This window comes from Leucobacter chromiireducens (genome assembly GCF_051993095.1).
In the GTDB taxonomy this organism is placed as follows: Bacteria; Actinomycetota; Actinomycetes; order Actinomycetales; family Microbacteriaceae; genus Leucobacter; species Leucobacter chromiireducens.
The window spans coordinates 2,457,565-2,513,186 of record NZ_CP197024.1 but is presented as its reverse complement, the minus strand read 5'-3'; the positions used below and the strand labels follow the sequence as shown (position 1 = coordinate 2,513,186).

Genomic DNA, 55,622 nt, shown 5'->3' with positions numbered 1-55,622 from the left:
CGCAGCTCTTCGAGCACAAGCGCATCCAGACCACGGAGACCAAGGCAAAGCGCCTGCAGCCCGTGGCCGAGCGCCTCGTCACGTTCGCGAAGCGTGGTGACCTGCACGCACGCCGTCGCGTGATGCGTCAGATCCTCGACAAGTCGGTTGTTCACGAGCTCTTCACGGAGATCGCGCCGCTCGTCGAGAACCGCGAGGGTGGCTACACCCGCATCATCAAGACCGGCTACCGCAAGGGCGACAACGCTCCCATGGCAGTCATCGAGCTCGTGCTCGAGCCGGTGCAGCCCAAGGTGAAGGCCGCCAAGGCTGAGCCCAAGGCTGAGAAGGTCGTCGAGGCTCCGGCCGAGGAGACCACCGAGGTCGTCGAGGAGGCCGCTGAGGCTGCCGAGGCAACCGAGGCTCCCGCCGAGGAGAAGGCCGAGTAACTCTCGCCTCACGCACTGAACGCCCCGTCGATCTTCGGATCGGCGGGGCGTTCTGCTGTTTCCCGGCCTGGGCTCCCCGCGCTCTCGGCGAATCGGGGTCACTTGGGCAGGGTGTTGCTGTGCCGGGCTTCGCGACACCCTGCCCAAGTGACCCCGATTCGCGGGGCGGGGAGCGAGCGGGAGCGCCTAGCGGCGGGGGAGCGCGAAGCCGCGCGCCTCACCGGGGGACTGCAATTCCTCGAGGGCCCGCTTGACCGAGTCTGCGTAGATCTCGCCGCCGCTCGGGTTCGGGTGGATGTCGTCGCCGGCGAGCGCGTCAGGCACTCCGGTCACTGCGCCGGTCCAGTCGGCCACCACGACGCCCCGGTGATCCCGAGCGAAGCGTGTCAGCTCTTCGTTCACTCCGGGGATCCAGTCGCGGTCTGCGTGCGCGTTGACGAGTACGATCGGCCTGTCACCGGCCGTGCGGTAGATGGCGTCGAGATCCTCGGGAGCAACAGGACCGTTCGTACCGAGGCCGACCACGAGGAACGGGCGCAGGCGGCCGCTCGCCGCCCACTCGTCTGCCAGCTCGACGCCCACGCCCATGCCGCGCGACACTGCGGCGTCAATCTCGATGCCGGGGAGCGCGGTCTCGAGCTCTGGAAGGCTTGCGAGCATCACCGAGTCACCCAGCGCGCTGATGCTGTCCCCACGCGGCACGAGCGGGCCCGGAGGGAGCTTGGGGCCCTTCTGGCCCTTGGGGTCCTTCTGGTCCGTGCTGTCCGTCGGCGCCTCTGAATCCTTCGCGCCGTCGCTCGGCGAGTCCTTGCGATCTGCTTCGTCGGCGGAGTTCTGCGCAGAGGCATCCGCCGCCTCCTGCCCGCGGGCAATCGCCGCGGCAGCGGAGGTCTGCTCGGGCGCACGCGCGATGGCGAGTGCGGTGGCGGGCAGCGTCAACAGGAGGACCGCGCCCAGCGCGATCGTGACACCGCGCTGTTTGGGTGTGTACGCAGACGGGCGGAACGCGAGACGCAGTGAACGGCGCAGCCCGAAACGACGCACCGGCTGTTCAACAAAGCGGTAGGAGAGGGCGGCTGCGACGACCGTCGCGCCCCCCGCAATGAGCGCGATACTCCAGGGATTACCAGCAGCGCCCAGCGCCGCCGTCACGATGATGAGCAGGGGCCAATGCCATAGATAGATGCCGTACGAGCGCTCACCGACCCAGCGGAGCGGGGCCACATCGAGGGCGCGTCCAATCGCGGCGCCGTTGCGCGTCACCGCCCACACGAGCGCCAGAGCCGCGATGATCGCGAGTTGGAAGCCGCCCTCGAAGCTCTGCGGACTGCCCTCGGGAAGCGTGCAGGCGAGCCACGCGATCACTCCGAGCGCTGAGAGTGCGAGTGCGCCGAGCAGCACCTGTTGGCTGCGACGGAGCGGCGCGGGCGACTCCGCACCTCGGCGCGGGTGCACAAGTGTGGCGAGCGCAGCACCCCAGAACAGACCGAAGGTGTGGGTGTCTGAACCGAAGTAAATCCGAGTGGGATCGGCTCCCTGCTGGGACAGCATCACCATGAGCGCGGCGGAGGCGATCCCGAGCAGGGTGAGCAGCACCGCGCGGCTGCTGCGGCCGCGGAGGCGCAGCAGCGCGATGACGAGCAGAGGGAGCAGGATGTAGAACTGCTCCTCGATGGAAAGCGACCAGGTGTTGCGGAAGAGCTCGGGGGTATCGCGCGCGAAGTAATCGGCGCCATTCGCGATGAACACCCAGTTGCTCACAAAGAATGCGGTCCCAGCGATCTGCCGGCCGAGGCCCACCAGAACGTCCCCGCCGATGAGGAGTGCAAGCGAGGAACAGACAAGCAGTACGAGCCCGAGCGCGGGAAGGAGGCGGCGTGCGCGGCGACGCCAGAACGCCCCGAGGCGAATACCGCCGCGCAGCTCAACCTCGCGCAGCAGCAGCGAGGTGATGAGGAAGCCGCTGATCGCGAAGAAGATGTCGACACCGAGGAAGCCCCCCGGCAGCGCGTGCGGGAAGAAATGGTAGATCAGCACGAGCCCCACGGCGATTGCGCGCAGGCCATCGAGCCCGCCGAAACGGCCGGGCTGAGCTGGGGTGCGTGGCAGTGCTGAGGTCATAGAAGAAGGCTTTCGGCCGCGCGCTGGGCGTCGCGGGCAATGCCGTCCAGTGTACGCCGCGTGCCTGGGCGGCGCGGGCCCGTCGCAGGTCTGGCAGGATCGAGGGGTGAGCACCGAACCAGAAACCCCCACCGTGCGCGTGCGCCTCGACCTGGCGTACGACGGGACGGATTTTGCAGGCTGGGCGGCGCAGCCGGGCCTGCGCACGGTGCAGGGGGAACTCGAGCGCGCGCTCGGAGTGCTGCTTCGGGTGTCTGAGCCGCGCTTGACGGTTGGCGGGCGCACCGACGCTGGCGTGCACGCGCGCGGCCAGGTGGCGCACCTCGATGTGACCGCAGAACAGCTCGAGAAGTGGGGTGGCCGGGCCGCGTCAGAGCGCAGCGAGGCGGAGCTTGCGCGCCTGCGTGCTCGGAAGCTGAATGGTGTGCTGAAGCGCGGGGCGAGCGATATCGCGGTGCACTCGGTGCGCGTCGTGCCCGGCGCCTTCGATGCGCGCTTCGGCGCGCTGCGCCGCCGCTACGAGTACCGCCTGCGCGACGATGCCGCCCGCCGAGACCCGCTCACAGCGCGCTTCACCGCAGAGCTTGCCCACACGCTCGATCTCGAGGTGATGCAGCGCGCCGCGGATGAGCTGCTCGGCCTCAATGATTTCACCACGTTCTGCAAGGCGCGGGAGGGCGCCACCGCGGTGCGGGATCTGCTCTGCTTCGAGTGGCGACGCACCGATGACGGCGCGTACGCCGCCCGCATCGAGGCAGATGCCTTCTGCCACTCGATGGTGCGCGCAATTGTTGGTGCCGTGGTGGCGGTGGGGAGCGGACGCATCTCCGAGGAAGAACTCGCGGCACTTCGCGATGCCCGGGCACGCAGCAGCCGCTTCACGGTGATGCCGGCGCACGGGCTGTCCCTTGAAGAGATCGCGTACCCGGCGGACGCCGACCTTGCAGCGCGCGCCGAGCAAACCCGCGCCCGGCGCGACCCCCTCGGCGGCGAGTAGCTCTCTGCTTGGCGGGGAGCGGCTCCCGGCCCGGCAGTGGATGAACCCCGCGTGTGCTAAAGTTGATCCTTGGTGCGTAAGCATCCGATTTGTTGAGCCCTCCATCGCTCTGGCACCCTCCGGGGACCGGGCAGCGGAGTGGGATTCACGAAACACCTCCAATTCGACAGAAAGCAGCACGATAGTGACTCGCACTTATTCGCCGAAGGCCGCTGAGCAGAAGCACGACTGGATCGTCATCGACGCAACAGACGTGGTGCTCGGCCGTCTGGCATCGCACGCCGCAGCCCTGCTTCGCGGCAAGCACAAGACGACGTTCGCTCCCCACATGGACATGGGCGACTACGTCATCGTTGTGAACGCTGACAAGGTGGTCCTCACGGGCAACAAGGCAGCGAACAAGAAGGCCTACCGCCACTCGGGTTACCCGGGCGGCCTCCGCTCGATGAGCTACACCGAGCTGCTCGAGAAGAACCCCGAGCGCGCCGTTGAGAAGGCGATCCGCGGCATGCTGCCGAAGAACTCCCTCGGTGCAGACCTGTTCCGCAAGCTCAAGGTCTACAAGGGTGCAGAGCACCCGCACGCTGCTCAGCAGCCCACCCCGTACACCTTCGGCCAGGTCGCGCAGTAACTGCGCCCCAACGAGACATTCAGAGAGAGACTTCACAGTGACTGAAGAGCAGACCGTGGCCACCGAGAGCTACACCACCGAGACCCCGGCCTCGCAGGCCACCACCACGGCGCCCCGCCCGGCACTCACCGTCCCCGGTGCAGCTGTTGGTCGTCGCAAGCAGGCCATCGCTCGCGTGCGCCTCATCCCCGGCTCGGGCACGATGACCGTCAACGGTCGCGAGCTTGCCGAGTACTTCCCGAACAAGCTGCACCAGCAGCTCATCACGGATCCCTTCACCGTGCTCGAGCTCGGTGGCTCGTACGACGTGATCGCTCGCATCGTCGGCGGCGGCCCCTCGGGCCAGGCCGGTGCGCTGCGCCTCGCGATCGCTCGTGCGCTCAACGAGATCGACGCTGAGCACAACCGTCCCACCCTCAAGAAGGCTGGCTTCCTGAGCCGCGACGCTCGTATCAAGGAGCGCAAGAAGGCTGGTCTCAAGAAGGCCCGCAAGGCGCCTCAGTACTCGAAGCGCTAAGTCGGAATCCTTTTCCGATGGGACGCCTTTTTGGCACCGACGGGGTTCGGGGTCTGGCCGGGGTCGATGTGACCGCCGAGCTGGCCCTGAACCTCGCGGACGCTGCGGCTCTCGTTCTCGGGCGTTCTGCCCGGAGCGAGAGCCGTCGTGCTATCGCGGTCATTGCCCGCGATCCCCGGGTTTCGGGAGAGTTCATCTCGGCCGCGGTTGCGGCCGGGCTGGCCTCGGCCGGTGTCGACGTGCTCGACGCCGGCGTGATTCCGACCCCGGCCGCCGCGTACCTCGTCGCAGACACGGGCGCCGACTTCGGCGTGATGGTGTCGGCTTCGCACAACCCGGCTGCAGACAACGGAATCAAGTTCTTCGCCGAGGGCGGGCGTAAGCTCGCCGACGACATCGAGGACGAGATCGAAGCGGCGCTCGAGCGCCCGAGCATCGCGGTGACCGGCCGTGAGGTGGGGCGCATTCAGCGCTTTGCCGACGCGGAGGACCGCTACCTCGTGCACCTGCTGGGCACCCTCGAGGGGCTGAGCCTTGAGGGCCTGCACGTTGTGCTCGATTGCGCACACGGCGCCGCGGCGGGAATTTCGCCCGACGTGTTCACCGACGCGGGCGCAAAGGTCACGGTGATCGGCAACGATCCCGATGGCTTCAACATCAATGACGGTGTGGGCTCCACACACCTTGAACCGCTGATTGCGGCAGTCACCGAGCACGGCGCCGATCTCGGCATCGCGCACGACGGCGACGCGGACCGCTGCCTCGCGGTGGACGCAGACGGAAACGTCGTTGACGGCGATCGGATCATGGCGATTCTTGCGCTCTCGATGTCGGCACGCGGCAAGCTTGAGCAGAACACGCTCGTCGCGACCGTCATGTCGAACCTCGGCCTCAAGCTCGCGATGGCCGACAACGGCATCGACGTGGTCGAGACGGGAGTGGGCGACCGCTACGTGCTCGAGGCGATCAATGCGCACGGCTACTCGCTTGGCGGCGAGCAGTCGGGTCACGTCATTATGAGTGACTACGCAACCACCGGCGACGGCATCCTCACGGGGCTCCACATCGCCGCGGAGCTGAAGCGCACCGGCAAGACGCTCGCCGAGCTCGCGACGTGCATGCGCGTGTACCCGCAGGTACTCGTGAACGTGCGCGGTGTCGATCGCGCCGGCGTTGCCGGCGATGCCGTTCTGCAGCAGGCGGTGCACCAGGCCGAGCTCGCGCTGGGAGGCCAGGGTCGGGTGCTCCTACGCCCCTCGGGAACCGAGCCCGTCGTTCGCGTGATGGTCGAAGCTCAGCACGAGGACCAGGCGCAGAAGCTCGCCGATGACCTCGCGGCCATCGTTAAGGAGCGCCTCGCTGTTTAGTGCGCACGGGCCCGAGCACTCAATCTGATCGGGATCCCCGCCGCTCATGCCCCCATCGTCTCCGCGAGGAGTACGGTGGGGGCATGAGTGCTTTTCGGAGTGTTTCGCGACTGGTCAGCGGTGTGGGTCTCGGTGCGGTCGCCGCGCTGCACGCGGCATGGGCGAGCGGCTCAACCTGGCCAGCACGCAACCGTCAGGAGCTCGCCGAAGCCGTCGTGGGGAACCGCAACGCGCTGCCTGATCGGCGCGCCACTGCGGCCGTTGCAGGTATTGCGGGCGTCGCAGCGGTGACGACCGCCGGCGCGTTCGGCGAGAGCACCGCCGTTGTGCGCGGGCGACGCCTGGTCGGTGTCGCGCTGCTCGGCCGCGCAGCCCTCGGCGGCGACGTCGCACTCGCGCTGCTCGGAATGCCGTCAGCGGGGAAGCGATTCCTCGCGCTCGATGACCGCTGGTACCGCCCGCTGTGTGCGGTGCTGGGCGTTGCCGTACTCGCGGGGGCACGCCGCACGCGCAACGCATCCCCCGAAGGAACCGACTCGTCGCGCCTATAGCTTGCGGAGCAGCACCTTCTGCACCCGGTGGTTGGCTTCCTTGCGGAGCATGAGGGTGGCTCGCGCGCGGGTTGGCCGAATGTTCTCAATGAGATTCGGCTCGTTGATGTTGTTCCAGTACTCATCGGCGAGCGCCGACGCGACCTCGTCATCGATGCCCGCAAAGCGGCGGAAATGCGAGTTCGGGTTCGAGAACGCGGCCTCGCGGAGCCGGAGGAAACGGTTGCGATACCACTGATGGATGTCAGAGGTGCGTGCGTCGACGTACACCGAGAAGTCGAACAGATCGCTCACCGCGAGGGGGTGTTCCATCGACGCGGGCTGGAGCACGTTGAGGCCCTCGACAATGAGGATGTCGGGCTGACGCACCATCGTGTACTCGTCCGGCACGATGTCGTACAGCAGGTGGCTGTAGTGCGGCACCCGCACCTCGGCAACGCCGGCCTTCACCTGCGACACGAAACGCAGCAGCGCCCGACGATCGTACGACTCCGGGAAGCCCTTGCGGTGGCCGATGCCGCGGCGCTCAAGCTCGGCGTTCGGATAGAGGAAGCCATCGGTCGTGACGAGCTCTACGTTCGGCGTCTCCGGCCAGCGCGCGAGGAGGTCGCGCAGAATTCGCGCCACCGTCGACTTGCCCACGGCGACCGAGCCCGCGATGCCGATCACGAAGGGGCTCGGACGCTCGCCATTGCGCTGCAGAAAACCGCGCGTGCGCTGATGCATTTCGCGCGCAGCGATCGCGTACTGATTGATGAGCCGGCTGAGCGGTCGGTATACCTCGGAGACCTCGGCCATGTCGAGCGGCTCCCCAAGACCCCGAAACGCCGCGATCTCCGCCTCGGTGAGCGGCATTGGGGTCTCGCCCGCAAGGCGGGCCCACTCGTCGCGACCAATCTCGATGAAGGGCGAAGTGAACTCCGGGCGAACCAGCGCCTGAGTGTCCGTACTCGGCTCCTGTGGGTGTGTGCCCCCGCCACCCACGTCGGCGATGACGGGGATTGGACGTGTAAGCGGCTGCTGGGGTGAGTGGATCTCGGCCATTATCCACCCATCGTGCCATTAAACTGATGCCATGTGTGGAATCGTCGGATATGTCGGCCCAAATGATACGGTCGACGTTCTTATCAACGGACTGCGGCGTTTGGAGTACCGCGGCTACGACTCGGCGGGGATCGCCGTGGTTGATGACGACGGGGGTCTGACCGTCCGAAAGCGCTCGGGAAAGCTCGCGCGACTCGAGGAGCTCCTCGCGGACAGCCCGGTCTCTGCGTCCAACACGGGCATCGGGCACACCCGCTGGGCCACCCACGGCGGCCCGACGGATGAGAACGCTCACCCCCACCTCGGTGACGAGGGCAAGCTCGCGGTCATTCACAACGGCATCGTCGAGAACTTCGCTGAGCTGCGCGAGGAGCTCCTCGCCGACGGCATCGAGCTGCTCAGCGAGACCGACACCGAGGTGGTCGCTGGCCTGCTCGGCCGCGAGGTTGCCGCGACAGGCGACCTCGAAGCCGCCTTCCGTGCGGTCGTGAAGCGCCTGCACGGCACCTTCACCCTGCTCGCAACCCATCGCGACGAGCCAGGCAAGATTGTGGCGGCCCGCCACCACTCGCCCCTCGTCGTTGGGCTCGGCGACGGTGAGAACTTCCTCGGCTCGGACGTCGCGGCATTCGTCTCCTCGACCCGTCGCGCCGTGGCGGTCGACGAGGACAACATCGCCGTGATCACGCCCGAGGGTGTGCGCATCACCGACTTCGACGGCACCGAGGTGGAGTTCGAAGAGTACGAGGTGCAGTGGGATGCTGAGGCGGCCGACAAGGGTGGCTGGTCGTCCTTCATGGCGAAGGAGATCAACGAGCAGCCCGAGGCGATCGCCAACACCATTCGCGGCCGCATCGTCGACGGGCATGTCGAGGTGCCGGAGCTCACCGAGCTCGGCGCTGAGCGCCTGCAGAACGTCGACCGGATTGTCATCATCGCCTGCGGTACCGCATCGTACGCCGGCATGATCGGCGCCTACGCGATTGAGCAGTGGGCCCGCATCCCCGTTGAGGTGCAGCTCAGCCACGAGTTCCGCTACCGGGATCCCGTGCTCAGTGAGCGCACGATGGTCATCTCCGTGAGCCAATCGGGCGAGACCATGGACACGCTCATGGCTGTGAAGTACGCAATCGAGCGCGGCGTCACCACCGTGTCGGTGTGCAACACGCAGTCGGCCACGATCCCGCGCGAGTCTGATGCTGCGGTCTACACGCACGCCGGCCCCGAGGTCGCGGTGGCCTCGACGAAGGCGTTTGTTGCGCAGATCACGGCGCTGTACCTGATCGGCCTGCACCTGGGAAAGGTGCGTGGCACGCTGTCGGCTGAGGACGAAGCGGAAGCCGTGCGCCAGTTCGAGGCACTGCCCGAGAAGATGGCAGAGGCCGTCGCGACCCACGAGCAGATCGCGCAGCTCGCGCACTGGATGGCGGACACCCGCTCGGTGCTCTTCCTCGGCCGCCACGTGGGCTACCCCGCCGCGCTCGAGGGCGCGCTGAAGCTGAAGGAGATCGCCTACATCCACGCCGAGGGCTTCGCGGCGGGCGAGCTGAAGCACGGCCCGATCGCGCTGATCGACCACGGCCAGCCCGTGTTCGTGCTCGTGCCGAGCCCCCGCACCTCGCCGCTCATGCACGCGAAGGTGGTGTCGAACATCCAGGAAATCCGCGCCCGCGGCGCCCGCGTGATCGCGATCGTGGAGACCGGCGATACCGCGGTGCTGCCCTTCGCGGACGACGTCGTACGGATCCCGCTCTCGGACGCGCTGTTCGACCCGATCCTGCAGGTGGTTCCGCTGCAGTGGTTCGCGCTCGAGCTCTCCACCGCGAAGGGGCTCGATGTTGATCAGCCCCGCAACCTCGCGAAGTCGGTCACGGTCGAGTGATTATTGGCATCGGGGTCGACACCGTCGACATCGCGCGCTTCGAGCGACAGCTTGAGCGCACGCCGGCGCTGCGCGCACGCCTCTTTACCGAGGCCGAGCGTGAGCTGTCGACCCCGTCGCTTGCGGCGCGATTCGCCGCGAAGGAGGCGCTCATCAAGGCGCTCGGGGGGTCTGACGGTGTGAGCTGGCAGGATCTCGAGATTCGTCGCGGCCCCGAGCGTGCGCCGGTCTTCGCCGCGACGCCCGGGCTCGCGGCAGCGCTAAGCCGTCGCGGCGCGGACCGCAGCCACGTCTCGCTCACCCACGATGGGGGAGTGGCCACCGCGTTCGTGGTCGTTGAACGCACCGAGGGGAAGCAGGAGACATGAGATCCGGATCCATGCGAGTCGCTGAAATCTCGCTTCCCGCCATTCGGCACAACGTACGACGGGTGCGCGAGCTGACCGGCGGGGCCGTCATCGTGGTGGTGAAGGCCGGAGGCTACGGTCACGGGGCCGCGATCACCGCCAACGCTGCCTTTGCGGCGGGTGCGACCATCGTCGCGACCGCGGACCTCGAGGAAGCGCTCGCGCTGCGTGACGCCGGCGTGACCGGCCCACTCTTGTGCTGGCTGCATGGCGTGCGCGCCGACTTCGGGGAGGCCGTCGACGCTGGGATCGAGATCGGTGTCAGCACCCTTGAGCAGCTCGAACGGCTCGGCGCAGCAGCGGCCGAGCGCGGATCCCAAGCTGTCGCGCAGCTGAAGGTCGATACGGGGCTTAGCCGCAATGGCTCGTGCCCCGACGACTGGCCCGTGATCTTCGCCCGCGCGGCCGAGCTCGAAGCCGAAGGCCTCGTGCGTGTGCGCGGTATCTTCAGCCACCTCGCGAACGCCGGGGACGAAGCCGACCGCGCGCAGGCCACACGCTTCGACGAGGCAATCGAGCTGTTGCGGCAGGCCGGAATTGATCCCGAGCTGCGGCACCTCGCCGCGAGCGCTGCGACGTTCTCGTCTCCGCACCTCCATTACAACGCCGTGCGCGTGGGGGTCACCGCCTACGGGCTCAGCCCCTTTGCCGACAAGACCTCGGCGCAGTTGGGCCTCATCCCCGCAATGACGCTGCGCTCCGAGATCATTGCGCTGCGCGGCGTGCCCGCGGGCACCGGGGTCTCGTATGGCTTCAACCATGTGTGCGAGGCGGCGACCACGCTGGCGCTCGTGCCCATGGGCTACGCCGACGGGATGCCGCGCGCGCTCAACGGCTCGGGTGCCTGGGTTACGGTTGCGGGCGAGCCACGCCCCATCGTTGGCCGCATCGGCATGGACCAGTTCATTATCGACGTTGGCCCACTCGCCGGGCGTCTGAGCCTCGGCGATCCGGTGGTGCTCTTTGGCGATCCCGAGCAGGGGTTTCCGCCGGTGGAGATCTGGTCGGGCCTCATGCGCACGATCAACTACGAGATCATCGCGAGCATCGGGCCGCGCGTGATCCGCGTGCCCATTGACGGACCAGACCGTAACCCGGCGGCGGACGCAGAGGCGCGCGCATGACGCTGGGCGCATCCCGCACGACGATCCATCACGTGGCCGACCCCGATGCAATGCACGAGCTCGGGCTGCGGCTCGGACGCGTGCTGCGCGCGGGCGACCTACTCATCCTCACCGGCCCGCTCGGCGCGGGGAAGACGACCCTCACTCGCGGCATCGGCGAGGGGCTCGAGGTGCGAGGATCCGTGCAGAGCCCGACCTTTGTGCTCGCACGAACGCACCCCTCGCTTGTCGGCGGCGCGCCGCTTGTACACGTCGACGCTTACCGCCTGGCCGACGCGGACGAGCTCGACGACCTCGACCTCGATTTCGAGGGTTCCGTCGTGGTGGCGGAGTGGGGCGCCGGTTTTGTGGACACCCGCGAGTCGTGGGTGGAAGCGGTGATTGAGCGTCCGCGCGGGGCGGACGACGAGATAGAAACGGACTGGTCGGAGGCGCCCGTGGAGGCGCGCACCGTCACCATCACCTGGACTGGCCCGCGCTGGGCCGAGGAGACACTGTGATTCTCACTGACGTGCCGGAGCTCGGCTCGCACGTATTGCTCGCGATCGATACCGCCATCGGCACGACCGTTGCGCTCGGCGCTGGCGGACGCGTGTGGAGCGCCGAGAGCGAGAACGCGCGGGGCCACGCGGAAGCGATTGGCACTCTGCTGCTCGACGTCTTCGAGGAGAGCGGTGTTGCACCTGCGCGCGTCACCGGGGTCGTCGCGGGCGTGGGGCCCGGGCCGTTCACCGGGCTGCGCGTGGGCATCGCGGCGGCGCAGGCATTTGCGCTTGGCCGCGGCGTGCCCCTGCTGCCGGTTGAGGGGCACGAGGCCGTGGCGCTCGCCGAGCTCGAGCGCGGGGCGACCGCGGGCGTGCGCGTCGTGCAGGATGCGCGGCGACGCGAGCTCTTCGTCACCGAGTATTCCGGGCTCGACTGGGCGGGCGTTCCCGTCCGCACCGCCGGCCCCGGGCTGTGCGCGCGCGCTGACTACGTTCCCGTCGCCAACGAAGTGTGGCCCGAACGAATCCCTGGTGCCCCGCTGATCGGGATCGCTGCGCGTCGCCTCGCCGCCGGGCAGGAGTTCACGGATACGCAGGCGCGCTACCTCCGCGCTCCCGATGTGGCCCAGCCGGGAGCGCCGAAGCGAGTGAGCACGTGAGCGAGCCCGACACCGAGGCGGCCGCGGCACCGGCGCTGCGCCCCGCGACTGCGGCCGACGTCGATGCGATCTTCGCGCTTGAGTCGAGCTTGTTCGCGAACGACGCGTGGAGCCGCTCGATGCTGCACGACGAGCTCACGGGGGAGCTGCGCCACTATTTCGTGCTCACCGCCGCCGACAGCTCGACGATTCTCGGCTACGCCGGGCTGCTGGTCGTCGGCACCGAAGCGGACGTGCAGACGATCGCGGTGTCGCCCGAGGTGCGTGGCACGGGGCAGGGGCGACGGCTTATGGACACCCTGCTCCGGGTCGCTGCCGAAGCCGGCGCCCGCGAGGTGTTCCTCGAGGTGCGCGCCGACAACCCCGTGGCGCGCGGTTTGTATGCTTCCCTGGGCTTCGCCGAGATCGGTGTACGGCCCCGTTATTACCAGCCGGATGGCGTCGATGCGATCGTCATGCGGCACGAACTGAAGGAAACACGATGAGCGCCCGCGAACCCCTCGTCCTCGGCATCGAGACGAGCTGCGATGAGACCGGCGTCGGGATCGTTCGCGGTCGGACGCTGCTTGCCAACGAGATTGCATCGTCGATGGACGAGCACGCGCGCTTCGGCGGTGTGGTACCCGAGGTTGCGGCCCGCGCCCACCTCGAGGCGATGAGCCCCACGATCGAGCGCGCGCTCGAGACTGCTGGGGTGCGGCTCGAGGAGCTCGACGCGATCGCGGTGACGAGCGGGCCCGGGCTCGCGGGCGCACTGATGGTGGGCGTCGCGGCCGCGAAGGCGCTTGCCGTATCGCTCGGCAAGCCCCTCTACGCCGTGAACCACCTGGTCGGCCACGTCGGGGCTGACCTGCTGCAGGGCGAGGGACTGCGCCCGGTAGTCGGCACGGTGGGGGAGTTCGAGCTCCCTACGATTGCCCTGCTCGTGTCCGGCGGACACACCTCGTTGCTCCTTGTGCGTGACCTCGTGGGCGATGTCGAGTTGCTCGGTGAGACCATCGACGACGCCGCAGGTGAGGCATTTGACAAAGTCGCGCGTCTCCTCGGGCTGCCCTACCCAGGTGGCCCCCACATCGACCGGGTCGCCGCGGAAGGCAACCCAGAGGCGATCCGCTTCCCCCGAGGGCTGTCGCTGCCGAAAGACATGGCGAAGCACCGCTACGACTTTTCCTTCTCCGGGCTCAAAACCTCGGTGGCGCGCTGGGTAGAGAAGCACGAGGCGACGGGCGAGCCCGTTCCCGTGGGCGACGTCGCAGCGAGCTTCCGTGAGGCGGTCGCGGACGTGCTGTTGACCAAGGCCGTTGCGGCATGCCAGGATCTCGGGGTGCCGCGGCTGCTGCTCGGTGGCGGAGTGGTCGCAAACGCGCGCATTCGTGAGCTTGCTGCCGAACGCACGGCAGCGGCCGGGATCGAGCTGCGCGTGCCGCCGCTCTCGCTCTGCACCGACAACGGGGCGATGATCGCCTCGCTGGGCGCGCAGCTCGTCGCCGCAGGTCACGCCCCCTCGGGGCTCGATTTTGGCGCCGACTCCACGCTCCCAGTGCAGCAGATTCAGGTGGCGTAGGCGCAATTTGCGCAGGAAATTTCGCTTTTTCGTTCGAAAACGTTGTTTTTGCGTTCCCTGAGTCTAGGCTGAGAGTACGGAAACCGGCGGCATGCCGCCGCGATCACCGACTGAAGGAGCACCATGTCTGAGAACCTGCCCGGCAACGACCCCACCCAGCCGCCCGTGCCGCCCCAGGCACCCACCACCCCGCCCCAGGCACCCGCGGCGCCCGAGCAGGGCGCACCGGTCCCGCCACAGGCGCCGCCCGTGCCCCCGCAGGGAGCACCGGCGTACGGTCAGGCGAGCGCGCCCCAGGGCTACCCGCAGGCCGCACCGCAGGGCTACACGCAGGGCGGCTACGCGCAGCCCCAGTCGAAGGGTCTCGCAATCGCGGGCATGGTGCTCGGCATCGTGGGCCTCGTGCTTTCGGTCGTGCTGTTCTTCCTGCCCGGTTTCGGCCCGCTGCTCGGCGTCGTGGGCATCGTGCTCAGCATCGTCGCGCTCGTGAAGAAGCAGTCGAAGGCGATGGCCATCACCGGCCTCATCACCGGCGCGCTGGCGATCATCGTCGGCATCATCGTCTGGATCATCCTTCTTGCGGGCTTCTCGCAGATCGCTAACGATCCCGACTTCCAGCAGCAGCTCGAGCAGCAGTTGCAGGAGCTCGAAGAGCAGAGCCAGACGCAGGAGTAGTCTCCCGCGCACGCAACGGGCCCGGGGCGATTCCCCGGGCCCGTTTTGTGTTTTTCTCCCGCGGGGTCAGAGGCTGAACGCTCCGGGGAGCTTGCCTAAACGGCGCTCGACGCGCACCTCCCACTCGTCACTCGGCGCGAGTCGTGTCGCGATAGTCGCGCGCGAAGATGTTCACTACCATCTGTCCATCGCTCGCGCGCTTGCCGCGCTCGTGCCCGTCGATGCTGCCGAGGCCTCGCGCGTCGAGCACTGCATCGAGCCACACGCTCGGCGCACCTGGTATCAGGTGTGAGCCCAGTCTCGCTGAGTTTCCCTGCGCGGCCATTGGCGGTTACGGTTCGCAGCGCTCCGCAAGGATCGCGACATGGGCCCCGTCTGCACGGGTGAGGATGAGCGTGCCACGATTCGGCCCGCGAAGCTTGAGCCGGGTGCGCAGCGCCGCTGGATCCACATCTGCCCCGCGCTTTTTGATCTCCAGCGTGCCGATACCGCGCTCGGCCAGAGCCTTCCGCAATTCCTTCTCGCGGACGGGCAGCTCCGCGACCACGCGGAACGCCTGGGCAAACGGGGTGGGGGCGAGCCGGTCCGCCGTCAGGTATGCGATCCCGGGGCTCAGCATCCCGGCGCCGAGTTGGCGTGCCAGCATGCCGATCAACCGGGCACGGATCACCGCGCCATCGGGCTCGTAGAGGTACGTGCCGAGCGGGCGAACCTCCGCGTCGAGCGTGTCCGCGGGTGCGGCAAGCTCGTGGGCGCGTTCTCCGCGGATGACCAGCGCGGAGCGGAGCGCGTTCGGACGCGCGAGTGGGCCGAACCAGAGCCCCGTTTCAACGAGTTGCCCATCGACCGAGACCCACTGCGCCTCCGCGGTATCCGGGATGAGTTCGCGGTCGAGGCCTGGTCCGAGCTTGATGCCAGTGGGGAGCCGCTCGGCAAGACCGAACGCGAAGCTCAGACTGGGGGAGTAATCGTCGGGAGAAGCGACGCGGCGGGTATCCGAATGCCCGGCCGTGCGCCGCGCCGGGTCGAGGAAGACGCCGTCGGCGTCTGCTGCCCCGAGCTGTTCCGCATCACCGACGCGAACCTGCGGCGCGGGGAGCCTGAAATGCGCTGCCGCGATCCCAAGATTGTGCTCCGCGATACGCGCAGTGAACGGATCGAGCTCGACGGCGAGCGGCGAAATGCCCGCGCTGATGAGCGCCATTGACTCGGTGCCGATGCCGCAGCCGAGATCAGCCACCCGCGTGCACCCGGCGTCCCGGAAGCGCGCGGCATGCCGGGCCGCAACGGCACGACGCGTCGCTTGTTCGAGGCCCGCGGGGGTAAAGAGCAGCGACAGCGCCAGCTCGCCGAGCTTCGCCTGCGCCTTCAATCGCAGTTGTGCCTGCGTGAGTACCGCGGCCGTGTGCTCGGCGGCGAGCCCGTCTTTGCGGAGCTGCGTGTTGAGCCGAGCGGCATCCACTCCCGCGGCGAGGGCACCCACAGCGCGTCCCAGGGCGTCGACACCTGCGGTAGTGAACAGGAAGTCCCAGCCGGGAGGCACCGTTGATGCTGCGGCGGGGGAGAGCGGGCCAGGCACTGACTACATACTCGAGCCGGCGGCAGCGATGACCCCGACCCAGACGATGAACGCGATGAGAATCGCCCAGAACGCAACCTGGATGTACCCCAGCACGAGCGCGGTGACGGCGAGCCCGCGGCCGCCCTCGCCGGTACGACGAATCTGGTTCATGCTCAGATGGCCGAGCACCACCGGGACAACGAATGGCGCCACGAAGGCAGAGATCAGCGCGAGGATCGCGAGCGTGTTCGTGGGCGGCGCAGCGGCGGCGACGGGAACGTAGTAGGGCACCGCGTACGGCTGTTCAGCGGCCTGGTACGCGGGCTGCTGCGTGTGGTCGGCCTGCGCGGCCGTGTACTGCTGCGGCGCCACGTACTGCGGAGCGGCGTACTGCGGCGGAGCGTACTGCGGCGCCTGCGGCTGCTGCGGCACCTGCTCGGGATCCCCTGCGGGAAGGTTCTGGCTCACGGTGAATCCCTAGTAGCTGTACCCGGAGTAGCCGGCGTAGTCGCCGCCCACCGCGGCGATCGCGAACGCAATGAAACCGATGTAAAGCACGAAGAACAGGACGAGGAACACGATCGCGGCGTACCCGATCACGAGGCCGGTGATGGCGAGCCCGCGGCCCGCGTCGCCCGTGCGCTTGATCTGGCTGAGGCTCATGTGGCCAAACACCACACCCGCAATCGGCGCCATGAACGCGAGCAGGATCGCGAGTACGGCATACGTGTTGGTCTGCGCGAGCGTGGTGCCGCGCGGAGCCTGGGCGGGAGCGGGAGCCGCCGCGCGGTAGACGGGCTGGCCCGCCGCCGGGTATGCGGGCTGGCCAACCGGGGCCTGCGCGGCGTACGCGGGAACACCGGGCTGCAGCGGGACGGTCGGCTGAGCCGCGGTCGGCTGCGCTGCCGTCGGCTGTGCGGCGTTCGGCTGTGCGGCGTGGGGCTCAGGGGTGTTGGGGGTAGACATCGGTTCTCCTCGGGACGCGTGTCGAGGCTTGGGATCCGTGCCGTGGTCCCCTCGCCCTGTTCTTCCCACCATTCTACCGCCGCGTTTCTGCACGGCGCATGGGGTCGAGCCGTGAATCACCCCACCCCGTGCTGTGTGCGTTCGCTTGGAGCGATCCGCACAGTTGGCACTCCCCTTGCAGGAGTGCCAATGTGCGTCCTAGACTCGATGGCAGACGCGCTCGCATCGGGCGGGCGCGAGAACTTTCGCACACTGGAAAGAGGTCAACTGTGTCGGTTGCCATCAAGCCGCTCGAGGATCGCATCGTTATCAAGCAGGTCGAGGCTGAGCAGACCACCGCCTCCGGTCTCGTGATCCCTGACAGCGCCAAGGAGAAGCCCCAGGAGGGCGAGGTCGTTGCAGTCGGCCCCGGCCGCGTGTCTGACAGCGGCACCCGCATCCCCCTCGACGTCGCCGTGGGCGACGTGGTGATCTACTCGAAGTTCGGCGGCACCGAGGTCAAGGTGTCGGGCGACGATTACCTCGTGCTCTCGGCACGCGATATCCTCGCAGTCGTTACGCGCTAAGCGCTTTTCGTTCTGCACTCCGGGGCCGACGCGTTTCGCGTCGGCCCCGGTTTTATTGTTTGCGCTTCACTCGACAGGAACCCCGTGCCCGTAGTTGCTCCTCGCGGAGAGTCCCAGCGCGGACTCCTCGCTGCCCTCGCCGCCTACACCCTCTGGGGTTTCCTGCCGCTCTACTTCGTGCTGCTGGTGGGCATCAACGCGTTCGAGATCGTCGCGTGGCGGATCTTGCTCACGCTCGTGTTCTGCGCGATCCTCATCACCGTGCTTCGCCAGTGGGGAGAGGTGGGACGCGTGCTGCGCGACGGCCGACTCCTCGGGCGGCTCGCCCTCGCCGGAGCGGTGATCTACGTGAACTGGCAGACGTATGTGCTGGCGTCAACGTCAGGACACGTGCTTGATGCGTCGCTCGGGTACTTCATCAACCCGGTGGTCACGATCCTGTTGGCCGTGCTGCTGCTTGGCGAGCGGCTGGGCCGCGTGCAGTGGATCGCGCTTGGCGCCACGGTGGTCGCGTTTGTCATCATCGCGGTGGGGTACGGCACCTTCCCGTGGGTGGCGCTCGTGCTCGCGCTGTCCTTCGGCTACTACGGATTTGTGAAGAAAGATGTGGGCGGCCGTGTTGCCGCGCTGCCGGGGCTCTTCGTCGAAACTCTCGTGCTCACGCCGATCGCGCTGATCGTGCTCGCAGTGCTCGGCGCCACGCGCGGACTCGACGCGCTGAGCGCTCCGCCCGCGGAAGTGTGGATTCTCTCCGGAGCGGGGATCGCGACCGCGGTGCCGCTGCTCCTGTTCGCCGCGAGCGCGCGCAGGATCTCGCTCACGGCGCTCGGCTTCGCGCAGTATCTTGCGCCCAGCATCATGTTCCTGGTGGGCTGGTTGATCCTCGGCGAGCACATTCCGGTCGCGCGCTGGATCGGCTTCGCGGTGGTGTGGGGCGCGCTGATTGTGCTGTCGGTCGAGACGCTTCGCGCGGGCAGGCGGAGACCGTAGCGACGGGCACGGCGCCCGCCGGGCCCGCCGCCCGCCCGCTAATGTGGTGGGCGAACGGGGCGGCGATGGCCCCGCCAAGCGCCAAGGAGCCCAATGACGCCGCTGCCAGATTCCTGGGACGAGACTGATCGCCAGATCGCGGCGGTGCTGCAAATCTCTGGTCGCGCATCTTGGGGCGCGGTCGCGCGACTCCTGGAGCTGCCCGAGCGCACGGTGGCGCGCCGGGGCCAGCGACTCATCGACCTCGGGGTGATTAAGGTCTCCACCTATCTCGATGCGACCACCGTGTACCAGGCGCGCTCGGTGGTGGTGCGTGTGCGCACCGCGGCGGGCGCCGCGCGAACGGTCGCGGCGGCGATCGCGGGGCGCGCTGATGCCTCCTCCGTCTCGGTGCTTGAGGGGGCACGGCAGGTGGTCGCGCTGCTCATCCTCTCCGAACCGGAACGGGTGGCCGATGTGCTCCTCGACGAACTCCCCGCGATACCCGGTGTGCTGGATTCTGAGGCGATGACCGTACTCCGCCCCTACCGCTCCGGCTATGACTGGATGATGACGAATACGATCTCGCCCGAGGTGCGTGCGCAGGCGGAGGCGGAGACGCTCGCCGCGCTGCAGGAGGACGCCGAACCCGTGGCCGACCTCACGGAGCAGGACGAGCGGCTGATCGCGCTGCTCGCCGAGGATGGCCGTATGCCGGCCACGCGCCTCGCGGAGCGGCTGGACGCGAAAACCGGAGTCGTGCGCCGCCGGGTGGAACAGCTCATTGCCACCGGCACGCTGCGCGTGCGCGCCGAAGTGCTTCCCGGGGTGTTCGGGCTGCGCGTGGAGGCAATGGTCTGGCTGCGCGTGCCGCCCGGGCGGGTGGACGATGTGGGCCGGCGGCTCGCCGCCTCGGGGGAGGTGCGCTTCTGCTCGGCGGTGTCCGGTGAGTACCAGCTGATGGTGGACGTGCTGGCGCGGGGCGAAGAAGCGCTGCTCGAGTTCCTTGCTGGTGTTCTCCGAGAGTTCGAGGGTGCCCAGATCGGTGATCTCTCGCTGGTTCTTGCCCCCGTGCGTCGCGGGCCGCTCAGCCTCACCACTTGAATAGTCTGCCAATCAATTTCCAACAGAGTGAAAACTTCGACATTGTAAATTCATAATTTGCAATTCTCGGCCAATCGTGATGAGATGCTCTCAGTCAACGATTGGTCAACAATGCCCACTTCTTCGCACTCCCTCTCCAGCCGGGATCAGGCAGCACTCGCAGCTGAGCGCGCCCCGATCATCGGCATCACGGTGTGGCGCCGTACCCTTCCGACCTACCTCGGCGAGCGCACGGATCTCTTCACCCTCGGAACCGAGTACGCGGCGCGCGTCGCCGCGGCCGGCGGCGTCCCGCTGCTGCTCGCTCCCGTGGCGGATGAGCACGTGCCCGCACTCCTGTCGCGCATCGACGGCCTCCTGCTGTCCGGTGGTCAGGACCTCACCCGCGAGCTGCGCGGCCTCGAGCCGAGCGCGGTGGAGGCCGCGGACACCGATCCCGAGCGAGACGCGTTCGAGCGGGCCCTGCTGCTCGGTGCTCAGGAGCGAGAGCTGCCAGTCCTTGGCATCTGTCGCGGCCTGCAGCTGACGAACGTGGTGCTCGGCGGCACACTCATCGAAGACATTCCGCGCACAGCGGTGCACCCCGCGCAGGACACTCCCGAGGCGTTCCTTGGGGACCGTCACGAGGTTGCCTTCGCCGCGGGGAGCGCCCTCGCCGCCGTGTACGGCACGGCGTCGCGCGAGGTGAACACGATCCACCACCAGGCAATCGACGCGGTTGCGGATGGTCTGGTGGTCAGCGCCCGCGCCGCAGACGGCATTGCCGAGGCCGCCGAGTCGACGTCTGACGCCTGGCCGTTTCTCGGGGTGCAGTGGCACCCCGAGAAACTGACCGCGCCGGACGAGGTCGCCGCAGAGGCGCAGCTCTTCACCGGCTTCGTGGCAACCGCCGCCGCATTCGCTGCTCGGACGCACCCCGCCGCCTAGCGCCGCACACTTCCCCTCCCACAACACGAGAAAGAACAGAATGACGAAGCAGATCTCCCTCACCTTCCCCAACGGCGCGAAGGCCATCGCAGAGCTCAACCTGGACAACGCGCCCGTCACTGCGCAGACGATCTGGGACGCGCTCGAGCAGCCCGTCGAGGTGCTCGCGGTGCACGCCGCCTTCGCGGGCCCCGAGATCATGACCGGTCTGCCTGAGTCGGCACAGAACTTCGACCCCGAGTCGATCCCGGTCGAGAACCAGACCTGTTTCCCCGCCGCGGGTGACCTGCTCTGGTACTATCAGGCTCCCAACCAGATGAAGAACATGTCCGAGGATCTCTGGGAGATCGGCGTGTTCTACGGCGACGGCGGCCGCATCTTCGGCCCGCTCGGCTGGACGCCCTGCAACATCTTCGCCTCGATCACCGAGGGCCTCGATGAGTTCGCAGCCGCGTGCGCGAACACCCGCATCGACGGCGCCAAGACCATCACCATTGCCCGCGTGAACTAACCACGCACCACCCCACCCTCAGTTCGAAAGAAGTCAGTCATGAAAAAAGCAGTGTCGCTTATCGCGATGGCCGGTGCCGTCGCTCTGGCCCTCACGGGTTGCTCCTCAGGGTCCGCCCCGGAGAGCGGTTCGAAGGACCAGCCCTTCGCTGGCCAGACCATCGTCGTCAACTCCTTCGGGGGCGACTACGAGGCCACGCTTCAGGAAGCGGTAATCGAGCCGTTCGAGGCAGAGACCGGAGCCAAGGTCGAGGTGGTGACTGCGTACAGCGCTGACGCGCTCGCGCAGCTCACGGCGCAGAAGGGCAAGCCGCAGCTGGACGTCGTGACGTTCTCGGGTGGCCAGGAGGTCGTTGCGGCGGCCGATGGACTGCTCGCTCCCATTGCGGAGACGGACATTGAGGGTGCCGCGGACCTCGTTCCCACCGCGCTTGACGGCGTGAAGCGCGGTGAGGGCGAGGGCCCCGTGATCCAGATTGCTCCGATGGGGCTCATCTACCTGAAGGATCAGGTGAAGGACGCTCCCACCTCGTGGGACGCGGTGCTTGACCCGAAGTTTGCGGGCCACGTTGCCCTCACCGACTTCTCAAACTCCTACGGCCTGCTCACCTTCCTCGCGATGAACGCGAAGCTTGGCGGCAGCACGGATGACGTGCAGCCCGGCCTCGACGCAGTCGGCGGCCTCCTCGCGAAGAACGACGCCGTCGTGACCGCAACGAGCCCCGAGATCCAGCAAGCGTTCACCCAGCGCGACATCTGGCTGGCGCCCTACGCGCAGGACTACGCCTACACGCTCACGAAGGCCGGCCTGAACGTCGGCTTCACGGTGCCCGAGAACAGCCCCGCCTCGTACATCACGGCGAACGTCGTTGCAGGAACCGGCAAGGAAGACCTCGCGACCGCGTTCGTGAACTACCAGCTGCGCCCCGAGGTGCAGCTCGCCTGGGCAGACGCGCTCCGCTACTCGCCCACGAACATGACGGTGGAGATCCCCGCCGAGTTCGCGGAAGAGGTCATCGCGGGTGAGGGCCTCACCGGGCTCGTCCGCTTCGACCCGACCGAGATCGACGCGAAGCGCGCCGAGTGGGTCAAGGCCTGGAACGCACTCGTCGCCTCATGACCCAGCCGCTTCATCTCGCATCGCGCTCCAGCCGCGGACGTCAGCGTCCGTGGCTGGAGCCGCTGCTCCTGCTCGCTCCCGCGATCGTGCTCATGCTCATCGGCTTCTTCTTGCCGGTGCTGCAAATGCTGCTCTCCTCCGTGACGAGCGTGCAGGGCGTGGCGGGATTCTCCCTCGGCAACTACGCCGAGGTCTTCCAGAGCGACTACTACCTGTCGGCGATGGGACGCTCTCTTCGCCTGTCGCTCATCCAGACCGCGATCACCCTGGTGCTCGCGCTGCCGCTGTCCTACCTCATGACGCGCGTCTCCGGCCGCGTCTCGAGCATCCTGATGGCCGTGATCATCCTCCCGCTCATGACGAGCGTCGTGGTGCGCACCTTCGGCTGGGTCGTGCTGCTCGCGCCCAACAGCTGGCTCGGCCAGTTCGCAAAGAGCCTTGATCCTGTTGCGTACGGGCAGGGGCTGCTCGGAACCGAGGCCGGCATCGTCATCTCGATGGTGCAGGTGCTGCTGCCGTTCGCCGTGCTCACGCTGTACGGCGTGATGCAGTCGATTGATCCCAAGCTCGAAGAAGCCGCGCGCACGATGGGAGCTGGATTCCTCCGCACCCTCCGCACGGTCGTCTTCCCCCTGTCGCTTCCCGGCCTGGTTGCGGGCGCCACCCTGGTGTTCGCGCTTTCGGTCAGCTCATTCATCACCCCGCGCCTCGTGGGCGGCTCGCGCCTCCCGGTACTTGCCGGCACGATCTACAACGACGCGACGGTGAACCTCGACTGGCCCTTTGCTGCGGCGCAGTCGACCCTGCTCTTCCTTGCGGTCGTGATGCTGATCTTCGCGACCTCCCGCATCGGATCGAGGAAATAATCATGGTCAAAGCCGTACCCGGCTGGATCCGCGCGGTCGCGGTCCTGCTCGCCATCGCGATCGGCGCGTACATGCTGCTGCCCATCATCGTGGTGGCCATCTCCTCCGTGAACTCGGAGCGCTTCCTGAGCTTCCCACCCAAGGGCTTCAGCCTGCAGTGGTACGAGATGGTGCTCACGACGGACACCTACCTGCAGCCCTTCCTGACGAGCCTGTGGATCGGCCTCCTCGTTACCGCGGTTGCTGTGGTTGTGGGCACGGCCGCGTCGATCGCGCTGACACGCTTCCAGATTCCTGGCTCGCAAGCGATCCTGAGCTTCCTCATGGCGCCCATCATCGTGCCGAGCATCATTCTCGGCATCGCGCTGCTTGCGTTCCTCTCCGTCTACGCGGGAGGCGCCTCGCTCGGGGGCATCATCATCGGCCACATCGTGCTGGCGATCCCGTACGTCGTGCGCACCGTATCCGGTGTGCTGCTCCAGCAGGATCGCTTCACCGAGGAAGCCGCGCGCACCATGGGTGCGAACTGGTGGCAGCGCTACCTGCTGGTGCTCCTTCCGATGTGCAAGTCCGGCATTTTCGCCGGCGCGTTCTTCGCATTCAACATCTCCTTCGACGACGCGGTGGTCGCACTCTTCCTGCGCAGCCCCTCCGTTGAAACCCTCCCGCTCGCGATCTATGGCCGACTGGAGTTCAGCCCGGACCCGTCGGTCGCCGCGGTCTCCACCCTGATGGTGCTCGTCACCGTTCTCGTGCTCATCGGTTTCGAGCGCACCCTCGGACTTGGAAAGGTAATGGCCTAATGGCTGATCTCGTCATCTCCGGGCTGCGGAAAGAGTTCGGCTCCTCCGTTGCCCTGTCAGAAATCTCACTGGACGTCGCCTCCGGCACGTTCATGTCGCTGCTCGGCCCGTCGGGCTGCGGCAAGTCCACACTGCTGCGCTGCATCGCGGGGCTCGAGACTGTGACGCGCGGCTCGATCCACATTGGCGCCGAGAACGTCACCGCGCTGCCGCCCGAGAAGCGACGCCTCGGCATGATGTTCCAGTCGTACGCGCTCTTCCCGCACATGTCGGTACTCGAGAACGTACGCTTCCCGCTCCGCATGGCGGGGGAGGGATCGAAGGCAGAGCAGCTGGAGCGTGCGGCCCATGCGCTCGAGCGCGTGCAGATGGGGCACCTTGCCGGGCGGAAGCCGCGTCAGCTCTCCGGCGGTCAGCAGCAGCGAGTTGCCCTGGCGCGTGCGATCGTGTCGCAGCCGCGCGTGCTGCTGCTCGACGAGCCGCTCTCCAACCTCGACGCGCGGCTGCGCGAAGACATGCAGATCGAGCTGCTCGAGCTGCACCGCGAGCTCGGGCTTACCACGGTCTTCGTGACGCACGACCAGGATGAGGCGATGAGCCTCTCCGACCTCGTCGTGCTGATGAACGTCGGTCGCGTGCAGCAGCAGGGTCGCCCCGAAGAGATCTACGGCGCGCCGAGCACGGTGTTCGCCGCGGACTTCCTGGGAGCCGCGAACCTGCTGCCCGGCACCGTGACCGCGCAGGGCACCGTGCAGCTCGCGGGCGGCCACGAGGTACCGGTCCCGCCGCACACGCTGGCGATCGGCGCAGACGCTGTGGTGGGTCTCCGCCAGGAAGACCTCCGCCTCGAGGCTGGCGCCGATGATGATGCGGTACTGCCCGTCGAGGTCGTCGCTCCGGTGTTCCGCGGCTCGGAGGTGCAGTACGTCGTGGACTACGGTGAGCAGCGACTGCGTCTGATCGCGGACAAGCGCGGCGCGGTGATGCCCGCCGGGCCGGCACGCCTCAGCTGGCGCGTCGCCGACTCCTTCGTGCTCGATCCGGCGGACGTGTAACCGCCTGCTTCGCACGCCGCACCACCCCGCGTGGGGCGCCGAGGCGCCGCACGCACCGAGGCCCGGGAATATCACCCGGGCTTCGGTCGTTTACGATGGAACAAGCGACCCACCACCCACGGGCCTGCTGAGGACGTCCGCATCAATACCAGTAAAGAGGTTCCATGGAACAGCGCGATCCCTTCGCTTTCACCGGCCTGACCTACGATGACGTGCTGCTGCTGCCTGCGCACACCGATGTCATCCCCAGCGAGGCGGACACCTCGACCCAGCTCACGCGCCGTATCAAGCTGCAGATCCCGCTGATCTCTGCTGCAATGGACACCGTCACCGAGACCCGCATGGCGGTCGCGATGGCGCGCAACGGCGGGCTCGGGATCCTCCACCGCAACCTGTCGATTCAGGATCAGGCCGAGATGGTCGACCGCGTCAAGCGGAGCGAAGCCGGCATGATCACCAACCCCGTCACCACCACGGTCGAGGCGACCGTGGCCGAGGTAGACGCGCTGTGCGGCGAGTACCGCGTGTCGGGCCTGCCCGTCGTGGACTCGAGCGGTGTGCTGCTCGGTATCATCACAAACCGCGATATGCGCTTCATCGATCCGAAGGACCGTGCCAACGTGCGCGTCGCCGACGCGATGACGAAGATGCCGCTCATCACGGGCCCCGTCGGCATCTCCCGCGAGGACGCCGCCGACATCTTCCGCAAGCACAAGATCGAGAAGCTTCCCCTCGTTGATGGTGAGGGGCGCCTCACGGGCCTCATCACCGTCAAGGACTTCGACAAGGAAGAGCAGTACCCCTTCGCCACGAAGGACGACGCGGGTCGTCTCCGCGTCGGCGCTGCGGTCGGCTTCTTCGGCGACGCCTGGAAGCGTGCCGGCCAGCTCGTTGATGCGGGCGTGGACGTGCTCGTGGTCGACACCGCGAACGGCGACAGCCGCGGCGTGCTCGACATCATCGCGAAGATCAAGAGCGACCCGGCGTTCGCCGGTGTCGACGTGATCGGCGGCAACGTCGCGACGTACGCCGGCGCGAAGGCGATCGTCGACGCCGGCGCAGACGCCGTGAAGGTGGGCGTTGGCCCCGGCTCGATCTGCACCACGCGCGTCATCGCCGGTGTGGGCGTGCCCCAGGTCACCGCGGTCTACGAGGCAGCAAAGGCGGCCACGCCCGCCGGCGTGCCGGTGATCGCTGATGGTGGGCTGCAGTACTCGGGCGACATCGCGAAGGCGCTCGTCGCCGGAGCGTCGTCCGTGATGATGGGCTCGCTCCTCGCCGGTACCGACGAGAGCCCCGGCGACCTCGTGTTCGTGGGCGGCAAGCAGTTCAAGAACTACCGCGGCATGGGCTCGCTCGGCGCGCTCCAGACTCGCGGTGAGCGCACCTCGTACTCGAAGGACCGCTACTTCCAGGCGGACGTGCCGAGCGACGAGAAGCTGATCCCCGAGGGCATCGAGGGCCAGGTGCCCTACCGTGGCCCGGTCGGCGCGGTCGCGCACCAGATGATCGGCGGCCTGCGCCAGTCGATGTTCTACGTGGGCGCACGCTCGGTGCCCGAGCTGAAGGAGCGCGGCAACTTCGTCCGCATCACCTCGGCTGGGCTCAAGGAATCGCACCCGCACGACGTGCAGATGGTTGTTGAAGCGCCGAACTACAAGCGCTAAGCCCGCCGCACTGGGTCCCCGGGGCGCCGCTGACTTCGGTCGGCGGCGCCCCGCGGCGTTTCCGCGGCGGGGACACCCCCAGGCAGGGTTCGATAGACTGGGCGGGTGAGCAACGAGATCGAGATCGGCCGCGGCAAGCGCGCACGTCGCGTGTACACCTTCGATGAGATTGGGGTGGTGCCGACGCGACGCACCCGCGACCCCGAGCTCGTCTCGACCGCCTGGTCGATCGACGCCTTCCAGTTCGAAATTCCGGTGCTCGGTGCGCCGATGGACTCGGTGATGTCGCCAGAGTCCGCGATCGCACTCGGCAAGCTCGGCGGCCTCGGCGTGCTGAACCTCGAAGGTCTCTGGACCCGGCACGAAAACCCCGAGCCGCTGCTCGCAGAGCTGGCGCAGATCACCGACGGTGTCGAGGCGGTGCACCGCATGCGCGAGCTCTACGCAGCGCCGATCCTGCCCGAGCTGATCCGCGATCGCCTCGGACAGATCCGCGAGGCCGGTGTGACGGTGGCGGGCGCCCTCTCTCCGCACCACACTGCTGAGTTCACCGATACGGTCGTGAAGGCCGGCGTCGACCTCTTCGTTATTCGCGGCAACACGGTCTCGGCAGAGCACGTTGCGCGCGAGGGCCGCGAGCCCCTGAACCTCAAGCAGTTCATCTACGAGCTCGACGTCCCCGTGATCGTGGGCGGCGCTGCGACATACCAGACTGCCCTGCACCTCATGCGCACAGGCGCGGCGGGCGTGCTCGTCGGCTTCGGCGGGGGCGCCTCCTCGACGACGCGCGTAACGCTCGGCATTCGCGCGCCCATGGCCTCGGCAATCGCTGACGTTGCTGGCGCGCGCATGGACTACCTCGACGAGTCGGGTGGCCGCTACGTGCACGTCATCGCCGACGGCGGCCTCGGCAGCTCGGGCGACATGATCAAGGCCGTCGCCTGCGGTGCCGATGCTGTGATGCTCGGCGGTGCGCTCGCGAAGGCGACCGACGCCCCCGGTCGCGGCTGGCACTGGGGACAGGAGGCCCACCACGAGGATCTGCCCCGCGGTCGCCGCGTGGCAGTGGAGCAGGTCGCTCCGCTCACGGAGATCCTGAACGGCCCCGCAAACGTCGCAGATGGCAGCTCGAACCTCGTCGGCGCGCTTCGCCGCGCGATGGCCACGACCGGCTACTCGGAGCTCAAGGAGTTCCAGCGGGTTGGGCTCGTCTACGCCGAGCGCTAAACCCGAGTGCGCGCCGGCACCCCGGCGCGCACCCTGCCACCACGAACCGAGAAACGAGAAGACCTCCCGTGTCGACACCGTCGAAGCCCGAGTACCTGGGGGAGCCCACCCTCGGGCAGGTGATGCGCCGGCCGTTGTGGATCCTTGCACTGCTGCTCGCGCTCGCGGTCGCTGGCGGATTCGCGTGGCTCGGCCAGTGGCAGATGAGCATCGCGGTGCGCAGCGACGACCCCGAGCTCGTCGACACGGAGACGCCCCGCACCCTCTCCGAGGTGAGCGATCTCGCGAAGGGAGTGACGGAGGACGCCGCCGGCGTGGTCGTTGACCTGAGCGGAGAGTTCGTGCCGGGCGACTCGCGCGTGGTGGCGCCACGTCAGAACGACGGCACCAACGGCGCGTGGGTCGTGGGGCACCTCGTCACCGAGGATCCGGAGCGCGCGCACCTCGCCGTCGCGATCGGCTGGGCGCCCAGCCCGGAGGCCGCCGAGGCCGCCATCCCGCAGCTCGAAGCTGCCGCGGGCTTCGCCGCGCCGCGCGAGCTGGAGGGCCGCTACATGCCGCCCGAGGGGCCGCAGGTGCCGAAGCCTAGCGATGACCCGCAGGCGATGCCGACGATGATCCCCGCGCACTTCGCAAACGTGTGGGCCGACGTCGACGCCCCGGTCTACTCGGGCTACCTCGTGCTGCACGAAACGGCAGACGTCCCCGAGCTCCTCGCCGCAGCAGACCTCGATGTGGTCGACTCCGTGCCGCCGCTCCCCGCCGAGAAGGTGAACTGGCTCAACGTCTTCTACGCGATCGAGTGGGTCGTGTTCGCTGGCTTTGCCGTCTTCTTCTGGTTCCGCCTCACCCGCGACGCCTGGGAGAAGGAGCACGAGCTGAAGGCCCTCCGGGAGGCCGCCGAGCAGGAGGCCGCGGCCGGCCCCGATCCCGAGCGAGACCTCGCAGATTCCCGCCCCGAATAGAATGGACACCATGAAACTCCAGCCGAAGCCCTCCGACTACCCGCGGATTCGGAAGGCGCTGAGCTTCTACAAGGTCACCTCGGTGATCACGGGCGTGATGCTGCTGCTGCTCGTCGCCGTCATGGTCATGAAGTACGCGTTCCAGGTGCAGCTGTTCCTGTTCACTCCCGACGCGTTCGCCGAGTTCGTGCCGCTCGCCCCCGAGGGCGTTGACAGCGACTTCGTGCCGCAGGGCTTCGATCTGTTCAAGGCGATCCTCATCGCCCACGGCTGGTTCTACGTGATCTACCTGATCTCCGACTTCATGCTGTGGAGCCCCATGCGCTGGCACTTCGGAAAGTTCCTGCTCATCGCGCTCGGCGGCGTCATTCCGTTCATGTCGTTCTTCCTGGAGGCCCGTATTGTGCGCCAGGTCAACGGCTTCCTCGCGAGCGTCGACGGCGGCTCCGCGCCGGCGAGCGCCGCAGTCGACAGCAGCGCGGGATCGGCCTCGGCCTAGCCGCGCTCACCGTCCGCAGCGGAGTGCGCCGAGCCTCGATCCCAAGCTGGCCGCGCAGCCCCCGCTCAGGCGGTAGAATCTTCCCTTATCTCCCTCCCCACAGCTGAAAGGCCGAAGCACTCGAACATGGCGAATCAGGAACAACAGACGGACACCGGGCACCGCCCCGTCCTCGTGGTCGATTTTGGCGCGCAGTACGCGCAGCTGATCGCCCGCCGCGTGCGCGAGGCCGGGGTGTACTCCGAGCTCGTTCCGCACACCGTGACCGCGGCTGAGGTCGCGGCCAAGCAGCCCCTCGGCATCGTGCTGTCCGGCGGCCCCTCGTCCGTCTACGAAGAGGGCGCGCCCTCGTTTGACGACGCGATCTTCGATCTGGGGATCCCCGTGCTGGGGATCTGCTACGGCTTCCAGGTGATGGCTCGCGCGCTCGGCGGCGAGGTCGGCAACACCGGTGACCGCGAGTACGGCGCCACCGAGGCGACCGTGGTCGGCGATGGCGGCGCGATCCTGGGCGGCCAGCCCGACACGCAGAACGTATGGATGAGCCACGGCGACGCCGTGCAGGCCGCACCCGCGGGCTTCGACGTGCTCGCAAAGACCGCGGTGACGCCCGTCGCAGCCTTCGGCTCCGCCGAGCGCAAGATGTACGGCGTGCAGTGGCACCCCGAGGTGAAGCACTCGGACCACGGGCAGCGCATCCTCGAGAACTTCCTCCACCACGTCGCGGGGATCCCGGCCGACTGGAACGCGGGCAACGTGATCGCCGAGCAGGTGGCGCGCATCCGCGAGCAGGTGGGCAACGCCCGCGTCATCTCCGCACTCTCGGGCGGCGTGGACTCGGCTGTCTCGACCGCCCTCGTGCACAAGGCGATCGGCGATCAGCTGACCGCAGTGTTCGTGGACCACGGGCTGCTCCGCAAGGGGGAGCGCGAGCAGGTGGAGCGCGACTACGTCGCATCGACCGGTGTGCGTCTCATCACGGTTGAGGCCGAGGACATCTTCCTGGGCCACCTCGCCGGAGTCACCGACCCCGAAGAGAAGCGCAAGATCATTGGGCGCGAGTTCATTCGCGCGTTTGAGAAGGTGCAGCTCGACCTGGTCGCCGAGGCCAAGGCTGAGGGTGAGCCGATCAAGTTCCTCGTGCAGGGCACGCTCTACCCCGACGTTGTTGAGTCGGGCGGGGGCGCCGGCACCGCGAACATCAAGAGCCACCACAACGTCGGTGGGCTCCCCGAAGATCTCGACTTCGAGCTCATCGAGCCGCTGCGTGCCCTCTTCAAGGATGAGGTGCGCGCCATCGGCCGCGAGCTCGGCATTCCCGAAGAGATCGTTGGGCGTCAGCCGTTCCCCGGCCCCGGCCTGGGGATCCGCATCGTGGGCGAGGTCACCCGTGATCGTCTGGAGACGCTGCGCGAGGCCGACGCGATCGCTCGCGCCGAGCTGACCGCGGCAGGTCTGGACCAGGAGATCTGGCAGTGCCCCGTCGTGCTGCTCGCCGATGTGCGCTCTGTGGGCGTGCAGGGAGATGGCCGTACCTATGGCCACCCCATCGTGCTGCGCCCCGTGTCCTCCGAGGACGCGATGACGGCTGACTGGACGCGCGTGCCGTACGACGTGCTCGCCCGCATCTCGAACAAGATCACCAACCAGGTGCCCGAGGTCAACCGTGTGGTGCTCGACGTGACGTCGAAGCCGCCGGGGACCATCGAGTGGGAGTAAGCCTTCCGGCGTTCGCGTCGCTCGGCTAAACCGGAAACGCCGGGGTGCACCATGCGGGTGCGCCCCGGCGTTTCTGAGTTTCTGCGCGGGCAATGCTGCGTTCCTGCCCCGGCGTTGACGTGTCTGCAGGGGCGGCGATCGCGATGGTGCCTGTTAGCGCGCGGCGGCCGCTTCGATCTGCGCCACCCGGCGCGCAACGAAGCGGGCGAGGAGCTCGTCCGGAAGCGTCTCGCCCGCGCGGAGGTGGATCGAACCCTTGGTACTGCCGAGGCCCGCGGCGGTCACCTCCTCGGCGAGTTCCCCGAGGTTGCCGTACGGGTACACGCCAATGTGGTGCTTGGTGAGTATCGCGGAGAAGAGACCTTTTCCCCGGTACAGGAGCGCTGGCATGTTGTAGGAGCGGCCCTCGTCGGCGTCAGGAACGAGCTCGCGCACGCGTGCGTAGAGCCCGGCGATCCGGGCGCGCTCGGTCTCGGGGAGCTCGGCAATGTAGTCGGTGACCTCGGTGCTCATGCATGCAGTCTGCCACTGAGTCGCCAAAACTTCGCCCCCGAGTCCTTGGAGAAGTGTGGGACGCGGGGGGCTGGGTGCGCTGAATGTTCCCCGCCGCGGGAGTTCTCATGCGCGAAGAGATGGCGCACATACAAACGGCAGCGGGGGTCCGGCCAAAGCCGAACCCCCGCTGCCGCAGCGCGTCGGGCGACTAGTCGTTGCCGCGGAAGATCGCGAGCAGACGCAGGATCTCGACGTAGAGCCAGATCAGCGTGACCATGAGGCCGAAGGCCGCCGACCACGCCCACTTCTCGGGGACGCGGTTGCGCACGCCGTTCTGAATGAGCTCAAAGTCCATCACGAGGGAGTACGCCGCGAGGAACACCGCGAGGAGACCGATGACGACACCGAGCGGCATACCGAAGATCTCGATGCTGCGCGCGCCGAACATGCCGGGGGTGACGCCAGTGAGCATCAGCACGAAGTTGACGAGCGAGAAGACCAGGTAGCCGACCATCGCGATGAGCACGATCTTGGTCATGCGCGGGCTCGTGCGGACCTTTCCGCTGCGGAAGAGGAGCAGCGTGACACCGAAGACCGACAGCGTGCCGATCACGGCCTGCGAGACGATGCCCGGCCACTGCGCCTCGTAGAAGCCAGAAATACCGCCGAGGAAGAGTCCCTGCGCCACCGCGTACAGCACGATGAGCGGAACGCTCGGCTCCTTCTTGAAGGAGTTCACGAGGCCCAGCACGAGGCCGGCGATTGCGCCGGGGATCGCGAGGACGGGCATGAACCAGCCCACGGCGCCGAAGGCGAGCACGGTAAGGAAGAGAAGCACCGTCTTCGAGATGGTGTTCTCGTAGGTCATCGGCTTGTCGGACGGGGCGATGACGGGCGGCTGCTCGCCGCCGAAACCAGCTTCCGTCGGAGTGTCGATGCCGGGGCGCTGCGTCTGTGCAGCGGGCTGATCGTAGATACGGCGCAGCTCATCAGCGCTGAGGGTCTTGCCATTCAGAGCCGGGTTGTTGCTGAGAGCCGGGTTGCTCATGCGTCGGGATTCCTTTCCAGGCGTATGCGAGTGGTTCTAGCCTAGTGAGGGCGGCTTTGGAACCGCTGGGATTTTTTCGCTGTTCGTGCACGGCGTACGCGAGTGATTGCGCGCGGCGCGTGCCCTACGCTTAAGGCATGTCATCACGTGCGGCCGGCGGGCCGCTCATCATCGGCCACCGGGGGGCTCCTGGCTACCGCCCGGAGCACAGCGCCTCGGCGTACCGCCTCGCGTTTGAACTCGGCGCTGACGCGGTTGAGCCCGACATCGTGGTGTCTCGCGATGGTGTGCTCGTGGTGCGGCACGAGAACGAAATCTCGGGCACCACGGATGTCGCACGTCACCCCGAGTTCGCCTCCCGCCGCACCACGAAAATCGTCGACGGCAAGAAGCACACGGGGTGGTTCGCAGAAGACTTCACCTGGGCGGAACTCTCAACGTTGCGCTGCCGCGAACGGCTCGCGAAGGTGCGGCCAGACAACCGTGACTACGACGGCACCGAGCCGATTCTGCGCCTCCGCGACGTACTCGCCATCGTCGACGAGGAGAGCGCTGCCCGCGGCCGAAAGCTTGGCACGGTGGTGGAGGTCAAGCACGCGCACTTCCTCGCCGAGCAGGGCCACGACATCGGGGCATTGCTGCTCCAGGAGCTCGCGGACACCGGCTGGGACGCGAAGCCCGAGCAGCTCGTCATCGAGTCGTTCGAGCTGGGGGTCCTCGAGCAGCTGAGCCGGGCCCGGGTCCGCGGCACGCTCGTGTTCCTGACCGAACGATTTGGCACGCCGCCAGACGAGCCCCGACCCGGCCGCGCCGCGCGGAGCTACGGCTGGTACCGGAGCGACGCCGGGCTCGATTTCCTCGCGCAACGCGTGGACGGGATCAGCGTCGCGAAAGGCAACCTCATCCGAGTGAACGCGCTCGGTCGGGCCACCGGACCCACCGACCTCGTGCACCGCGCGCACGCGCGCGGCCTGCTCGTGTTCACCTGGACGCTCCGCCCCGAGAACCGTTTCCTCAACGTCAAGCACCAGTCATCTCTGCGTGGCGCGGAGTGGGGCGACTGGCAGAGCGAGTTCGAACTCATCATCGCCTCCGGAGTGGACGGCGTGTTCCTCGACCACCCCGACCTCGCGGTCGCGCTCCGCGAAGCGTGGGAGTAGGCCGAGCCCCGATCCCGATCGAGACTAGTGCGCGACTCCCGCGCACTCGCCAACGAGGTTGCGCTCCATGAGCGCGCGCAGATCCGAACCCTGCACACCGCAGTCGAGCAGGTACCCGAGCTTTGCGATGGCGGCCTCGAGCGTGAGATCAGTGCCGTCGATGACGCCGGACCCCGCGAGCTCCTGGCCGACGGCGTAGCGAGAGAAGTCCACGCCACCCATGGCGCACTGCGAAATCGCCACGACTGGGATCTCCGCGCTGATTTCCCGGAGCACGGCCGTCATTCCGGGTCGCGCCATGGGGCCGTTGCCGCTGCCGTAGCACTCGAGCACGAGCGCGTCGGGGCGGCCGCCCACTGCCGCGCGCACATCCGCGACCGTCATGCCGGGCACGAAACGAAGTGTGAGCACCCGCGCGAGGCCGGCGTGCTCCTGCGCGGAGAGGCGCGGGAGCCCGAGCGGGCGCGGGGCGAGTTTCGACTCCGCGCGGAACGCTGTGAGCGCGCGGCTGTCGTGCTTCGTGGTGCGCACGGCGGGGAGGAGCGCGCCGCCGAACGCGACCGTCACGGGCGAGCCCGGGGCCGCCTTGACTGATGCGCGGATCGCGAGTGAGAGGTTCGCGCGAGCGTCGGTGTCTGGGGCGCCGTGGGCGAGCTGACTCCCGGTCACGACCACGGGCACGCCCAGATCGCCAAGTTCGAAGGCGAGGCGCGCTGCGGTGTAGGCGAGCGTGTCGGTGCCGTGCGTGATGACGACGCCGCGCGGGCGGTGCGTGCGCACGCGGGCGCGAATGGCGCGGGCGATCTTTGGCGCCGTCTCCGCGTCGGCGTTCGCGCTGTCGATGGGCGGCAACAAGTGGTTGATCCGCGCGCTGATCCCGAGCGGGCCGCAGATGCTCGCGACGAGTCGCTCGAGGACCTCCGGGAAATCGGGATCGGGGGCGAGGCCGTGGTCGGTCTCGCGCATGCCAATCGTGCCGCCCGTCGCGAAGACGAGCACGGAAGGGGTGCCGGAGGGGAGAGCTGACATCCCTCCATTGTGGCCGATCCTGATGGCGACCGGGAAAGCGGGACGCGGGGGCGCGGGTGTCGGTGGTGCAGCCTAGACTGGACCTCACAATGAGCGACTTCGAACTTCTGGATCCCGGCGCCCCCGCAGGCGGCCCGTTCACCGCTGAAGCGGGCGGCGTCGACCCGCTGCTCGACGGCTTGAACCCTGCACAGGAGCGCGCGGTGATCGCGCGCGGCCCGGCGCTGCTCATCGTCGCTGGTGCAGGTTCGGGGAAGACCCGTGTGCTGACGCACCGCATCGCGCACCTGATCCGCGAGAAGGAGGCCTGGCCCAGCCAGATCCTCGCCATTACGTTCACGAACAAGGCGGCGGCCGAGATGCGCGAGCGGATCGGTGGCCTCCTCGGGGATGCGGCCGAGGGCATGTGGATCTCCACCTTCCACTCGGCGTGCGTGCGCATTCTGCGGCGCGAGGCGGAGCGCTTCGGCTACGTTTCCGGCTTTACAATCTACGATTCGGCGGACTCGCGTGCGCTGCTGAAACGCATCATCAAGGAACTCGACGCGGATAGCTACGGCTTCACTCCCGCGAACTCGGGTTCGAAGATTTCGCGGCTGAAGAACGAGCTCACCGACGCGAGCGGCTATGCGGCGACGATGAACGAGAGCGATCCGCGGGATCGACTCTTTGTCGAGATCTTCCGGATGTACGAGCAGGAGCTGCGTCGCGCGAACGCGTTCGACTTCGACGATCTCATCGGTCAGACCGTGCACCTGTTCCGCGCGCATCCCGACGTGGCTGCCGTGTATCAGCGCCGCTTCCGTCACATTCTGGTCGACGAGTACCAGGACACCAACCACGCGCAGTACTCGCTGATTCGCGAGCTCACACGACCGATCCCCACGGAGCAGGTGGATCGGCTCGTGCCACCCGTGCGTGCGCGCGAACTCGACGCGAACGGGCGCATTCCCGGGGCGAGCCTCACGGTGGTCGGTGACTCGGATCAGTCGATCTACGCCTTCCGTGGCGCAGACATCCGCAACATCGTGGAGTTTGAGCGCGACTTCGCCGGCGCAGAGGTCGTGAAGCTCGAGCAGAACTACCGCTCGACGCAGAACATTCTGTCGGCCGCGAATGCCGTGATCGGCAACAACTTCGACCGTCAAGAGAAGAACCTCTGGACCTCGGAGGGCGATGGTGCGAAGATCGTCGGCTTCACCGGCTATTCGCAGCACGACGAGGCGCGCTTCGTCGCTGAGGAGATTGAAGACCTGCACCGCGAGGGCTTCGACTACAACGACATGGCGGTGTTCTACCGCACCAACTCGCAGACGCGAGCGCTGGAAGAGCTGCTCATTCGCTCGGCGATCCCGTACCGGGTGCTCGGCGGAACGAAGTTCTACGAGCGCGCCGAGGTGAAGGACGCGATGGCGTACCTCACCAGCATTGCGAACCCGTACGATCCGATCGCATGGTCGCGCCTGTTGGGTGCGCCCAAGCGCGGCATTGGTCCGATGGCGGAGGCCCACCTCGCGAACTTCCAGGAAGCCCAGGGTATCTCGCTCCACGAGGCCATGCTGCGAGTCGACGAGGTGCCGCAGATCGGCCCGAAGCTGCGTGGCACCGTGCGGCAGCTGGCTGAGCTCCTCACCCGCGCATCGCGGATGGCGGTGGGCGGCGGCGCAACAGACGTCACCGCGGCACCCGGCGAGGAGGCCGAGGAGAAGCAGCCGGCGCCCGTCGGCGACCTGATGAAGCTGATCCTTGACGAGACCGAGATGGTCGAGAAACTCCGGGCTCGCAGGGACCCGCAGGACGATGCGCGCGCGGAAAACCTTGAGGAACTCGTTGCGGTGGCGCGCGAGTTCGACGCGAAGCAGCCGGGGGCCGGCCTGCTCGCTTTCCTCACGGAGGTGAGCCTCGTCGCCGCGGCAGACGACCTCGACGATACGAGCGGCACCGTGTCACTCATGACGATGCACACAGCGAAGGGGCTTGAGTACCGCGCGGTCTTCCTCACCGGCGTCGAGGAGGGGCTGATCCCACATCAGATGTCGGTGGACGAGGTGGGCGGCGTGAACGAGGAGCGTCGTCTCATGTACGTGGGGATCACGCGCGCCCGGGAGCGGCTCTACCTCACGCTCGCGTCCACGCGCGCGACCTTCGGAGACGTGTCAGTGGCAATGCCCTCGCGCTTCCTGCAGGAGATTCCCGAGGGGCTTATCGACTGGCGGCAGTCGCCCGGCGAAGTGACGAGCCGCGGTGGCACGGCGTCGCGTGCGCTCAACGCGCCGTCGCGGCCGGGCGCGAGCGGCTCACGCTCGTGGTCGAGCCGCAATGCAGATTCCGCGGTGTCGTTCGGGGCGGGGAGTGGTTCGCGCGGCGGATCCGGCGCGGCAGCGGTCTCGGAGCCCGCGAGCGGAAATATGCAATCAGCTCTAGACCAGTGGCGTGAGCGGAAGCGCGCAGCAAAGGCGGCCCAGGCGGCCGGCGGCGGGTTCCCGAACACAATCGGCGCTGGCGCGCGAGACAACGGCGATCTTGAACTCGCGACCGGCGACCGGATTCGGCACGACGACTATGGCGAGGGTCGGGTTACCGGGGTCACTGGGTCGGGCACGAAACGAATCGCGCACGTGGTGTTCGATTCGGTCGGGGAGCGGAAGCTGCTCGTGAAGCTCGCGCCCATCTCGAAGGTGGAGTAGCGCCCAGCGCCCGGGCGCGGAGAGGCGCAGCGCTGAGGTGCGGAGGGGCGCAGCGCCCAGGTGCAGCTGCGCCCCGCCCGGGCTAGTCGGTGCCGAGGAGCTTGCGATACTCCGCCATCACTCGATCGAAGTCGCCTTCTTCTGCGGTGGTGTCGCCGGAGGACAGCATCCACTCGGTCATTTGTGTGGTGATGACTCCGTGCATGAGCGTGACCGCGAGCGACGCCTCCCGGGTGGGGGAATCGAGCTTCGCGTACTTGGGATTCGCCTCGAGCCAGGCTGCCGCGGTGACCGTGAGCGAGTAGGCAGATTCAAGGAGCGATGACGCCGTCATACGACCGGCGAGTGGCTGCTCCATGATGAGCTGCGTGCGCAGCCGCGCCACATCGGAGTTCACATAGTTGTGGCCGATCGCGGCGAACAGCAGACGGAATACCCCAAGGGTAAGGTCCTCTGGGCAGCTGTCCAGAATGCTGAACGCCTCGGTCCCTTCCGGGAGGCTCACCGCGCGGCCGACGATCGCGTAGTCGCGTGACGGGAAGTAGTTGAAGAACGTGCTGCGGGAGATGTCGGCCCGCTCGCAGATTGCCTCGACCGTGACATTCTCGACCCCGAGTTCGAGGGCGAGCATCACCGCGGACGTCTCGATCGCGTTCTCCGTGGCTCGCCGCTTCCGTGCGCGGAGGCCTTCGGGCTTAGGTGCTGCGGAACTCATCAACTCGGCTTCATCTCCGGCCGAGCCCGGGGTTGCGGAGCGCTCATCCCTGAGCGGGCGGGTTCGGCTGCCTTCGAGTCTAGCGACGAGGACTGGGAAACTCAGGAACAGCGAACACAGGGAAAACCCTGTGGAAAGCAAGGCAAAGTGTGTACGCTACCTGTGGGCAATTGCGCGTGGGGCGCAATTTGGCGTGCGCGAGGGGGTAAGGAGTGGCCGGGATACGTCCATTTCTACGTCGGCAAGACGCTCACTCGGCCTACCTGATGTTCGCAGCGCTGCTCCTGAGCCTGACGCTCGTTGCCGACCTCGCCTTTCATCGAACGATGGACAATCGCTGGTTCGTCTGGCTGCTGCTGCTCCTGTGCGGGAGCGGCTCGCTCGTCACGTTGGTACTCGGTCGCCGCGTGCCGCGCTGGGTGGGTACGGCCGCGGTGCTGCTCTTCCTCGTGGCGCAGACATACTTTCTTGGGCTTGCGGACGATTCGGCCTCGGTGATCGCTTCCGTGCAGCAGCTTCCCGTGGTGGCGTTCTACCTCGGCTGGTTTGTGCGGCCGCGGTTTGCGATGCTGCTCATCGCGGTGAGTCTCGTCGTGTTCGGGGTCGTGATGTCCCGCAACCCCCTCTTCGCGCAAGACGGTGCCATCGGCGTTCCCGTCGCCGTGCACGCGCTCCTCGTGATGCTGTTTTGCTACGCGTCCGGAACCTACCTCTGGCGGCGACAGGTGCGCATCGCGTCGACCGATCCGCTCACCGGCGCGAGAAACCGCACCGGCCTGAGCGATCGCTTGGATTACCAGTTGCGCCGCCGCGCGTTCTCCCGCGCACCGCTCAGCGTGGTCGCGGTGGACTTCGACCGGTTCAAGGAATTGAACGACACTCGGGGCCACGCCGCGGGGGATCTGGTGCTGAGTCGAACGGTGACCGCCTGGAAAGACGCGATTCGCTCGGGCGACTCGGTGACGCGGCTCGGCGGCGACGAATTCGCGTTGATCTTGCCCCGCGCGACTGAGCGTGAGGCGCAGACCATCGTCGACCGCCTCCGGGAGGTGTCCGAGCACCCGTGGTCCTGGGGCATCGCGCAGGCGCTGCCCGGCGAGACTGCCGACGAACTCCTCGCCCGCGCGGACGCGAAGCTGTTTGCTTGGAAGCGTGTGCGTCGTGCTCGCGAGGACCGACAGCGTGAGATCGGCGGACCCCGATGAGCGAGTCAGGCCGGATCACGCTCCCGATTGGCGGAGACGTCTCCGCGCTCGAACGTGCGCGACTCCTCGCGCAGGCGCAGTGGGAACGCTTTGCTCGGTGGCAGACGCCGTTCTCAATCGTGAGCGCGCTGATCCCGCTCTTGCTTGCGCTCGTCTTCCTCTCGGACCTGCTGTTCCCGCACCCTCGGATCGACGCATCCGCCGTAACTTTGTGGTTGCTCGTCTACCTCGTTGCGGGAGTCATTCCCCTCGTGTTTGGGCACCGCTACCCGCGCTGGGCAGGCATTCTCATGGTTGCGCTGATCGAGGTGTGGTCGTCGTTTTTCCTCGTGTTCGTGCAGCACCCGCACGCCGAGATCAATGCGCTGCTCGAGCTGCCCGTGATCGCACTCTATGTCGGGTGGTTCTACTCGGGTGTCGTCGCCAGGATGTTCATGGGGCTGAGTATCCTGCGAGTCGGTTTGTCACTGATTTGGAACCCTGACCTCGGTCACGGCCTCGGCTCACCGACCATCATGATTGCGTACTCCGTCTTCATTGCGCTGTTCTGCTTTGAGGGTGCGCGGGCCGTGCGACGGCAGGGCCAGGTGCAAGCGCGCACTGATTCGCTGACCGGTGCGCTGAACCGCCGCGGCCTGCTGATGGCGGCCGACGAGTTCCGGCAACGCGCCCGGCAAGCAGGAGAACCGGTGGCCGTCGCGCTCATCGACTTCGACGACTTCCGTCTCTTGAATGAGGAGGGCGGCCACGTGGCGGGCGACGAGGCTCTGCGCGAAAACGCCGAGCACTGGATGCGCGCGGTCGGCATGCGCGGGATCACGGGGCGTTCGGGGGGCCTCGTGGCGCGCCTCGGCGGTGACGAGTTCGTCGTGGTGCTGCGCGCGAGCCGCACCGATGCCGCGACGCAGCTGTGTGAGATGCGAAAGCGCGCCGGACACGCCTGGTCCTTCGGTCTCGTAGCGGTGGGTGCAGCGGAGGATCTCGACGCAGCGATTCAGCGCGCGGACGCTGAGCTCTACCGGGCAAAGGGCGGCCGCTAGCTGGGTGGGCGCGGAGGGTCGGCGCGTTCTGCAGTGCTAGACTCGGGCCTGGTCGAGTTATCTCGACATCGAGACATTTTCTGCCTCGCTTCCTCTGACGAAAAAACAAAGGACAGTACGTGGATCTGTACGAGTACCAGGCACGAGACATCTTCGAAGAATACGGAGTGCCGGTGCTTGCCGGCATCGTCGCCGATACCCCGGACGAGGCGCGCGCCGCAGCTGAGAAGATTGGCGGCGTTGTCGTTGTCAAGGCTCAGGTGAAGGTGGGCGGCCGTGGTAAGGCCGGCGGCGTGAAGGTCGCCAAGAACGCCGATGAGGCATACGCAGCAGCCGAGGCAATTCTCGGGCTGGACATTAAGGGCCATGAGGTCAAGCGAGTGATGGTCGCCGCAGGCGCCGACATCAAGCAGGAGTTCTACTTCTCCGTGCTGCTCGACCGCGCAAACCGCTCCTACCTCTCCCTCTGCTCCGTTGAGGGCGGCATGGAGATTGAGGTGCTGGCGGTGGAGAAGCCTGAGGCGCTCGCGCGCATCGAGGTGAACCCGCTGACCGGCATCGACGCGGCGAAGGCCGAAGAGATCGCTCGTGCAGCGAAGTTCCCGGAGGAGCTCGTCGCCAAGGTCGCAGCGGTCTTCGAGAAGCTGTACCAGGTGTACGTGGGCGAGGACGCCACGCTCGTTGAGGTTAACCCCCTCGTGCTCACGGGTGAGGGCGACATCATCGCGCTCGACGGCAAGGTATCGCTTGATGAGAACGCTGAGTTCCGTCAGCCGAAGCACGACGCGCTCGCTGACAAGGGCGCCGAGGACCCGCTCGAGGCGAAGGCTAAGGCGCAGGATCTCAACTACGTGAAGCTTGACGGTGAGGTCGGCGTGATCGGCAACGGCGCGGGCCTCGTCATGTCGACGCTCGATGTCGTCGCCTACGCGGGCGAGAACCACGGGGGCGTGAAGCCCGCGAACTTCCTCGACATCGGTGGTGGTGCATCGGCCGAGGTGATGGCCGCCGGCCTCGACGTGATCCTCGGGGATCCGCAGGTCAAGTCCGTCTTCGTGAACGTGTTCGGCGGAATCACCGCCTGCGACGCGGTTGCCAACGGCATCGTGGGCGCGCTCGCGAAGCTCGGCGACGCGGCAAACAAGCCGCTCGTGGTGCGCCTCGACGGCAACAACGTTGAAGAGGGCCGCCGGATCCTGAACGAGGCGGCGCACCCGCTCGTGACCCAGGCCGCGACGATGGACGAGGGCGCCGACAAGGCCGCCGAGCTCGCCAACGCCCGATAACCCGACGCCGAGACTCACGGAAAGAAGCAACAGAATGTCGATCTTCCTGAACAAGGATTCCAAGGTCATCGTCCAGGGCATCACCGGCGGCGAGGGCACGAAGCACACCGCACGCATGCTTGCCGCGGGCACCCAGATCGTCGGCGGCGTGAACGCGCGCAAAGCCGGCACCACGGTGTCGCACGTCGATGCCTCGGGCGCGACGGTCGAGCTGCCCGTCTTTGCGACCGTCGCTGAGGCGATGGCCGCAACCGGCGCCGACGTTTCGGTGGCCTTCGTGCCCCCGGCCTTTACGAAGGACGCGGCGATCGAGGCTATCGACGCCGGCATCGGCCTGCTCGTGATCATCACCGAGGGCGTGCCGGTCAAGGACTCGGCTGAACTCTGGGCACACGCGAAGGCAACCGGTGGTGCGACCCGCATCATCGGCCCGAACTGCCCCGGCATCATCACGCCGGGCGAGGCGCTCGCGGGCATCACCCCCGCAACGATCACGGGCAAGGGCCCGATCGGTCTCGTCTCGAAGTCGGGCACGCTGACGTACCAGATGATGTACGAGCTGCGCGATCTCGGGTTCTCCACCGCGATCGGTATCGGTGGCGACCCCATCATCGGCACCACGCACATCGACGCACTCGCGGCGTTCGAGGCGGATCCCGAGACGAAGGCCATCGTGATGATCGGTGAGATCGGTGGCGACGCTGAGGAGCGCGCAGCCGAGTTCATCAAGGCAAACGTCACGAAGCCCGTCGTGGGCTACGTCGCCGGCTTCACGGCGCCCGAGGGCAAGACGATGGGCCACGCTGGCGCGATCGTTTCTGGCTCCGCGGGCACCGCGCAGGCGAAGAAGGAAGCCCTCGAGGCTGCAGGCGTCAAGGTGGGGAAGACCCCCACTGAGACCGCCGAGCTGCTGCGCGAGGCGTTCGCCGCGCTCTAAGCCTCACTCCCGAATCGGGGTCACTCTGGCAGGGTGTCGCGCAGCCGCGGCACGCAACACCCTGCCAGAGTGACCCCGATCGTGTGTTTGGTGGGTGTCACGCGGCGCAATGCAGCCGCGGCGGGCGGGCGTGGTGCGCGATACTGAGGGAGGCGCCGAGACGCGGCGGCCACCGGGCAACCGGACGTTCAGGGAGCGCACCATGACCCAGTCCCAGCAGTCGCAGCACACGCCGCAGGGCGCCCATCTTGTGGGCAGCATCAACTTCGATGACGCCGAGACGACAATGCGCACGGCGGCCGCCGAGCTGGGCGCGCACCTGAAGCGCATCCCTGACGGCGAGGTGGGCGAGCGCTTCCACTGGATCGTGTTCCAGGCCGACCGCTTGGGCCAGACACCTGGGATCGAGCGGGTAGGGGACACCCCGATCCCGATCCGCACGCTCGATGCGCGCCCCGTGCAGCTCGCACCCGGCGTGCGCGCCGCGGACCTCACCCTTGCCCCGCTCGGCTACGCGGAGGCCGCGCTCGAATCGTACGCCGTGTTCGCCCGGCTGCAGGAAGAAGGGGTCATCCCAGCGACGACCCGCTTCCAGGTGTCCCTTCCGACGCCACTCGGCGTGGTGGGCAGCTTCGTGCACCCCGCGAACCGTGCCGAGTTCGAGCCCGTCTATGAGGCCGCGCTCGCCGCGGAGCTCGACGAGATTCTCGCAGCGATTCCGCACGAGCGGCTCGCCGTCCAGTGGGATGCTGCGCTCGAGTTCGCGATCCTCGAGGGCGTGAGCACGCGCGGGGTGCCGCACGAGTGGTTCTCCGACGTGTGGCAGGAAACCACCAAGCGGCTCGCGCGGCAGATCGACCGCGTACCGGCGGACGTCGAGGTTGGCGTGCACCTCTGCTACGGCGACGTCGCGGAACAGCACTTCGTTGAGCCCGGTGACGCCGCGAACCTCGTGCGCTTCGCGAACCTCGTGAGTGAGCAGACCGAGCGAGAACTCAGCTGGCTGCACCTCCCCGTGCCGATCGAGCGAGAGGACGCGGCCTACTTCGCGCCGCTCGCCTCGCTTGCGCTGCCCACGGAGACCGAGCTCTATCTTGGCCTCGTGCACCGGGAAGACGGCGCGGCGGGCGCCGAGCGGCGTATTGCTGCGGCGCGCGAGCACGTGACGCGGCCGTTCGGCGTGGCGACGGAGTGCGGCTTCGGGCGCTCGCCCGAGGGGACGACCGTGCCGCTATTCGAGGCGCACCGCGCGGTTGCGACCGCCTGGGCGTAGCCGAGCCCCGGCGGCCGTGGCCCTCGGCCGCCGGAGACCCCGCTAGCCGATGATGGGCAACGGGATCCCCAATGACTTCGTTGCCGTGCGCGCGACGAGAAACCCGATGATGCAGAGGATCCACGAGGTGTTTTCGGCGCCGGTGCGCTGAAACCACGCCGTCAGGCGCTCGAGCGGCGCCGCCACGAGGGGTGCCGCGACGATTCGCGTGACAAGGAGCACAAGCGCGGGGAGCACCATCACCACGCAGTAGCCGGCGAGGTACGCGAATCGCGCGGATGCACTGAGGGGCGCCCCCGCGAGCATGGTCATGCCGATCAGGTAGGGGAGCATTCCGGCGATCTCGACGAGCCCGGCGGCGATCGCGACGCCCATCACGGCGCCGCCGCTCGCGCGTTCATCGAGTACCCGTGCGCGCCACCGGAGGATACGGCCGCTCTCGGGGAGCGGGGTCCCCGCCGCCGCGAGCCGCTTCCTGCGAGAGTCCGCGGCCCACACCAGGAGCCCCGCGACGAAGAGCCCGGCGCCCACGGCGAGGAGGAGCCACTGGCCGAGCTCACTCGCAAGAAGGTCGCTCGCCGCGTCGATCACGTTCACGAGCCCGAGCATGAAGAGTACGCCGATCGCGAGATAGAACCCGGTGATCGTCACCAAGTAGGCGAGAATGCGCCCGGTGCGCACCCGGCCTGGCGCGATCAAGAAGAATAGGGGAATGAGCAGCGTGCCTACGCTGAGGCCGTCAATCAGCGCGAGCACGGCGAGCGCCGCGGGGAGGGGCGCCGAGTCAATAAAATCCATGCCCCGAGCCTCCCGGAGAGCCCGGCCCCGCGCATCGGCGAGAGGAATGAGCGGCCCTCATCCCTTGGTCGGAGGTGCCGCGCGTCGAGGGGTGCTTGGATAGAGCGCATGACCACTGCGGAACCAAGCAACGTCGGCATGGGCGCTACGCGCCCGCCGCTTGCGCCGTGGCGCGTGGCGCTCGTGTACGTGGGCATCGCCGTGGCGCTCGCGGCGATCGGCCTTGGCGGCATTTGGAATGACCTCTCGCTGCTGCCGGAGCGCCCAGCGCGGTGGTGGACGCTCGCGACGGCCGTTCCGGCTGCGGCCACCGTGCTGATGAAGCGCCGCGCACCCTGGTGGGGGCTGCTCCTCGCGATCGGGATCGCCGCTGTGGACGTGCTGACGGTCGGCGGCCTCGTTCCCCTGTTCGCAGTGCTAGAAATGCTCCACTCTGGGATCATTGCCTTGAGCGCGCCCCGCCGTCGACTGGTGCTGCGGGGCATCGTGGCCGTGACGATCGCCGGTGCTGCTGCCACGCTCCTCGTGACCGGCGACCCCGGTGCCACAGTGCTCGTCGGGCTGCAGCTCGGTGCGCTGCTTGGCATGACGTATTGGTACGCAAACTCGGTTGCGCAGTCGAGCGAGCTCGTTGCGCTCTACCGGCAGCGCGCGGCCGGGCTCGAGCGGCTGGCCGAGCTCGATCGGGATCACGCGGTGCGCACGGAGCGTGACCGCGTGGCACGCGAGCTGCACGATGTGGTGGCTGGCCACGTGGCCGCCGTAGCGATTCGCAGCGAGGCTGCCCTGAGCGCAGGCGATGGGGCGAACTCGGCAGCGGCCGGGACGGGCGCCGATCGGGCGACGCTTCGCGCGGTGCGTGATTCGAGCCTTGCCGCGCACGAGGCGCTGCGTGACCTGATCGGGGTGCTGCGCACCGATACCGCAGCGCAGCGACACACCGCAGAGCCCGGGCGTGCGTCGCTGCCGCAGCTTGCGGCAGAGGCCGAGCGCTCGGGACTGCGCGTCGCGGTCGACGATACTGGCGCGGGAGCACTCACTCCCACGGCCGACCTGACCCTGGGACAGGTGGTGCGCGAGGCGCTCGCGAATGCCGCACGACACGACGCGGGCGGCAGCGTGCAGGTGAATGTCGACGCCGCAGACGGGCCGACGCAGCAGCCGGGGGTTCGCGTGGAGATCATCACCCGGGGCGGATCCCCGCTCGCCCACCCGGAGCTGCGCGGGAGCCAGTTGGGCCTTCGCCTGCTGGACGAACGGGTGCGCGCGAGCGGCGGAGAGTTCAGAGCGGGACCCAACCACTCGGGGTGGCTCGTCTCCGCCTGGCTCCCCACGAAGACCGGACCCGCATGACCGAGACGGAGGAGAACCAGATGACGCTTCCGCAGGCGGGCGCACCGCGCGTGCTCATTGCCGACGATCACGCCATGATCCGCGAGGGCCTGCGTATGATCCTCGAACGGCAGGGCATCGACGTGGTGGGCGAGGCCGCAGACGGCGCCGCAGCGATTGGCAACGCGCGTGCCCTGCGACCGGATGTGGTGCTCATGGATCTGCGCATGCCCGGCACTGACGGGATCGCCGCAACCGTGCAGATCGTGGCGGAGGAGACCGCCGCCGTGCTGGCACTCACGAGTTTCGATGAGGACGAGCTGGTGTTCGACGCAATCCGGGCCGGCGCTGTTGGATTCCTTCTGAAAACGGTTGAGGCGGCGCCGCTTGCAGACGCGGTGCGTCGCATTGCCGCGGGGGAGGGAATCCTCGATCCGCGCGTCACGCGCCGCGCTCTCGCCGCGCTCGCGGGGCCCGCCGCTGGCCTCACGGGTGACGGTGCGCAGCGGGGACAGTCTGGCGCAGCCACACTGCCCGGGCTCGACGCGCTCACCGACCGCGAGCGCCAGGTGCTCGACGGGATTGCCGAGGGGTGGGCAAACGCGCGGATCGGGGCGGCGCTCGGGATCTCCGTGCCCACCGTGAAGACGCATGTCTCAAGCATCCTGGTGAAGCTCGGCGCAGAGAGCCGCACGCACGCGGTCGCGCTGCTGCGCTCGGTCGGGGGCGGTACACGGCCTCACGTAGGATAGGAGGGTTGCGCCGACGGAGAACCGCGTCGGCACCGCCGTGAAAGGACCGCCGTGACTAGTCGCCTCCTCCGCTCAATCGCGCTCTCCGCGACCGCCACCGCCGCGCTTGCGCTCGGCCTCGCCGGGTGCTCCGCGCAGCCCGCAGGCTCCGGCGCTGCGACGGGAGACGCCGCAGGTGAGACCATTCGTATGGGCACGCAGCCGTGGCTCGGCTACGGCCAGTGGTATGTCGCGGAGGATCAGGGCTTCTTCGCGGACCGCGGTGTGGACGTTGCGCTCTCGAGCTTCAATGCGGACGCCGACGTGAACGCGGCGCTCGCCGCAAACCGACTGGATATGGCGAACGTGGGGGCGCAGGCCGCCCTCCAGTTCATCGAGCAGGGCCTCGACGTGTCGATCGTGCTGATGCTCGATTCGGCGACCGAGGCCGACGCCATCCTCGCGGGTGAGGGGATCAGCGACGTCACTGATCTCGCGGGCAAGAAGGTAGCCTTTGAGCGCGGAGCCACGAGCGAGATTCTGCTCGCCGAGGCGCTCGACGAGGCGGGCCTCAGCTTTGACGATGTGAGCGTCGTCGAGGCCTCCGCGGACAAGGTCGCACCCATGTTGCTCGCCGGCCGGGTAGATGCTGGCGTCACCTACGAGCCCTACGTGAGTGAGGCGCTCGGCGCGGGCAAGGGGATCTCTGCGGTCGCGACGGCCGGTGAATTCCCCGGGCTCATCACCGACGTGCTCGTTGTGCGCAACGAGGTCCTTGATGAGCGCCCCGACGAGGTGCGCGAGGTGCTCGCATCGTGGGACGACGCGGTGAGCTACACGGACGCGAACACCGACGAGGCGCGTGCAATCATCGCCGCCGGCGTTGGCTCTGACGTGAGCGATCTCGAGACCGCGTTCGACGGCGTGCACTACTACTCGCTCGCCGAGAACCGCGACCTCCTGACGGGCAGCTACGCCACGGAGACGCTGCCGGCGCTCGTGGGCGTCGCCGAGCGCATCGGCCTGCTCAGCGAGACGGTTGACGCGAAGACCGCGGTCCGCGCCGAGTTCCTCGGCAAGTAGCACACAGCGTGAGTACCGGATCCGGATCGATGCAGCGCCGCCCGCGGCGACGGCTGCGCATCGGGGCGCGCCTGTCGCGGCCCGCGTACCTTGCGACAGCGGTGGCCACGTTTGTCGTGCTCATCGCCGTGTGGTGGCTGGTCAGCGCGCTGGGCCTCGCGGACCCGATGTTCCTGCCCGGGCCGGATGCTGTACTGGGCGCGCTCGCGCAGCAGGCAGCGAGCGGTGAGCTGTGGGCTGACATTGGAGTGAGCTCCCTCCGGATTCTCATCGGATTCTCGCTCGCCACGGTGATGGCCGTGCCGATCGGCACGCTGATGGGCGTCAACGCCCGCGTCGAGGCCGCCCTCGAGCCGCTCATGGACTTCATTCGGTATATGCCGGTCGTGGCATTCGTGCCGCTCACGATCGTGTGGGCGGGGATTGACGAGGGGCAGAAGTTCCTCATCATCTGGATGGGCACCTTCTTCCAGCAGGTGCTTATGGTGGCGGATGCGGTGCGCCGCACCCCGAAGACCCTGGTGAGCCTCGGTGAGACGCTCGGGCTCAGCTGGACACAGCTGCTCACCCGCATTGTGGTGCCCTCCGCGATGCCGCGCATCTGGGATGCTTTGCGCGTGACCCTCGGATGGGCTTGGACCTGGCTGGTGGTCGCTGAGCTTGTCGCAGCGTCCAGCGGTATGGGCTTCCGCATTACGGTGGCGCAGCGTTTCTTCGAAACCGACCTCATCATCGGCTACGTCTTCGTACTCGGTGTGCTCGGCCTCATCCTTGACCAGTTGATGCGCGCCGCCGGGCGCCGCATGTTCGCCTACCAGGAGGGACGCGCATGAGCCCCGCAGCGACGCAGCCCCGCATTCGCGTGTCCGGCCTCACGAAGCACTTTGGTGCGGTCACCGCGCTCGATGGCGTTGACCTCGAGGTCGGTGAGAACGAGTTCGTCTCGATCGTCGGCGCCTCAGGTTGCGGCAAGTCGACGCTGCTCTCACTCATCGCGGGGCTTGAGGAGCCGAGCGCCGGCACGCTTGAGACCGCCGGGATGCCCATCACGGGCCCGGGGCGAGACCGCGGCGTGGTGTTCCAGCAGGCCACACTGATGCCCTGGCTCACGGTGCAGCAGAACGTGGAGTTCGCTCTGCGGGGAGAGCGTGAGCTCTCGCGCGCCGGCCGCGCAGACCGCGCACGCGAGTTCCTCGGCTTGGTTGGCCTCGCTGGGTTTGAAGATGCGCACCCCGCGCAGCTCTCCGGCGGTATGCAGCAGCGCGCGGCGCTCGCGCGCTCCCTCAGCTACGGGCCCGACATCCTGCTGATGGATGAGCCGTTCGGTGCGCTCGACGCGCTGACGCGGCGCACGATGCAGGAGCTGTTGCTTGAGGTATGGGAGCAGCACAAGCTGACCGTGCTGCTTGTCACGCACGACATCGACGAAGCGGTTGTCACGAGTGATCGCGTGGTCGTGATGAGTCCGCGGCCCGGCCGCGTGCAGCGTATCGTCGATGTGCCGATCCCGCGCCCGCGCACGCTAGCTTCTGAGCGCACCCCAGCGTTCCGTGAGCTGAGCGACGAGATCCTCGCGCTCATCCACGGCGGCGAGTCCGCGTAGCCCGCGGTCCGCGGTGTGCGGTGGTCCTGCGGGTTTCGACTGAGCGCGCCGCCCACCGCGTTCAGGGCCGAGCAGAGTAAGCTTTCGCCAATGAGATCCTTGGTGACAGCGGTGATCGCGGCGATCGAGGCGGCGGCTGCCGCAGCCCTCGGCCTGGCGATCGCGGTCGTGCCTGCGCTCGTACTGTGGGCGGTCACCTTTGGGCTCGCAGCCGAGCCGAGCGCGGTCTTTGCGGGCGGCGCCGCGGTGTGGTCCCTGGGCCACTTCGCGCCGCTCACGTTCACGCTGACCCCCGAGCTCGCGCTCAGCTTCGGGCTCCCCGCCGAGGCGTTCACGGTGGTGCTCAGCCTCGCCCCGCTCGGGCTGACGCTCCTCACCGCCTTGCTTGCGGTGCGCGCCGGGTGGCGCCTGGGCACGCGCGGCGGCGTGGGGGCCGCGGGCGTGCTGGGCGGCGCGTTGGGCTTTGGTGCGGCGGCGGGAGTTGTCGCCGCAGTGATCGCGCAGCTGCTGGTGTGGCCCCCCGTGCTCGCCGGCGTGGTGGCCGGCCTCGTGTACGGCGTGCCTGCTGGTCTCAGCTACCTGGTGCGCGCGGCTCGCGATGAGCACCCCTGGTGGCGGAGCACCGTGCGCGCGTTGCAGCGGGCACTCGAGCAGGTGGGCGCGCCCGGCGTTGCTGCACTCCCGGGTCGCGCCGCCGAGGTGCTGCGGCTCGCGGCAGGAGCACTGGCGGCGCTCCTCGGATTGAGTGGCCTTGCACTCGCCATCGCACTCTTCGGCGGGTACGGCGAGATCACCGCGCTCACGCAGCATCTGCAGCTCGATCCGCTCGGCTCGCTCCTGCTGTTCGGCGCACAGCTGGTACTCCTGCCGGTGGCGCTCTTGTGGGGGCTCGCCTGGCTCACCGGCGCGGGCTTCGCGGTGGGGGCGGGCACCTCGGTGACCCCGTTCGAGACCCTGCTCGGCCCCCTTCCTGCGTTGCCATTGTTCGGCGCGATCCCGCAGGGTTGGGGAGCGTTCGGTGCGCTCGCGCCAACGCTCGTGGTGCTTGTCGGGGTTGCGGTTGCGGTGCTGCTGGGCCAGCGCGCCGAGACGCGTCGCTCGTCGTGGGCCGTCGCGCTCGGCAGCGCAGCGGGTGCCGCAGTGCTCGCGGGACTTGTTGTGACCGGGCTTGCTGCGCTCGCGACGGGCTCCATCGGCCCCGATCGACTTGCGGAGGCGGGCCCTGCGCCCTGGTTGGTCGGCGGCCTTGCCGCGGCGGAGCTCGGCGCTGGGCTGCTGCTCGGCACGGCGGCGTCTCGCGTCGACGCTGCGCGGGTGCGTGAGCTCCTGCCAGAGGGACTGCCCGCAGCCTGGGGTGGCGAGCGCCAGGGGCGCACCGCCGATGCGCAGGAGACGGTGCCCCTGGAGGGGCTTGCGCCGGTGAGCGCGGCAACGGACCTGGCTGATGCGGCGCCCGAACCCGACGAGGTGCACGCCGATGTGTCGGAGCTGCCGCGCGTGGGCGTGTGGCCCGCGGACGGGGGCGGCTCGGAGCTCGCCCCCGCGGATCCGGATCTGGCGCTTGCTCATCTCGATCCCGCCGCCGGTGTGCCGGCTGACTCCGCCGAGGATTCCACTCCTGAGCACGAACTCACGTACGAACACGAGACCGTGCCTGTGGAGCCTGTGGAGCCTGTGGAGCTTGGGGATCCCTACGACCAGGAAGCCGCTGGAGAGCCCGAGGAGGAAGACCACGCCGCTTCGAGGGGCGCCGAAGACGATGCGAACGTCGAGGAGGCTGCACTCGCCGCGTATGCCTGGGACGAGAACGCGACGGGCGAGGTGACGCCGCCGGAGACGGGGCGCCGGCCCGGTTGGCGTCTGCGGGGCCCGGGGCGCTAGGGTAGAGGCGCAATCCACGGGAGTCCCGACGCGCGGGGCTGAGAGGGAGCACGCGAGCTCCGACCGTTCAACCTGATCTGGTTCATACCAGCGGAGGAAGGAACTCTTCGATGACGCCTGCACATTCCCGGCCCACGATTCGGATCGGCGCGCGCGCTGGTCTGCTCGGCCTCACCGCACTGCTCGGTCTCGGTCTCGCGGGCTGCGCCCCGGCGACGCCCGAGGCAGCCGATTCACGCGAGGTAACCCTGGTGGTGCACTCCTCTTTCCCCAATGAGGAGTTTGCCGCCGCAGCGAGCGAGGCCACCGGCTACGAGGTGTCCGTCGTCTCGGCCGGCGATGGCGGTGAACTGACCAACAAGCTCGTGCTCACGAAGGGTGCGCCGATCGCCGACGCGTTCTTCGGCGTCGACACGATCTTTGCGTCACGACTCGTGACGAACGACGTCGTGGAGCCCTACCGCCCGCAGGGCCTGTCTGACGCGTTCACGTACCTCGCAATTGGAGCGGACGGGGGTGCGGTCTCGGGCGACGCGGACTACGCGCTCACCCCGATCGACCAGGGTGCAACCTGCATCAACATCGACCCGGCCTGGTTTGCTGAGCACAGCATTGCCGAGCCGAAGAACTACGAGGACCTCGCGAAGCCCGAGTATCGCGACCTCACCGTGCTGCTCGACCCGACCGCCTCATCGACGGGCGCATCCTTCCTCGTTGGCACCGTCGCGAAGTTTGGCGAGGACGGCTTCGCGAAGTACTGGCAGAGCCTCATCGACAATGGTGCGCGCGTGGAGCAGGGCTGGAGCGACGCGTACAACGGCCAGTTCACGCAGGGCGGCGGCGCAGGTACCAAGCCGATCGTGGTGTCGTACGGCTCGTCACCCGCCTTCACCGTGACGGAGGATGGTTCCGCCACCACGACGAAGGCGCTCCTCGACACCTGCTCAAACCAGGTGGAGTACGCGGGCGTGCTCGCCGGCGCGGCGAACCCCGCCGGCGCGCGTGCGGTGCTCGACTACCTCGCCTCCGGTGAGTTCCAGGCGACGATCCCCGACAGCATGTACATGTACCCGGTCGACACCGAGGTGAGCTTGCCCGAGTCGTGGGCGGAGTTTGCTCCGATCCCGAGCGAGGCACAGCTGAATGACCTGCCGAGCGCCGAGATTGAGCGTGGCCGCGAGGGCTGGCTGAAGACGCTGAGCGAGCAGATCGGCCTCTAGCGTGGGCGAAGCGGCACCCCGCGGCAACTCCGCGGGCGCAACACCCTGGGGCATCACTGCCTGGGTGCTTGCCGTGGCGGTGCCGCTCGCGTTCCTCGCGCTCTTCTTCCTGTGGCCGGTCATCGCGCTCGTTGCGACCGGCCTCACGAGCGATGGGCGCATCGACCTCGGGGGCATCGCCGAGGTGTTTGGTGCCTCGCGCACCTGGCGCGTCATTGGGCAAACGCTCGCGCAGGCGGGGCTCGCGACCGCGGTATCGGTCGCGCTGGGGGTCCCCGCGGCCTTCGTGCTTTACAAATTGAAGTTCCCCGGCCGCACCCTGCTCCAGGGACTCATGACCGTTCCATTCGTGCTGCCCACAGTTGTGGTGGGCGGCGCATTCTCCGCGCTGCTTGGCCCGGGCGGTCCGCTCGAACATCTCGGCCTTGAGCGCAGCCTCGTGTCGATCGTCGCGGCGCTCGCGTTCTTCAACGTCACAGTGGTGGCGCGCACCGTTGGTTCGTTCTGGGCGCGACTCGATGAACGTGGGGTGCAGGCCGCGCGTGTGCTCGGCGCCACGCGTGCGCGGGCCTTCTGCACGGTCACCGTGCCGGCGCTTGCACCGGCGCTCGCCTCGGCGGCAGCCCTGGTGTTCCTGTTTTGCTCCACGTCGTTTGGCATCGTGCTCATCCTCGGCGGGCGTGAGTTCGCGAACGTCGAGACCGAGATCTACCGGCTCACCGTGCAGTTCCTCGATCTGCGCAGTGCGGCGGTGCTGTCGCTCGCCCAGTTCGTGCTCGTCGGCCTCGTGCTCATCGTATCGACGCGTCTGCGCCGCTCGGGGGAGCGCGCGGTTGAGCTCGTCGCGGAGGGCACGGGGGAGCGGCGGCCTCAGCTGAGCGATGCACCCGTCATCGCGGTGTTCGTTGCAACACTTGCGCTGCTCCACGCCGCACCGCTCGTGACGCTCGTGCTGCGTTCCTTGCACACCGGAACGGGCGAGTGGAGCCTTGCCAACTATGCGGCACTCGCCCGCCCGCCCGCGGACTTTCCCATCTCCGGTTCGGTGCTCGCCGCGATCGGGCGCTCGAGCCGCACCGCACTCATCGCCGCGTTGATCGCGATGGTGCTCGGCGTGCTCATCGCCCTCGTCCTGTCGCGCCGCCCCCACAGCACGGCACTTCGGCGCGGCCAGAGCCTGTTCGACGGCCTGGTAATGCTGCCCCTCGGCGTATCCGCGGTGACACTCGGTTTCGGCCTCCTGCTCACCATGCACAAGCCGCTCGGGATCGGCCTCGACCTGCGCACCTCGGCGGCGCTCATTCCAATCGCGCAGGCGCTCGTCGCGCTGCCACTTGTCGTGCGCGTGCTGCTGCCTGTGCTGCGCGGCATCGATCCGAGTCTCCGCTTCGCCGCGCAGGTGCTGGGCGCCCGCCCGCCCGTGGTGCTCGGAACGATCGACCTGCCGCTGCTCGGTCGCTCTGCCGGGCTCGCGCTCGGCTTCGCGTTTGCGGCGTCGCTTGGCGAGTTTGGCGCGACTTCATTCCTCGTGCGGCCGGGCGAACCGACGCTACCCGTCATCGTCGCAGAACTCATTGGGCACCAGGCTCCCGGAGCATACGGAGCAGGACTCGCGGGCGCGGTTACACTCGGAGTGCTCACTGCCACCGCTATGCTAATCGCCGAGCGGCTTCGCATAGACCGCTTCGCCCGGACATCCGGCGGCGCCGCCGCCGGTTGGGCAGCGGTATAGGGGAGTATGCGCTTGGGCATGGACGCACTGGACGCGATAGTGATCGACGGACGCTCGGGATCGGGCAAGACGTCACTCGCGGACCTCCTGATTCGACGCTTCGCGGGAGTCGGGCGGGACGCCCAGGTGTTGCGTGTGGAAGATCTGTACCCGGGCTGGGACGGGCTCGCCCAGGGTTCTGCGGCGGTCGCTGCGGCACTCGACACCGGCGCCTACCGCCGCTTCGACTGGACTGCGGAGCGTTTTGGCGAACCGGTGCGCATCGATCCCAAGCTGCCGTTAATCGTCGAGGGGTGCGGAGCCGTGACGAGCGAGAACCTGCGCGCCGTGAACGACTGGACTCGTCGGGCCGACGCGGCGCCTGCCGAGCCTCGCATTTGGTCGGTGTGGCTTGAGCTTCCGGGAGAAGAACGGCGAACGCGGGCGCTCGCGCGCGACGGGGAGACCTTCGCTCCGCACTGGCAGCGCTGGGCAGACCAGGAGGACCGCCACTATGCGGCGCACGCGCCCTGGGACCTGGTCAACGAGGTGCTGCGCGGCTGATCAGCGCTACCGCACCGCCCAGACATTCCCGCGACGGGTAGACTGAGCGGGTGCTGAAACTCGCAGTTCTGATCTCCGGCAGCGGGAGTAACCTCAAAGCGCTGATCGACGCCGCGGCCGACCCCGCGTTTCCCGCGCAGATCGCGTGCGTGGGCTCGGACACCGACGCCCCCGGCCTCGCGCATGCGACGGCCGCCGGGATCCCCACATTCGTGGTGCGCCCGCAGGACTACGACGATCGCGAGGAGTGGGGCCAGGTGCTCGCCGCGGCGATCCAGGAGCACGGCGTGGGCACCGGGCCGGCCCCGGGGCTCGTCGTCTCGGCCGGCCTCATGCGCATTCTGCCGGCCGGGTTTGTTCGCTGGTTCTCCCCGAACCTCATTAACACGCACCCCGCGCTGCTGCCCCTGTACCCCGGCGCACACGCGGTGCGCGATGCGCTCGCCGCAGGCGCTACCGAAACCGGAGTGACCGTGCACGTGATCGACGAGGGTGTCGATACGGGGCCGGTGCTGCGTCAGTCCGCCGTTCCCGTTCGCCCCGGCGACACGGAGGACGAGCTCCACGAGCGCATCAAGCAGGAGGAGCGCCCGCTCCTCGTTGCGACCGTGCGCGAGATCGCGGAGGGCACGCTCTCGCTTGCCGCCGCAACCGAACGACCCTAGTTTCGCAACCCAACCAAGGAGCCTGATGGCAGTCCAGAGCCACGATCCCAGCCTGTACGAGCACCGCGACCTGATTCCGGTACGCCGGGCGCTCATCTCTGTGAGTGACAAGACCCGGCTGCTTGACCTCGCCGCCGCGCTCGCGGGGGCTGGGGTAGAGATCGTTTCGACCGGCTCCACGGC

The 55,622-nt window shown here is 68.1% G+C and carries 57 protein-coding genes and 1 riboswitch (2 of these 58 only partly in view); of the genes, 46 read left to right on the top strand and 11 right to left on the bottom strand.

The window, feature by feature from the left end; genetic code table 11:
• Positions 1-428 carry the 3' portion of a 50S ribosomal protein L17 gene (gene rplQ / locus ACR81A_RS11310; protein ID WP_202381014.1) on the top strand. Its footprint begins 76 nt before the window's first position, so only the last 428 of its 504 coding nucleotides appear in the window; its start codon lies beyond the left edge, outside the window; the stop codon is at positions 426-428.
• 186 nt (positions 429-614) lie between these two features.
• Here rplQ and ACR81A_RS11305 read toward each other — a convergent pair whose 3' ends face one another.
• Positions 615-2,549: an acyltransferase family protein gene (locus ACR81A_RS11305; protein ID WP_440311864.1), complete on the bottom strand. Its 1,935-nt coding sequence runs from the start codon at positions 2,547-2,549 to the stop codon at positions 615-617.
• Positions 2,550-2,655: 106 nt separating this feature from the next.
• Here ACR81A_RS11305 and truA point away from each other — a divergent pair, with 106 nt between their 5' ends.
• From truA to ACR81A_RS11280, 5 genes are all read left to right on the top strand, one after another.
• Positions 2,656-3,546: a tRNA pseudouridine(38-40) synthase TruA gene (gene truA / locus ACR81A_RS11300; protein ID WP_440311863.1), complete on the top strand. Its 891-nt coding sequence runs from the start codon at positions 2,656-2,658 to the stop codon at positions 3,544-3,546.
• A gap of 184 nt (positions 3,547-3,730) precedes the next feature.
• Positions 3,731-4,177, top strand: a complete 447-nt coding sequence (gene rplM / locus ACR81A_RS11295) for a 50S ribosomal protein L13 (protein WP_202381016.1) — start codon at positions 3,731-3,733, stop codon at positions 4,175-4,177.
• A 37-nt stretch (positions 4,178-4,214) separates the two neighbouring features.
• Positions 4,215-4,694, top strand: a complete 480-nt coding sequence (gene rpsI, locus ACR81A_RS11290) for a 30S ribosomal protein S9 (protein ID WP_202381017.1) — start codon at positions 4,215-4,217, stop codon at positions 4,692-4,694.
• Positions 4,695-4,711: 17 nt separating this feature from the next.
• Positions 4,712-6,061, top strand: coding sequence for a phosphoglucosamine mutase (glmM, locus tag ACR81A_RS11285; protein WP_202381018.1), 1,350 nt, complete (start codon positions 4,712-4,714; stop codon positions 6,059-6,061).
• Between the two features lie 83 nt (positions 6,062-6,144).
• Complete coding sequence (locus ACR81A_RS11280; protein ID WP_440311862.1) at positions 6,145-6,612, top strand: DUF3995 domain-containing protein; 468 nt, start codon at positions 6,145-6,147, stop codon at positions 6,610-6,612.
• Here ACR81A_RS11280 and coaA read toward each other — a convergent pair.
• Complete coding sequence (gene coaA, locus ACR81A_RS11275) at positions 6,607-7,656, bottom strand: type I pantothenate kinase (protein WP_202381020.1); 1,050 nt, start codon at positions 7,654-7,656, stop codon at positions 6,607-6,609. The two genes, ACR81A_RS11280 and coaA, sit on opposite strands and share 6 nt — an antisense overlap.
• A 31-nt stretch (positions 7,657-7,687) precedes the next feature.
• On the opposite strand from coaA, the gene glmS reads away from it, so the two are divergent.
• The 8 genes from glmS to ACR81A_RS11235 all read left to right on the top strand — a co-directional run bounded on the left by glmS (position 7,688) and on the right by ACR81A_RS11235 (position 14,452).
• Entirely contained in the window at positions 7,688-9,538 is a 1,851-nt protein-coding gene (gene glmS, locus ACR81A_RS11270; protein WP_202381021.1) for a glutamine--fructose-6-phosphate transaminase (isomerizing), read from the top strand.
• On the top strand, positions 9,535-9,906 hold the full coding sequence (locus tag ACR81A_RS11265; protein WP_202381022.1) for a holo-ACP synthase: 372 nt from the start codon (positions 9,535-9,537) through the stop codon (positions 9,904-9,906). Before glmS ends, ACR81A_RS11265 begins: the two co-directional genes overlap by 4 nt.
• A complete protein-coding gene (alr, locus tag ACR81A_RS11260; RefSeq protein WP_440311861.1) occupies positions 9,903-11,069 on the top strand; it encodes an alanine racemase in 1,167 nt (388 codons plus the stop codon). The genes ACR81A_RS11265 and alr overlap by 4 nt, the downstream gene beginning before the upstream one ends.
• Positions 11,066-11,569, top strand: a complete 504-nt coding sequence (gene tsaE / locus ACR81A_RS11255) for a tRNA (adenosine(37)-N6)-threonylcarbamoyltransferase complex ATPase subunit type 1 TsaE (protein ID WP_440311860.1) — start codon at positions 11,066-11,068, stop codon at positions 11,567-11,569. Before alr ends, tsaE begins: the two co-directional genes overlap by 4 nt.
• A complete protein-coding gene (gene tsaB, locus ACR81A_RS11250; protein WP_440311859.1) occupies positions 11,566-12,213 on the top strand; it encodes a tRNA (adenosine(37)-N6)-threonylcarbamoyltransferase complex dimerization subunit type 1 TsaB in 648 nt (215 codons plus the stop codon). The genes tsaE and tsaB overlap by 4 nt, the downstream gene beginning before the upstream one ends.
• The gene (gene rimI / locus ACR81A_RS11245; protein WP_202381024.1) at positions 12,210-12,698 is read left to right on the top strand and encodes a ribosomal protein S18-alanine N-acetyltransferase; all 489 of its coding nucleotides are present in this window, start codon (positions 12,210-12,212) and stop codon (positions 12,696-12,698) included. Before tsaB ends, rimI begins: the two co-directional genes overlap by 4 nt.
• A complete protein-coding gene (gene tsaD / locus ACR81A_RS11240; protein ID WP_202381025.1) occupies positions 12,695-13,777 on the top strand; it encodes a tRNA (adenosine(37)-N6)-threonylcarbamoyltransferase complex transferase subunit TsaD in 1,083 nt (360 codons plus the stop codon). Before rimI ends, tsaD begins: the two co-directional genes overlap by 4 nt.
• A 123-nt stretch (positions 13,778-13,900) precedes the next feature.
• Positions 13,901-14,452 (top strand): DUF4190 domain-containing protein, encoded by a 552-nt coding sequence (locus ACR81A_RS11235; protein ID WP_440311858.1) that lies wholly within the window; start codon positions 13,901-13,903, stop codon positions 14,450-14,452.
• A gap of 127 nt (positions 14,453-14,579) precedes the next feature.
• Here the strand turns inward: ACR81A_RS11235 and ACR81A_RS11230 are convergent, their stop codons facing one another.
• The 4 genes from ACR81A_RS11230 to ACR81A_RS11215 all read right to left on the bottom strand — a co-directional run bounded on the left by ACR81A_RS11230 (position 14,580) and on the right by ACR81A_RS11215 (position 16,979).
• Positions 14,580-14,717: a hypothetical protein gene (locus tag ACR81A_RS11230; protein ID WP_440311857.1), complete on the bottom strand. Its 138-nt coding sequence runs from the start codon at positions 14,715-14,717 to the stop codon at positions 14,580-14,582.
• Between the two features lie 66 nt (positions 14,718-14,783).
• Positions 14,784-16,031, bottom strand: coding sequence for a THUMP-like domain-containing protein (locus ACR81A_RS11225; RefSeq protein ID WP_420029080.1), 1,248 nt, complete (start codon positions 16,029-16,031; stop codon positions 14,784-14,786).
• 3 nt (positions 16,032-16,034) lie between these two features.
• Positions 16,035-16,481 (bottom strand): DUF4190 domain-containing protein, encoded by a 447-nt coding sequence (locus ACR81A_RS11220; protein WP_202381028.1) that lies wholly within the window; start codon positions 16,479-16,481, stop codon positions 16,035-16,037.
• A 9-nt stretch (positions 16,482-16,490) separates the two neighbouring features.
• Positions 16,491-16,979 (bottom strand): DUF4190 domain-containing protein, encoded by a 489-nt coding sequence (locus ACR81A_RS11215; RefSeq protein WP_440311856.1) that lies wholly within the window; start codon positions 16,977-16,979, stop codon positions 16,491-16,493.
• Positions 16,980-17,248: 269 nt separating this feature from the next.
• On the opposite strand from ACR81A_RS11215, the gene groES reads away from it, so the two are divergent.
• The 14 genes from groES (at position 17,249) to guaA (ending at position 30,976) form a co-directional block, all read left to right on the top strand.
• Positions 17,249-17,545 carry a co-chaperone GroES gene (groES, locus tag ACR81A_RS11210; protein WP_202381030.1) on the top strand — a complete coding sequence of 99 codons (297 nt, stop codon included), beginning with the start codon at positions 17,249-17,251 and terminating at the stop codon, positions 17,543-17,545.
• A gap of 84 nt (positions 17,546-17,629) precedes the next feature.
• Positions 17,630-18,535 carry an EamA family transporter RarD gene (gene rarD, locus ACR81A_RS11205; protein WP_202381031.1) on the top strand — a complete coding sequence of 302 codons (906 nt, stop codon included), beginning with the start codon at positions 17,630-17,632 and terminating at the stop codon, positions 18,533-18,535.
• A 93-nt stretch (positions 18,536-18,628) separates the two neighbouring features.
• A complete protein-coding gene (locus ACR81A_RS11200) occupies positions 18,629-19,618 on the top strand; it encodes an Lrp/AsnC family transcriptional regulator (protein WP_202381032.1) in 990 nt (329 codons plus the stop codon).
• Positions 19,619-19,729: 111 nt separating this feature from the next.
• Positions 19,730-20,545 (top strand): gamma-glutamyl-gamma-aminobutyrate hydrolase family protein, encoded by an 816-nt coding sequence (locus ACR81A_RS11195; RefSeq protein WP_440311855.1) that lies wholly within the window; start codon positions 19,730-19,732, stop codon positions 20,543-20,545.
• A gap of 40 nt (positions 20,546-20,585) precedes the next feature.
• Positions 20,586-21,056, top strand: a complete 471-nt coding sequence (locus tag ACR81A_RS11190) for a DUF3830 family protein (protein WP_202381034.1) — start codon at positions 20,586-20,588, stop codon at positions 21,054-21,056.
• 39 nt (positions 21,057-21,095) lie between these two features.
• Complete coding sequence (locus ACR81A_RS11185; RefSeq protein WP_440311854.1) at positions 21,096-22,175, top strand: extracellular solute-binding protein; 1,080 nt, start codon at positions 21,096-21,098, stop codon at positions 22,173-22,175.
• Positions 22,172-23,041, top strand: a complete 870-nt coding sequence (locus ACR81A_RS11180) for an ABC transporter permease (protein WP_202381036.1) — start codon at positions 22,172-22,174, stop codon at positions 23,039-23,041. The genes ACR81A_RS11185 and ACR81A_RS11180 overlap by 4 nt, the downstream gene beginning before the upstream one ends.
• A 2-nt stretch (positions 23,042-23,043) precedes the next feature.
• Positions 23,044-23,844, top strand: coding sequence for an ABC transporter permease (locus ACR81A_RS11175; protein WP_025133752.1), 801 nt, complete (start codon positions 23,044-23,046; stop codon positions 23,842-23,844).
• Positions 23,844-24,899, top strand: a complete 1,056-nt coding sequence (locus ACR81A_RS11170; RefSeq protein WP_202381037.1) for an ABC transporter ATP-binding protein — start codon at positions 23,844-23,846, stop codon at positions 24,897-24,899. The genes ACR81A_RS11175 and ACR81A_RS11170 overlap by 1 nt, the downstream gene beginning before the upstream one ends.
• A gap of 164 nt (positions 24,900-25,063) precedes the next feature.
• A complete protein-coding gene (guaB, locus tag ACR81A_RS11165; RefSeq protein WP_440311853.1) occupies positions 25,064-26,566 on the top strand; it encodes an IMP dehydrogenase in 1,503 nt (500 codons plus the stop codon).
• A gap of 105 nt (positions 26,567-26,671) precedes the next feature.
• Positions 26,672-27,793, top strand: a complete 1,122-nt coding sequence (locus ACR81A_RS11160) for a GuaB3 family IMP dehydrogenase-related protein (protein WP_202381039.1) — start codon at positions 26,672-26,674, stop codon at positions 27,791-27,793.
• 68 nt (positions 27,794-27,861) lie between these two features.
• Entirely contained in the window at positions 27,862-28,758 is an 897-nt protein-coding gene (locus tag ACR81A_RS11155) for an SURF1 family cytochrome oxidase biogenesis protein (protein WP_337248887.1), read from the top strand.
• A 10-nt stretch (positions 28,759-28,768) separates the two neighbouring features.
• Positions 28,769-29,257 carry a DUF3817 domain-containing protein gene (locus ACR81A_RS11150; RefSeq protein ID WP_440311852.1) on the top strand — a complete coding sequence of 163 codons (489 nt, stop codon included), beginning with the start codon at positions 28,769-28,771 and terminating at the stop codon, positions 29,255-29,257.
• Positions 29,258-29,383: 126 nt separating this feature from the next.
• The gene (gene guaA / locus ACR81A_RS11145; RefSeq protein WP_202381041.1) at positions 29,384-30,976 is read left to right on the top strand and encodes a glutamine-hydrolyzing GMP synthase; all 1,593 of its coding nucleotides are present in this window, start codon (positions 29,384-29,386) and stop codon (positions 30,974-30,976) included.
• A 153-nt stretch (positions 30,977-31,129) separates the two neighbouring features.
• Here guaA and ACR81A_RS11140 read toward each other — a convergent pair whose 3' ends face one another.
• Complete coding sequence (locus tag ACR81A_RS11140; RefSeq protein WP_440311851.1) at positions 31,130-31,489, bottom strand: iron chaperone; 360 nt, start codon at positions 31,487-31,489, stop codon at positions 31,130-31,132.
• Between the two features lie 190 nt (positions 31,490-31,679).
• The gene (locus ACR81A_RS11135; RefSeq protein WP_202381046.1) at positions 31,680-32,519 is read right to left on the bottom strand and encodes a Bax inhibitor-1/YccA family protein; all 840 of its coding nucleotides are present in this window, start codon (positions 32,517-32,519) and stop codon (positions 31,680-31,682) included.
• A 137-nt stretch (positions 32,520-32,656) separates the two neighbouring features.
• Here ACR81A_RS11135 and ACR81A_RS11130 point away from each other — a divergent pair, with 137 nt between their 5' ends.
• Entirely contained in the window at positions 32,657-33,679 is a 1,023-nt protein-coding gene (locus tag ACR81A_RS11130; RefSeq protein ID WP_440311850.1) for a glycerophosphodiester phosphodiesterase family protein, read from the top strand.
• 24 nt (positions 33,680-33,703) lie between these two features.
• Here the strand turns inward: ACR81A_RS11130 and ACR81A_RS11125 are convergent, their stop codons facing one another.
• The gene (locus tag ACR81A_RS11125; RefSeq protein WP_237462217.1) at positions 33,704-34,708 is read right to left on the bottom strand and encodes an asparaginase; all 1,005 of its coding nucleotides are present in this window, start codon (positions 34,706-34,708) and stop codon (positions 33,704-33,706) included.
• 89 nt (positions 34,709-34,797) lie between these two features.
• On the opposite strand from ACR81A_RS11125, the gene ACR81A_RS11120 reads away from it, so the two are divergent.
• Positions 34,798-37,395 (top strand): ATP-dependent helicase, encoded by a 2,598-nt coding sequence (locus tag ACR81A_RS11120; RefSeq protein ID WP_440311849.1) that lies wholly within the window; start codon positions 34,798-34,800, stop codon positions 37,393-37,395.
• Between the two features lie 82 nt (positions 37,396-37,477).
• Here the strand turns inward: ACR81A_RS11120 and ACR81A_RS11115 are convergent, their stop codons facing one another.
• Positions 37,478-38,110, bottom strand: a complete 633-nt coding sequence (locus ACR81A_RS11115; RefSeq protein WP_202381049.1) for a TetR/AcrR family transcriptional regulator — start codon at positions 38,108-38,110, stop codon at positions 37,478-37,480.
• Between the two features lie 266 nt (positions 38,111-38,376).
• On the opposite strand from ACR81A_RS11115, the gene ACR81A_RS11110 reads away from it, so the two are divergent.
• From ACR81A_RS11110 to ACR81A_RS11090, 5 genes are all read left to right on the top strand, one after another.
• A complete protein-coding gene (locus tag ACR81A_RS11110; RefSeq protein WP_440311848.1) occupies positions 38,377-39,315 on the top strand; it encodes a diguanylate cyclase domain-containing protein in 939 nt (312 codons plus the stop codon).
• Positions 39,312-40,355, top strand: a complete 1,044-nt coding sequence (locus ACR81A_RS11105) for a diguanylate cyclase (protein ID WP_440311847.1) — start codon at positions 39,312-39,314, stop codon at positions 40,353-40,355. The genes ACR81A_RS11110 and ACR81A_RS11105 overlap by 4 nt, the downstream gene beginning before the upstream one ends.
• 119 nt (positions 40,356-40,474) lie before the next feature.
• A complete protein-coding gene (sucC, locus tag ACR81A_RS11100; RefSeq protein ID WP_202381052.1) occupies positions 40,475-41,641 on the top strand; it encodes an ADP-forming succinate--CoA ligase subunit beta in 1,167 nt (388 codons plus the stop codon).
• A gap of 34 nt (positions 41,642-41,675) precedes the next feature.
• On the top strand, positions 41,676-42,578 hold the full coding sequence (gene sucD / locus ACR81A_RS11095) for a succinate--CoA ligase subunit alpha (protein WP_202381053.1): 903 nt from the start codon (positions 41,676-41,678) through the stop codon (positions 42,576-42,578).
• Positions 42,579-42,780: 202 nt separating this feature from the next.
• Positions 42,781-43,851 (top strand): hypothetical protein, encoded by a 1,071-nt coding sequence (locus ACR81A_RS11090; protein WP_440311846.1) that lies wholly within the window; start codon positions 42,781-42,783, stop codon positions 43,849-43,851.
• 42 nt (positions 43,852-43,893) lie between these two features.
• Here the strand turns inward: ACR81A_RS11090 and ACR81A_RS11085 are convergent, their stop codons facing one another.
• The gene (locus tag ACR81A_RS11085; RefSeq protein ID WP_440311845.1) at positions 43,894-44,649 is read right to left on the bottom strand and encodes a GAP family protein; all 756 of its coding nucleotides are present in this window, start codon (positions 44,647-44,649) and stop codon (positions 43,894-43,896) included.
• Positions 44,650-44,757: 108 nt separating this feature from the next.
• On the opposite strand from ACR81A_RS11085, the gene ACR81A_RS11080 reads away from it, so the two are divergent.
• The 11 genes from ACR81A_RS11080 to purH all read left to right on the top strand — a co-directional run.
• Positions 44,758-46,002: a sensor histidine kinase gene (locus ACR81A_RS11080; protein ID WP_440311844.1), complete on the top strand. Its 1,245-nt coding sequence runs from the start codon at positions 44,758-44,760 to the stop codon at positions 46,000-46,002.
• On the top strand, positions 45,999-46,733 hold the full coding sequence (locus ACR81A_RS11075) for a response regulator transcription factor (protein ID WP_440311843.1): 735 nt from the start codon (positions 45,999-46,001) through the stop codon (positions 46,731-46,733). Before ACR81A_RS11080 ends, ACR81A_RS11075 begins: the two co-directional genes overlap by 4 nt.
• Positions 46,734-46,784: 51 nt before the next feature.
• Complete coding sequence (locus tag ACR81A_RS11070) at positions 46,785-47,795, top strand: aliphatic sulfonate ABC transporter substrate-binding protein (RefSeq protein ID WP_440311842.1); 1,011 nt, start codon at positions 46,785-46,787, stop codon at positions 47,793-47,795.
• Positions 47,796-47,803: 8 nt separating this feature from the next.
• The gene (locus tag ACR81A_RS11065; protein WP_440311841.1) at positions 47,804-48,628 is read left to right on the top strand and encodes an ABC transporter permease; all 825 of its coding nucleotides are present in this window, start codon (positions 47,804-47,806) and stop codon (positions 48,626-48,628) included.
• On the top strand, positions 48,625-49,398 hold the full coding sequence (locus ACR81A_RS11060; protein WP_440311840.1) for an ABC transporter ATP-binding protein: 774 nt from the start codon (positions 48,625-48,627) through the stop codon (positions 49,396-49,398). Before ACR81A_RS11065 ends, ACR81A_RS11060 begins: the two co-directional genes overlap by 4 nt.
• A gap of 90 nt (positions 49,399-49,488) precedes the next feature.
• Complete coding sequence (locus tag ACR81A_RS11055) at positions 49,489-51,279, top strand: cell division protein PerM (RefSeq protein WP_440311839.1); 1,791 nt, start codon at positions 49,489-49,491, stop codon at positions 51,277-51,279.
• A 6-nt stretch (positions 51,280-51,285) separates the two neighbouring features.
• Positions 51,286-51,395: riboswitch (TPP riboswitch) on the top strand.
• On the top strand, positions 51,390-52,499 hold the full coding sequence (locus tag ACR81A_RS11050) for a thiamine ABC transporter substrate-binding protein (protein WP_440311838.1): 1,110 nt from the start codon (positions 51,390-51,392) through the stop codon (positions 52,497-52,499). It overlaps the preceding riboswitch by 6 nt.
• Before the next feature lies 1 nt (position 52,500).
• Positions 52,501-54,231: an ABC transporter permease gene (locus ACR81A_RS11045; protein ID WP_440311837.1), complete on the top strand. Its 1,731-nt coding sequence runs from the start codon at positions 52,501-52,503 to the stop codon at positions 54,229-54,231.
• An 18-nt stretch (positions 54,232-54,249) separates the two neighbouring features.
• Positions 54,250-54,774, top strand: coding sequence for a hypothetical protein (locus tag ACR81A_RS11040; protein WP_237462219.1), 525 nt, complete (start codon positions 54,250-54,252; stop codon positions 54,772-54,774).
• A gap of 50 nt (positions 54,775-54,824) precedes the next feature.
• The gene (gene purN / locus ACR81A_RS11035; RefSeq protein WP_202381062.1) at positions 54,825-55,439 is read left to right on the top strand and encodes a phosphoribosylglycinamide formyltransferase; all 615 of its coding nucleotides are present in this window, start codon (positions 54,825-54,827) and stop codon (positions 55,437-55,439) included.
• A gap of 25 nt (positions 55,440-55,464) precedes the next feature.
• Positions 55,465-55,622, top strand: partial view of a bifunctional phosphoribosylaminoimidazolecarboxamide formyltransferase/IMP cyclohydrolase gene (gene purH / locus ACR81A_RS11030; RefSeq protein ID WP_440311836.1) — the beginning only. 1,501 nt of this gene lie beyond the right edge of the window; only the first 158 of its 1,659 coding nucleotides appear in the window; the start codon lies at positions 55,465-55,467; its stop codon lies off the right edge, out of view.

Bases quoted from the DNA above. Each gene is read 5' to 3' on its own strand.
- ACR81A_RS11305 (WP_440311864.1), bottom strand. From the start codon at position 2,549: ATGACCTCAGCACTGCCACGCACCCCAGCTCAGCCCGGCCGTTTCGGC.
- glmM (WP_202381018.1), top strand. From the start codon at position 4,712: ATGGGACGCCTTTTTGGCACCGACGGGGTTCGGGGTCTGGCCGGGGTC.
- ACR81A_RS11280 (WP_440311862.1), top strand. From the start codon at position 6,145: ATGAGTGCTTTTCGGAGTGTTTCGCGACTGGTCAGCGGTGTGGGTCTC.
- coaA (WP_202381020.1), bottom strand. From the start codon at position 7,656: ATGGCCGAGATCCACTCACCCCAGCAGCCGCTTACACGTCCAATCCCC.
- glmS (WP_202381021.1), top strand. From the start codon at position 7,688: ATGTGTGGAATCGTCGGATATGTCGGCCCAAATGATACGGTCGACGTT.
- alr (WP_440311861.1), top strand. From the start codon at position 9,903: ATGAGATCCGGATCCATGCGAGTCGCTGAAATCTCGCTTCCCGCCATT.
- tsaE (WP_440311860.1), top strand. From the start codon at position 11,066: ATGACGCTGGGCGCATCCCGCACGACGATCCATCACGTGGCCGACCCC.
- tsaD (WP_202381025.1), top strand. From the start codon at position 12,695: ATGAGCGCCCGCGAACCCCTCGTCCTCGGCATCGAGACGAGCTGCGAT.
- ACR81A_RS11235 (WP_440311858.1), top strand. From the start codon at position 13,901: ATGTCTGAGAACCTGCCCGGCAACGACCCCACCCAGCCGCCCGTGCCG.
- ACR81A_RS11215 (WP_440311856.1), bottom strand. From the start codon at position 16,979: ATGTCTACCCCCAACACCCCTGAGCCCCACGCCGCACAGCCGAACGCC.
- ACR81A_RS11200 (WP_202381032.1), top strand. From the start codon at position 18,629: ATGACGCCGCTGCCAGATTCCTGGGACGAGACTGATCGCCAGATCGCG.
- ACR81A_RS11195 (WP_440311855.1), top strand. From the start codon at position 19,730: ATGCCCACTTCTTCGCACTCCCTCTCCAGCCGGGATCAGGCAGCACTC.
- ACR81A_RS11190 (WP_202381034.1), top strand. From the start codon at position 20,586: ATGACGAAGCAGATCTCCCTCACCTTCCCCAACGGCGCGAAGGCCATC.
- ACR81A_RS11185 (WP_440311854.1), top strand. From the start codon at position 21,096: ATGAAAAAAGCAGTGTCGCTTATCGCGATGGCCGGTGCCGTCGCTCTG.
- ACR81A_RS11180 (WP_202381036.1), top strand. From the start codon at position 22,172: ATGACCCAGCCGCTTCATCTCGCATCGCGCTCCAGCCGCGGACGTCAG.
- ACR81A_RS11175 (WP_025133752.1), top strand. From the start codon at position 23,044: ATGGTCAAAGCCGTACCCGGCTGGATCCGCGCGGTCGCGGTCCTGCTC.
- ACR81A_RS11170 (WP_202381037.1), top strand. From the start codon at position 23,844: ATGGCTGATCTCGTCATCTCCGGGCTGCGGAAAGAGTTCGGCTCCTCC.
- guaB (WP_440311853.1), top strand. From the start codon at position 25,064: ATGGAACAGCGCGATCCCTTCGCTTTCACCGGCCTGACCTACGATGAC.
- ACR81A_RS11150 (WP_440311852.1), top strand. From the start codon at position 28,769: ATGAAACTCCAGCCGAAGCCCTCCGACTACCCGCGGATTCGGAAGGCG.
- guaA (WP_202381041.1), top strand. From the start codon at position 29,384: ATGGCGAATCAGGAACAACAGACGGACACCGGGCACCGCCCCGTCCTC.
- ACR81A_RS11140 (WP_440311851.1), bottom strand. From the start codon at position 31,489: ATGAGCACCGAGGTCACCGACTACATTGCCGAGCTCCCCGAGACCGAG.
- ACR81A_RS11135 (WP_202381046.1), bottom strand. From the start codon at position 32,519: ATGAGCAACCCGGCTCTCAGCAACAACCCGGCTCTGAATGGCAAGACC.
- ACR81A_RS11130 (WP_440311850.1), top strand. From the start codon at position 32,657: ATGTCATCACGTGCGGCCGGCGGGCCGCTCATCATCGGCCACCGGGGG.
- ACR81A_RS11125 (WP_237462217.1), bottom strand. From the start codon at position 34,708: ATGTCAGCTCTCCCCTCCGGCACCCCTTCCGTGCTCGTCTTCGCGACG.
- ACR81A_RS11120 (WP_440311849.1), top strand. From the start codon at position 34,798: ATGAGCGACTTCGAACTTCTGGATCCCGGCGCCCCCGCAGGCGGCCCG.
- ACR81A_RS11115 (WP_202381049.1), bottom strand. From the start codon at position 38,110: ATGAGTTCCGCAGCACCTAAGCCCGAAGGCCTCCGCGCACGGAAGCGG.
- ACR81A_RS11110 (WP_440311848.1), top strand. From the start codon at position 38,377: ATGTTCGCAGCGCTGCTCCTGAGCCTGACGCTCGTTGCCGACCTCGCC.
- ACR81A_RS11105 (WP_440311847.1), top strand. From the start codon at position 39,312: ATGAGCGAGTCAGGCCGGATCACGCTCCCGATTGGCGGAGACGTCTCC.
- sucD (WP_202381053.1), top strand. From the start codon at position 41,676: ATGTCGATCTTCCTGAACAAGGATTCCAAGGTCATCGTCCAGGGCATC.
- ACR81A_RS11090 (WP_440311846.1), top strand. From the start codon at position 42,781: ATGACCCAGTCCCAGCAGTCGCAGCACACGCCGCAGGGCGCCCATCTT.
- ACR81A_RS11085 (WP_440311845.1), bottom strand. From the start codon at position 44,649: ATGGATTTTATTGACTCGGCGCCCCTCCCCGCGGCGCTCGCCGTGCTC.
- ACR81A_RS11080 (WP_440311844.1), top strand. From the start codon at position 44,758: ATGACCACTGCGGAACCAAGCAACGTCGGCATGGGCGCTACGCGCCCG.
- ACR81A_RS11075 (WP_440311843.1), top strand. From the start codon at position 45,999: ATGACCGAGACGGAGGAGAACCAGATGACGCTTCCGCAGGCGGGCGCA.
- ACR81A_RS11060 (WP_440311840.1), top strand. From the start codon at position 48,625: ATGAGCCCCGCAGCGACGCAGCCCCGCATTCGCGTGTCCGGCCTCACG.
- ACR81A_RS11055 (WP_440311839.1), top strand. From the start codon at position 49,489: ATGAGATCCTTGGTGACAGCGGTGATCGCGGCGATCGAGGCGGCGGCT.
- ACR81A_RS11050 (WP_440311838.1), top strand. From the start codon at position 51,390: ATGACGCCTGCACATTCCCGGCCCACGATTCGGATCGGCGCGCGCGCT.
- ACR81A_RS11040 (WP_237462219.1), top strand. From the start codon at position 54,250: ATGGACGCACTGGACGCGATAGTGATCGACGGACGCTCGGGATCGGGC.